Origin of the sequence: Lysinibacillus sp. UBA5990 (assembly GCF_002429815.1) — a bacterium.
Taxonomy (GTDB): domain Bacteria; phylum Bacillota; class Bacilli; order Bacillales_A; family Planococcaceae; genus Lysinibacillus; species Lysinibacillus fusiformis.
Genome location: NZ_DJAY01000012.1, coordinates 57,672 through 115,342, shown reverse-complemented (window position 1 = coordinate 115,342; position 57,671 = coordinate 57,672). Strand labels below are relative to the sequence as shown.

Sequence of the window (57,671 nt, the reverse complement as noted above, 5' to 3'; positions counted from 1 at the left end):
GTGCTGTGAAAAATGAATTGAAGCAAACTAAGCTCTTTTATGGTGGGGGAATTACATCAGCCGAGCAGGCAGAGGAAATGGCCCAATTCGCAGATACGGTTGTAGTTGGAAATATTATTTATGAAGATTTAAAAGCTGCACTTGCGACTGTTAAGGCTGTGAAAAATACGTTATAATTTTAGAACAAATGTTTGTGAGGCGGTGCGAAATGGAACAGTTAACAAAAAATTTACTAGCAGGGATGAATCCTGAACAAGAAAGAGCGGTCAAAACCACTGAGGGACCACTACTGATTATGGCTGGTGCTGGATCAGGAAAAACACGAGTACTAACACATCGTATTGCTTACTTAATCATAGAAAAGGAAGTATATCCATCCAAAGTTTTAGCTATTACGTTTACTAATAAAGCTGCTCGTGAAATGCGAGAGCGTATTGACGGTATTCTCGGCAATGGGACTGGCGATAGTATGTGGGTATCAACTTTCCACTCCATGTGTGTAAGAATTTTACGCCGCAATATCGATCAACTAGGCATATCTCGTAATTTTTCCATTCTAGATTCTACGGATCAACTATCGGTGATCAAAAATGTAATGAAGGATGAGAATATCGATCCGAAGCGGTTTGAGCCACGAGCTATTTTAAATGCTATTAGTGCAGCCAAAAACGAGTGTATTACAGCAGATGATTATACGGGTCAAATGAATGATAAAAACCCTTATGAACAAACCGTGGCACGTGTTTATAAAGGCTATGAAAAAAGATTACGTCGCAACCAATCCCTCGATTTTGATGATTTAATTATGACAACCATTACGTTGTTCAAGCGAGTACCAGAAGTGCTGGAATACTATCAGAATAAATTTCAATATATACATGTAGATGAATATCAGGATACTAATAAATCCCAATATTTACTTGTGCAATTATTAGCTAAAAAATTTAAAAATATTTGTGTTGTAGGGGATTCTGATCAATCCATATATCGTTGGCGTGGTGCAGATATCGGTAATATCCTTTCCTTTGAAAAGGATTATCCAAATGCTAAGGTGATTATGCTTGAACAAAATTATCGTTCAACTAAACGCATCCTACAAGCAGCAAATGACGTCATTCAAAATAATACAACACGTTATCCAAAAGAACTGCGCACAGAAAATGCAGAGGGTGAAAAAATTGCGTTATACAAAGCTTATAATGAGCAGGAAGAAGCACAATTTGTTGTACAAACCATCCAACAGTTGATGGAAAAGGAAGATCGTACATTTGATGATTTTGCCATATTATATCGTACGAATGCTCAGTCTCGTGTGATGGAGGAAGTACTTGTTAAATCCAATATGGCTTATCAAATTGTTGGCGGGACAAAGTTCTATGACCGAAAAGAAATTAAAGACTTACTTGCTTATTTGCGCCTTATTGCTAATAATGACGATGATTTATCACTTGCACGTATTATTAATGAACCAAAACGTAGTATTGGCGCCACATCTTTTGAGAAAATGGCCCGCTATGCTATCGAGCAGGATCGCTCCATTTTTGATGCTATGAATGATCTCATTTTCATGGGTCTATCTGGGAAAGCGGCAAACTCAGCAGAACAATTTTATGCAATGATTAAAGGTTTTACAGAGATGCAAGAATATTTATCGGTCACTGAACTAGTTGAGCAAGTCATTGATAAATCTGGATACCGCACAATGCTACAAAATGAAAAAACGATTGAAGCTGAAAGTCGTTTAGAGAATATTGAAGAATTCTTATCTGTCACAAAAGCATTTGAGGAGCGCAGTGATGATAAAAGTCTTATAGCGTTTTTAACGGATTTGGCATTAATAGCTGATATCGATGCTCTTGATAAAGAGGATGCATCCAAGGGAAATATTATTTTAATGACGATGCATGCTGCCAAGGGCTTGGAGTTTCCGATTGTTTTTATTATCGGTATGGAGGAAAACATTTTCCCGCATTCACGTTCCCTTGATGATCAAGAAGAAATGGAAGAGGAGCGTCGCCTTATGTATGTTGGTGTGACGCGTGCAGAGGAACGTCTATATTTAACATGTGCACAAAGCCGAACGATTTTTGGCCGTTCAAGCTTTAATAATGCTTCCCGATTTTTAGGTGAGATTTCCGAAGATATTACCGAGTCTATTTCAAAAGCTGGTGCTAAAACGAATGTACCGTTTGCCACTAGCAATCGTTCAACAGGTGGTTATCAAAAACGTACACTTGGGTCCGTTCAACAAACTCAGCCTGCCACAGCTCGCTTACAATCAACAGGCGGAGATCAGTATGGCTGGAAGGCTGGAGATAAGGCTGTCCATAAAAAGTGGGGCACAGGTATGGTTGTAAGTGTAAAAGGCGAAGGTGATAGTACAGAGCTTGATATTGCTTTTCCACAACCAATTGGTATTAAGCGATTACTGGCACAATTTGCACCAATTGAAAAAGCGTAAGCGGAGGAACGTAAATGAACGAAATAGAACAGCGAATAGCGGAGTTAAATAAATTATTACATGAATATGGTTATGCCTATTATGTGCTAGATAAACCGGTCGTTGCTGACAGTGTTTATGATCAATTATTGCATGAATTGATTGCCTTAGAAGAGGCCAATCCATCACTTATTTTTCCCGATTCACCTACTCAGCGTGTTGGAGGAACAGTTGTAGAAGGCTTTAAAAAGGTGACACATGATTACCCGATGCTAAGTCTATCAAACGCTTTTAACGAAGCAGATTTACAAGAATTTGATCGTAAGGTTCGACAGGCTATTGGGGATCATTTCTCCTATGTATGTGAGCTAAAAATAGATGGTCTTGCCATTTCGTTAAAATATGAAAATGGCGTGTTTGTCCAAGGAGCAACAAGAGGAGATGGTGTTGTAGGGGAAGAAATTACAGCCAATTTAAAGACCATTCATGCTATACCTCTTCGTTTAAAAGAACCGATTACAATAGAAGTACGCGGTGAAGCGTACATGCCAAAAAAATCATTTGAAAAATTAAATGCGCAACGTGCTGACAATGGTGAAGAACTATTTGCTAACCCACGTAATGCTGCTGCAGGCTCTTTACGCCAGTTAGACCCTAAAATTGCAGCTAGCCGCCAACTATCAACTTTCATCTATGCCATTGGCGGTGATGGTGAGGTCTATGGTATCGACGGACATGCAGAAATGCTTGATTATTTAGAAGATCTAGGTTTTCCTTCCAATAAAGAGCGTCAGCGTTGCTCTACAATCGAAGAAGTAATGGCTTTTATCGAGCATTGGACAGAAAACCGTCCACATTTAGCCTATGAAATTGATGGAATCGTTATAAAAGTAGACCGCTATGCTCAACAAGATGAGCTAGGCTATACGGCAAAAAGCCCGCGCTGGGCCATTGCTTATAAATTCCCAGCAGAGGAAGTTGTCACGACATTACTAGATATTGATTTAACAGTAGGGCGTACAGGGGTTGTCACACCAACAGCTATTTTAACGCCAGTTCAAGTAGCGGGGACAACAGTGCAACGAGCTTCGTTACACAATGAAGACCTTATTCGAGAGAAAGATATACGCCTTGGGGATACGGTCATTATTCGAAAAGCTGGTGATATTATTCCGCAAGTTGTTGGTGTGCTAATCGAGCAGCGTCCTGAAAATTCTGTGCCGTTTGAGATGCCCAAAAATTGTCCGGTATGTGATAGTGAATTGATTCGTATTGAGGGTGAAGTTGCTTTACGCTGTGTAAATCCTGCATGCTTTGCTCAAATTGCAGAAAGCATTAAATATTTTGTGTCTCGTAATGCTATGAATATTGATGGCCTTGGTGATAAAGTAGTTGAGCAGTTATTGCGTGCAGATTTAATACATGATGTTTCTGATTTATATCATTTAACAATAGAGCAATTGGTTGAGCTAGAACGGATGGGCGAAAAATCTGCAACCAATTTAGTCAATGCGATTCAAGCATCGAAGGAAAATTCGATGGAGCGTTTATTGATTGGTCTAGGAATTCGTCATGTTGGTGAAAAGGCTGCAAAAATCGTATCAGAGCAATTTGGTTCGATGGAAGCTGTCATGGCAGCAACAGAGGAACAACTTGTGGCTATTTATGAGATTGGTGATAAAATGGCATCTTCATTAGTTGAATATTTCTCCAATGATGACGCACGTGCAGTCATTGAACGTCTTGCTGAGGTAGGCGTTAATATGACCTTTAAAGGAAAAAAAGTAGAAGTAGTGGTAGGCGATAATCCTTTTGCAGGAAAAACAATTGTTTTAACTGGTAAACTTGAGCAATTGACACGTAACGAAGCAAAGGCGAAAATAGAAGAGTTAGGTGGGACTGTCACAGGCAGTGTCAGCAAAAAAACGGACCTTGTTATCGCAGGCGAGGATGCAGGCTCTAAGCTAGCAAAGGCTGAGCAATTAGGTATTGAAGTTTGGAATGAAGAAAACTTAATTGAACAACTTAACCTTATCTAATAAATACACTGACGACATACCCTCAAGAAAAATATGAGTTACGCTTATGATTATCAGTGATTCGTCGAACCAAATTGATTATGAGTAAAGGAGCACTAAATAAAATGAAGTCATTTCGACTCATTCCAGCACTTGTAGCAGCTGCAATGTTAGTCGGCTGTGTACCTTCTAATGAAGGGGGAACAGAGCTTACGCAGGAAACACAACAAAATGAAAAAACTGAAACAACTATTATCCCCAGTATACAAATTGATGAATCTTATTATAAGACACTTATTCCTTATAAAGAGAGTGCCAGTAGAGGTCTAGTTGTATCTAATATTTATACGAAATATGATATGAAGGAAGTGGAAGCAGGTTTAATGCGTCTTTCTCACCATGAGTTTGACACTGAAAACTATTACTTCCAAGAGGGTCAATATTTAGCTGAAAGTACGGTGAGCTCTTGGCTGGCTCGAAGCTCTCAGACAGAAGATGGATTAAATCCACCGACAACAGATACAATGACACCTGAAGAGCGAGCAAAAAAGGCGCCTATTTACTTATCTCATATTGTTGAGCAAAATTACTTAACAAAAACTAAAGATAATAAAGTGAAATTAGGTGGAATTTCAATAGGACTTGCGCTTAACTCCATTTATTATTATCAGAAAGAGCAGTATGGCGAATATTACGAGGAACCAATATCAGAGTCTGAGCTTGTTGAACAAGGCAAAAAAATGGCTGCTGAGATCGTTTCACGTTTACGTACACGTGATGAGCTAAAGGATATACCAATTGTTGTTGGCTTGTTTAAGCAACAAGCCCGCAATCAGATTATTCCTGGCGCCTATTTCAGCTATGGTGTAGCAAAAGCTGGACAGAACAACATTGCTGATTGGGAAGGGATAGATGAAAATTATGTATTATTCCCAACAGATGATTCGCAGGATGTTTATCGAGACGTGAGTAAAAACTTCAAAATCTTTAAGCAAGATGTTGATAAATATTTCTCAAATTATACAAGTGTTATTGGTACAGGTTTCTATCGCAATAAAGAAATCCAAAAACTGACGATCGAAATTCCTATTCAATTTTTCGGTAAAGCAGAAATCATTGGATTTACACAATATTTGACAGGTATTTTAATCAATCGATTTAATAATATTCATGTTGAGGTGAGTATTACTTCTGTCAATGGTCCGGAGGCATTAATCAATAAAAAGGCCAATGATACGGATCCTTATGTACATGTCTATGAATAATATAGTCAGCCTTTGTGCTGACTATTTTTTTATGTAGATAGAGATACTTAAAGGAAAACAACTGGTATAGATTAACAACACTTCGTTATAGTAGTGAAAGTTTCTATATTTTTGGTGAAAGTTGTGATTTTTAATAGGAAAAATGTTATGATTATTGGCATGGTTAAAACTTTATCCAACCCTATTGTTATCAATAAAAACAATAAATGGAGCAAGTATTCGGAGGTGTAAAAAATGGCTAAATTAACAAAAGAAGAAGTAAAGCACGTGGCAAATTTAGCACGTCTTGCAATTACTGAAGAGGAAGCTGAGAAGTTTGCTGAACAGCTTGGTAAAATTACAGACTTTGCAGAGCAATTAAACGAACTAGATACAGCGAATGTTGAACCTACAACGCATGTTTTACCATTAGTCAATGTAATGCGTGAAGATGTTGCGGTAAAAGGTCTAGACCGTGAAGTAATGATGTTAAATGTAAAAGAACAAGAAGATGGTCAAGTAAAAGTACCAGCTATCATGTAATACTAAAACATAGGAGGATTCCTCATGACGTTATTTGAACGTTCAGCTAAGGAGTTACAAGCGGAAATTAAAGCAGGTAACTTATCAATCGCTGACTTAACGAAAGAAGCATACGAGCGCATTGCAAAGCTTGATGGCGATGTACAAGCATTCCTTGCTTCAAACGAAGAAAAAGCAACTGCACAAGCTGCTGAAATGGATAAAGTACCATTTGAAGAGCGTGGACCGCTATTTGGTCTTCCGATTGGTGTGAAAGACAATATTGTAACAGAAGGCTTAGAAACAACTTGTGCCTCAAAAATTTTGGAAGGCTTTATGCCAATTTATGATGCAACTGTTGTCAACAAGCTACGTGAAGCCGGTATGATTACAGTTGGTAAACTAAACATGGACGAGTTTGCAATGGGTTCTTCTAATGAAAACTCATACTATAAAACTACAAAAAATCCATGGAATTTAAATCACGTGCCAGGAGGATCTTCAGGTGCATCTGCAGCTTCAGTAGCAGCAGGAGAAGTTCCATTCTCTCTTGGTTCAGATACAGGTGGTTCAATCCGTCAACCAGCAGCTTACTGTGGTGTTGTAGGAATGAAACCTACATATGGTCGTGTGTCTCGTTTTGGTCTAGTGGCATTCGCCTCTTCTTTAGATCAAATTGGACCAATTACACGCAATGTTGAAGATAATGCGTTATTACTTGAGGCTATTGCAGGCTTAGATCCAAATGATTCTACTTCTGCTGACGTAGAGGTGCCAAACTATGCTGCAGCTCTTACTGGTGATATTAAAGGCTTACGTATCGCTGTACCAAAGGAATTCCTTGGTGAAGGTGTTGGCGAAGCAGCACGTCAATCAGTGCTGGAGGCATTAGAGGTATTAAAAGGCTTAGGTGCGACTGTAGAAGAAGTGTCACTTCCTCATTCGAAATATGCACTTGCTGCGTACTACATCCTTTCTTCATCTGAAGCGTCTTCTAACTTATCTCGTTTCGATGGTATCCGTTATGGTTTCCGTGCAGACAACGTGACTAATTTAATGGACCTTTATAAAGAAACACGTGCACAAGGTTTTGGTGATGAAGTAAAACGCCGTATCATGCTTGGAACTTATTCATTAAGCGCAGGTACGTATGATGCGTATTACAAAAAAGCACAACAAGCACGTACACTGATCAAAGCAGACTATGACAAAGTATTTGAAGACTTCGATGTCATCATTGGACCTACATCACCAACACCAGCTTTCAAAATTGGTGAAAATGTGAATGATCCGATGACAATGTATGCAAACGATATTTTAACAATTCCGATGAACTTAGCGGGCGTACCTGCTATTTCTATTCCATGTGGTTTGGACAACGGACTACCACTAGGTTTACAAATAATTGGTAAATACTTCGATGAAGCAACTATTTACCGTGTAGCTCATGCTTTTGAACAAGCAACGGAGTTCCATAAACAAGTTCCTCAAATGTGGGAGGGAAAATAACATGAACTTTGAAACAGTCATTGGTTTAGAAGTACACGTTGAGTTAAAAACAAACTCAAAAATCTTCTCACCAGCACCTGCTCACTTTGGTGCTGAACCAAATACAAACACAACAGTAATCGATTTAGGTTATCCTGGTGTCCTACCAGTTCTTAATAAAAATGTGGTAGATTTCGCTATGCGTGCAGCTCTTGCATTAAATATGGAAATCGAACAAGAAACAAAATTTGACCGTAAAAACTATTTCTACCCCGATAATCCGAAAGCCTATCAAATTTCACAATTTGATAAACCAATCGGGAAAAACGGCTGGATTGATATTGAAGTAGATGGTTATACAAAACGTATCGGTATTACTCGCCTTCATATGGAAGAAGATGCGGGTAAACTTTCACATGCTGGAGATCACTCACTAGTGGACTTTAACCGTCAAGGTACGCCGCTTGTTGAAATCGTATCTGAGCCAGATATTCGTACACCAAATGAAGCTTATGCTTACTTAGAAAAATTAAAATCAATTATCCAATATACAGATGTGTCTGACTGTAAAATGGAGGAAGGTTCACTTCGTTGTGATGCCAACATTTCTATTCGTCCTTATGGTCAAGAAGAGTTTGGTACAAAAACAGAGCTTAAAAATCTGAACTCCTTCAACTATGTTCGTCGTGGTTTAGAGCATGAGGAATTACGTCAAGCAGATGTATTATTATCAGGTGGCGTTATTGACCAAGAAACTCGTCGTTTCGATGAAAAAACGGGTAAAACAATTTTAATGCGTGTGAAGGAAGGAACAGATGATTACCGTTACTTCCCAGAGCCAGACTTAGTTCGTCTTTCTATTGATGACGCATGGCTAGAGCGAGTAAAATCAGAAATTCCTGAGCTTCCAGATGCTCGTAAAAAGCGTTATGTTGAAGAGCTAGGATTAACACCATATGATGCAGGAGTTCTTGTTATTTCTAAAGAAATTTCAGACTTCTTCGAGTCCATGATCGTCAACGGTGCAGATGCAAAACTTTCTGCTAATTGGTTGATGGGTGATGTTTCTGCTTATTTAAACGCAGAACAAAAAGATTTAAAAGATACTGCATTAACACCTGAAAACCTTGCTGAAATGGTGAAATTAATCACGGATGGTACTATTTCTTCTAAGATCGGTAAAAAAGTGTTTGCTGAATTAGTTGAAAATGGCGGTTCTGCACAGGAAATTGTAAAAGCAAAAGGCTTAGTTCAAATTTCTGATGAAGGTGCTTTACTAGCAATTGTTACAGAAGTTTTAGATAACAACGCACAGTCTATCGAAGATTTCAAAAATGGTAAGGATCGTGCTATTGGCTTCTTAGTTGGTCAAATTATGAAAGCTACTAAAGGTCAAGCGAACCCACCAATGGTCAATAAATTATTGCAACAAGAAATTGCCAAACGATAATTAAACGTTGTAACATAGTAGCCGAGAGAGCTTAATTGCTTTCTTGGCTATTATTTTTCATAAATGTAACAAAATTGGAATTTGTAACACTTAATAGTTGTTTAAAAGGAGCATTCATAGCAAAATATAGAATAGATAATTATAAGGGGGACGAGAACCAATGAAAACAGAACAACAATATTTTAATGAAGCTATTTCGATTCAACAATATATGGACAATATGACGACTCTTAAAGAAGAGAGCTTCCGCATTTATGACGACTTTGCAGTGCCAACAAACGATGGTTTTATTGAATTATTAAAAGACAAGCAACCTAAAATTTTAACGATTACAGAAGATTGGTGCGGAGATGCTATGTTAAACAATCCAATTGTTCGTCGTGTTGCTGAAGCAGCTGGATTGGACATGCGTACAGTGTTCCGTGATGCAGATACAGATCTAATTGATCGTTATTTAACAAATGGTGGTCGTGCTATTCCTATTTACTTGCTATTAGATAGCACTGGTGAGGTTATTGGAAAATGGGGTCCACGTGCACCTGAATTACAAGAGCTGGTTGTAACGAAGCGTGCAAGCTTACCAGATAAAGAAGATCCGACATTTGAAGAGGCTCAAAAGGCCCTTTATGCAGAGATTCGTGAGGAAAATATAACGAACCAAACATATTGGACGTATGTCTATGAAGACTTTAAAAAACAAGTGACAAACGCGTTACAAAAGTAACAAACGTAATGCAACATTTTAGCGAGTAAATCGTTGAATGAAATAGAATCTTATGAAGCAGGAAGGTATGTTATGAAACGAGCAAGAATCATTTATAATCCTACATCTGGACGCGAAGCGTTTAAGAAACATCTACCAGAGGTGTTGGAAAAATTAGAAGTAGCAGGTTATGAAACATCCTGTCACGCAACAACCGGTGAAGGCGATGCAACACTTGCAGCAAAAGATGCAGTAGACCGTGGCTTTGATATAATCATCGCAGTTGGTGGAGATGGCACTTTAAATGAAGTTGTTTCAGGTGTAAGTCCATTTGAAAACCGTCCAAAAGTTGGTCTAATTCCAATGGGCACTACAAATGATTTTGCCCGTGCCGTGCATATCCCGCGAAATATTGATGAGGCGGTAGACATTATTATACAAGGCGATACATTGCCAGTGGATGTCGGTCTATTAAATGGCGAACGCTACTTCATCAATATTGCTGCTGGCGGACGGATTACGGAACTAACATATGAAGTACCAAGTAAAATGAAAACAATGCTTGGGCAGTTAGCCTACTATTTAAAAGCAGTAGAAATGATTCCATCCATCAAAGCCTCCCATATGCGTATAGAATATGATGGGGAAGTGTTTGACGGTGATGCCATGATGTTCTTATGTGGTTTAACCAACTCTGTAGGAGGTTTTGAAAAACTTGCACCAGATGCAAGTATTAATGATGGATACTTTACATTATTAGTGTTAAAGAAAGTTAGCCTACCTGAGTTTATTCAACTAGCGGCTATGGCATTAAGAGGCGAACATTTAAATGATGACCGTGTCATCTACAAAAAAGCAAGTGTTGTCAAAGTCACTACTGAAAACGAAGTACATCTTAATCTAGATGGTGAATATGGTGGAGACGCTCCAGCTACCTTTGAAAATTTAAAGCGTCATATCGAAATTTTTGTCCCTCTTGCAGATATTCGCGAAGAGGACCGTATATAATACAGGAAAAGCTCATCTTCGTTTTAGCGAGGATGAGCTTTTTTGTATAAATGAATCAGAGTACTGTTAGAAAACTCTACCTAAACTTTCGAATCAAACGATTAAAAAGATAATAGACTAAATCAAATAACCAGCAGCGATAAATTCAATATGTAGTAAGTCCAACCTTTAGAATTAGGGATTGTGAACGAATTAAGAAAAATGTTTGGCAAATGTGCGTATATTACTTGAACAAAATTTGAAACCTTATTAATAGGCTGAAATTTCGGTCCATTATAAAGGTTTTTTTCGTTGTAATAGTGGAAAATGGGGTATGGATAAGGGAAAGGAAGTGTTGCTTTTGTATAAGTCACAGGAGAAGAAGCTTATTTGGCTAAGCTTTGGTGTTGCAATCATTATGCTACTTTCCATTCTTGGAAGAATATTTGGGAGCTAGGGGGCAATGAGATGATAAACGAATCAGCAGTCTATTGGAGTCGTGCATTAACTGAGTTAACTTTATCGTTCCACATCATTTATGCAACGATAGGAGTCGGTGTCCCGTTAATGATCATGATTGCTCAATGGACTGGGTATAAAAAGAATGATGAGCATTATATTTTAATGGCAAGACGTTGGGCACGTGGCTTCGTCATTACGGTTGCAGTGGGTGTTGTGACTGGAACGGCAATTGGCTTGCAACTATCATTATTATGGCCCAACTTTATGCAACTAGCTGGTCAAACCATTGCATTACCACTTTTTTTGGAAACGTTTGCATTTTTCTTTGAAGCTATATTTTTGGGCATTTATTTATATACTTGGGACCGCTTCGATAGTCAGAAAAAGCATATGCTATTGTTAATTCCAGTTGCAGTAGGTGCATCGATGTCGGCTGTATTTATTACAATCGTGAATGCCTTTATGAATGCTCCGAGAGGCTTCGATATTGTCGACGGGAACCTTGTTAATATTCAACCTTTCTTAGCGATGTTTAACCCTGCTATGCCAACAAAGGTGGCGCATGTACTCGTAACAGCGTATATGACATCTGCATTTGTTTTAGCCGCTATAGCAGGATACCGAATGCTTAAAGGATCGAAACATGTATACCATAAAAAAGCATTACTGTTACTGATGAAAATTGGTTTAATTTTCTCCATTGCAGCAGCTGTGATTGGAGATTTCTCAGGAAAATACTTAGCGGAATATCAACCAGAAAAATTAGCTGCAGCGGAATGGCATTTTGAAACGGAAGGAAAGGCTTCTCTTGTTTTATTTGGCGTGCTAGATGGAGAAGAAGTGAAATATGCCATCAAAATTCCGTATGCTTTAAGCATTCTTGCACATTTTAATCCTAACGCAGAGGTAATTGGATTAGATCAATTCGAGGAAGAGGATCTACCTCCACTCTATATTCATTATCTCTTTGATATTATGGTGTCCATAGGTATGTTTATGGTGCTAGTTTCATTACTGTATGTTGTAGGGAAAGCACGGGGCTGGCAGTTTATTCATTCACGCTGGTATCGATGGATCATTGTGGCGGGGGGGCCACTTTCTATCATTGCTATTGAAGCGGGCTGGTGGCTTGCTGAGGTTGGACGTCAACCATGGATTCTTTATGGCTTGATGCGAACTCCAGAAGGGGCCACAACGAGTGACCATGTGGATTTAATGCTATTGTTGTTTGCAGGTGTATATGCAGTATTAGCGGTAGGAAGTGTTGTCGTCTTGGTGCGAATGTTTAAAAAGAATCCTATTGAGCGTGAGATTGAAGATCGCCACTCTGAAAAAGGCGGTGACATTCTATGACACTAGAGATTCTAGGTATTTCAGTATTGTGGATTTTCCTATTTGGCTATGTCATTGTCGCATCGATTGATTTCGGTGCCGGTTTCTTTAACGCCTATAGCCTATTGATTGGGAAGAATCATATTTTAACGAATATTATTAAACGATATTTATCGCCTGTTTGGGAAGTAACCAATGTCTTTTTGGTATTCTTTTTTGTAGGGATCGTAGGATTTTTCCCGCAAACTGCTTTTTACTACGGAACCATTTTACTTATACCCGTCAGCATTTCCCTTGTACTATTAGCCATTCGAGGTTCCTACTATGCCTTTGAATCGTATGGTACGAGAGGACATATTGGTTACACGCTGACCTATGGTGTAGCAGGTTTATTAATTCCTGCATCGTTGTCTGTTGTCTTTGCCATTGCTGGTGGAGGGTATGTGGATCTCGTTAACGGGCAGCCTGTTTTAAACTATTGGACTTTATATACGAGTCCATTTGCTTGGAGCATTGTCGTACTGAGTATTGCCGCTGTACTTTACATTTCCGCAGTATTCTTAACTTGGTATGCTCATAAAGCGAATGACAAGGAAGCAACTAAGCTAATGAGAAAATATGCACTTTTGTGGGCAGCTCCTTTAATGATCAGCGCATTAGGCATCATGTATGAGATGAAGTCTATTAACCCTGAAAGTTATAGTCACATGGTGAATTTATGGTGGATGTTTGCAATATCAGCCATATTATTTATGATTACAGTGTTCCTCATTGCAATGCGTAAAAAATATGGGCTTGCAGTTGCACTTCTGATTGCTCAATTTGCGGTAGCATTTTTTGCTTATGGTATTGCCCAATACCCATATTTACTGTATCCATATTTAACGATTTATGATGGCTTCACAAGTACACAAATGGCAATTGCTTTAATCATTGCCTTTATTTTAGGACTGTGTCTCCTACTTCCATCACTTTATTTATTGATGAAATTATTCTTGTTCAATAAAAACTATGTGACTGGAAAAGAAGACAATCACGCATAGGAGGAAATTAGTATATGCAAAGTTTTTTAATTTTTTATGCGCCTTTTATTGTCGTCATTCTTGGAATCTTGTGTGCATTTTGGTGGGCACCAAGGGATTATCATATAACAAAAGAGCAAGGAAAGAGCCGCGAATAGCGGCTCTTTTTTCAAGTTAGTTAGAAGAACCGTATAACGGGCAGGTCTTGTTCTTTTTTCATTCGCCAACACATGCTACAATAAGGAGATTGAAATGGAGGATGTACGAATGTCAGCACCCGTGAAAAAGAATGAACGACTTTCAGTTTATATAGAAGACTTAACACATGACGGCAATGGTGTCGCTAAGGTGGATGGCTATCCATTATTTATACAAGGCGCACTTCCGAACGAAACAGCCGAAATCCATGTGATGAAAACTTTAAAAAATTATGGCTTTGCCAAAGTTGTAGATATTATTAAGCCATCACCCGATCGAGTGGAAGCTCCATGCGATTACTTTAAGCAATGCGGAGGCTGTCAATTACAGCATTTATCCTATGAGGGCCAGCTCAAATGGAAAGAAAATATGGTGCGCAATGTGATGCAACGCATTGGCAAAATTGATGCACCTGTTCTGCCTGTAAAAGGAATGAAAGAGCCTTGGCATTATCGTAATAAAGCACAAATTCCTTTCTCTGAAAATGAAGCTGGACAAGCTATTGCTGGTTTCTATAAAACAAAGACGCATAGCATTGTGGATATGGAGCGTTGCTTGATTCAAACAGGAGAAGCAGATGCAATTTTAGCAGGCTTGAAAAAGGAATTAGTAGCGATAGGCATGCGACCATACAATGAACTTTCCCACGAAGGCATGTTGCGCCATGTTGTCATTCGTAAAGCACGGGCAACAGGTGAGGTCATGGTTGTCCTCGTGACGAAAAAGAAAAAATTTCCACAAAAAGAAGCGGCCATTGCAGTAATTCAAAAGCTTGTTCCGAACGTCACTTCAATTATGCAAAATGTGAATCATGAGAAAACGAATGTGATTTTTGGTGATGACACACTGAACCTTTGGGGCAAGGACGTCATTATTGACACAATTGGCGACGTCCGCTTTGAAATTTCCGCTCGCTCCTTCTATCAGGTCAACCCAGAGCAAACGGAGGTCCTCTATAAACAAGCACTTGATTATGCGAACTTGCAAGGGGATGAACGAGTGATTGATGCGTATTGTGGAATTGGAACAATCTCCTTGTTCCTTGCACAAAAGGCAAAGGCAGTCATGGGCGTTGAAATTGTCCCACAAGCGATAGAAGATGCTAAACGCAATGCAGTACTCAATGGTTTTACAAATACTTATTTTGAGGCTGGCCCAGCTGAGGAAGTTATACCAAGATGGTATAAGGAAGGAAAGGAAGCAGACGTACTGGTAGTTGATCCACCACGTAAAGGCTGTGATGAGGCACTTTTAGCTACTATTTTAGAGCAACGTCCAAAACGAGTAGTCTATGTCTCCTGTAACCCAGCCACACTAGCACGCGACCTTCGTATTCTGGAGGATGGAGGCTATCAAACACAAGAAATTCAACCAGTAGATATGTTCCCGCATTCCACACATTGTGAAGCGGTTGCGTGGTTAGAGTTGGTATAATAGAAAAGCAGTTGTTATAGAAAAATTCTATACCATCTGCTTTTTATAATTTTTCATACAGTTGTTTTTGAGTCTAAGTTAAAGTTATACAGATAGCGAGAGGATTTGGGATTAACATGATAGATAATTTTTGGCGTGATTTGCCGCGTCCATTTTTTGTACTGGCACCGATGGAAGATGTCACAGATGTTGTTTTCCGTCAAGTAGTCAGTGAAGCCGGAAGACCAGACGTATTTTTCACAGAGTTTACGAATTCGGATAGCTATTGTCATCCAGAGGGACAGAAAAGTGTGCGGGGTCGTTTGATTTTTACAGAAGATGAACAGCCGATGGTGGCACATATTTGGGGGGATAATCCTGAGTATTTCCGTCAAATGAGTATTGGCATGGCAGAGCTAGGGTTTAAAGGTATCGATATTAATATGGGCTGTCCTGTCCCAAATGTGGCATCGAGGGGAAAAGGGAGTGGTCTTATTTTACGTCCTGATGTGGCGGCAGAATTGATTCAAGCTGCCAAAGCGGGTGGACTGCCTGTCAGTGTGAAAACACGACTTGGCTATAAGGATGTAGAGGAATGGGAGGAATGGTTAACGCATATTTTCAAACAAGATATTGCGAACCTGTCGATTCATTTACGCACAAGAAAGGAAATGAGCCAAGTTGATGCACATTGGGAGCTCATTCCGGCAATCAAAAAATTACGCGATTGTATAGCACCTAATACGCTATTAACGATCAATGGAGACATCCCTGACCGACAAACCGGGCTAGAGCTTGCCGAAAAATATGGGATTGATGGCGTAATGATTGGACGAGGTATTTTTAAAAATCCCTTTGCTTTTGAAAAGGAACCAAAGGAGCATAGCAGTAAAGAGTATCTTGACCTTTTAAGACTGCAGCTCGATCTTCAAGATCAATATGAGGAAGTGCTCCCACGCTCTATCACAGGACTTCATCGCTTTTTCAAAATATATGTCAAAGGATTCCGAGGTGCCGGTGAGTTAAGAAGCCAATTGATGAACACGAAATCAACAGATGAAGTGCGTGCATTGCTTGATCGCTTTGAAGCAAATCATGTTGAGTAACAAAGAATCCTACTTTATTAGGGTGAGGTAAGCAGTATTCTGTCACTAAACAGAAACTTGCCTTTTTGGAATGTGCATATTACAATAAAAAGTAAGTTAATAGCAGGTTTGAGTAACTGAGAGACCATTGAAAACATATGTGCCTAGCGTACATATGCTTTTGATGGTCTTTTTTTATCGTTAAAATGAAGAGGGAGGAAATAAATGATGAGTACAGCTTCTGCGTTACAACGACAACAAACAATAGAGGAACTTCAAGATAGGGAGTACGATTTATTAGTAATTGGTGGCGGTATTACAGGGTGTGGTATTGCACTGGATGCTATTGCTCGCGGTCTGTCTGTAGCATTAGTGGAAATGCAGGATTTTGCAGCAGGGACTTCTAGCCGTTCGACAAAATTAGTACATGGCGGTTTACGTTATTTAAAGCAATTTGAAATAAAAGAGGTAGCAGAGTTAGGGAAGGAACGTGCCATTGTTTATGAAAATGGTCCACATGTAACAACACCTGTTTGGATGTTATTACCTTTTCATAAGGGAGGGACATTTGGAAAATACTCTACAAATCTCGGCTTGCGTGTCTATGACTTTTTAGCAGGAGTCAAACGTGCAGAACGCCGTTATATGTTAAGTACAGGTCAAACCATTGAGAAGGAGCCATTAGTGAAAACTAAGGGATTACTTGGCGGTGGTATGTATGTAGAGTATCGTACTGATGATGCTCGTTTAACCATTGAAGTAGCAAAGGCAGCCATTGAAAGAGGGGCAACATTATTGAATTATATAAAAGCCGAAAACTTTTTATATAATGAACAGCAAAAAATAAGTGGTATTGTTGCAACGGATTTATTAACAAATCATCCAATCGAAATTCGTGCAAAGGCTGTCGTTAATGCTGCTGGTCCATGGGTAGACGATGTGCGCACAATTGAAGGGAAGCAAGCAGGGAAGCATTTAATTTTATCGAAAGGTGTGCATATTGTTTTTGATGAATCCAAATTCCCATTAAAACAAGCTGTTTATTTTGATACACCTGATGGCCGCATGGTATTTGCGATCCCTCGACAAGGAAAAACATATGTAGGGACAACAGATACATTTTATGAAGGCGATGCTCGCAATATGGATATTTATCAAGAGGATCGCGATTATATAATGAACGCTATTCGTTATATGTTCCCAAGTGTGAAGGTGACCGATGCGGATATTGAATCAAGTTGGGCAGGCGTTCGTCCATTGATTCATGAGGACGGAAAAAATCCATCTGAAATTTCTCGTAAGGATGAAGTGTGGATTTCGCCATCGGGGCTTGTAACAATTGCAGGTGGGAAATTAACCGGCTATCGTAAAATGGCTGAAACCGTATTAAATACGATTACACAAGAGCTAGAGCAACAATTTGGTATTAAATCCTCTCCATGTACAACAAAAAATATTCCGATTTCTGGTGGCCATATTGGCGGCTCAAGTAAATTTTATGCCTTCTTATATGACTATACAAGAGTAGGTAAGAAAATAGGCTTATCTGAGGAAGAGGCCAAATTTTTAACACAGCATTATGGTAGCAATGTAGAAATTGTTTTTAATTATGTAAAGGAAGGACACCCAATCTTACCATCATGGCTGTATGCGCAATTAATGTATGGTATTCATCATGAAATGGTCGTTCATCCAAATGACTTTATGGTTCGCCGGACAGGGTATATGTTCTTTCAAATGGCAATTGTTCAACAATATGAAGAGGCAATTCTAGATGAAATGGCTAAGCAACTCAACTGGACAGCACAGCAACGGACACAATATGAAGAAGATGTAAAGAAAGAAATAAAACGAGCGACAACTGCGCTATAATGATGTAGTTACTCTCAACATAATATAAGGGTGAGCGTTCACACTGTATTATAAGGGAAGGAGAGAATGGAATGCATTTTGATAATCAACAGGTGATTCCTGCTGCGCGTACCGTCAAGCAATTTGACGAGATAATAGCAAGTCCATTCGATTATATTGTGCTATTGGAGGTGCACATTAGCTTATTAATGTCTTTAAAGCGTGAGGCACATCGACATGGAAAAAAATTAATTATTCATGCGGATTTAATTCATGGTTTAAAAACAGATAATTTTGCAGCGGACTTTTTATGTAATGATATTCGTCCAGCTGGCATTATTTCAACGCGATCCAATATGCTAATGAAAGCCAAAGCACGTGGAATTATGGCTATTCAACGTGTGTTTTTGATTGATACGATTGCTCTTGAAAAAAGTTATTCGATGATTGAAACAGCGCAGCCTGATTATATTGAGCTATTACCTGGCATTATTCCTTCGATGATTCAGGAAATCCATGAGCGTACTCAAATCCCTGTTATTACAGGGGGCTTAGTGCGTACAGTGGACAATATTGAGGAAGCATTAGCTGGTGGTGCTATCGCCGTTACAACATCTAATAGACAATTATGGGAAAATTTCAAAAAATAGTTGACTCTGTATGTTTTTTTCTCTAAAATGGACATAAGTTCATACGCACGTGGTTAGGAAAAGGAACCCACATTTGTTCATCTACATGTATTAATGTAGTTTGATTGGATGTGGGTTCCTTTTTGTTTTCTATGGGCTATTATCACAAAGGGGGATTAAACTATGTCTACGTTTACAGCTGAGCTGGTCGGCACAATGATTCTTATTTTATTTGGTGGCGGCGTAGTAGCAGGTGCCGTGTTAAACAAATCAAAAGGCTTTGGTGGTGGATGGATCGTCATTACCTTTGCATGGGGGCTTGGGGTTGCAATGGCAGCTTATGCAGTAGGTGGAATCAGTGGTGCTCACCTAAATCCTGCATTAACAATTGCCCTTGCCACGATCGGAAACTTTCCATGGGCAGATGTGCCAGCCTATATTGCTGCACAAATGATTGGTGCATTTTTAGGGGCTACACTTGTTTACTTTATGTATTTACCACATTGGCAGGCAACAGCAGATGCCGATGTAAAATTAGCGCCATTTTCCACAATGCCAGCTATTAAGCATCCTTTATCAAATCTCTTATCAGAAATGATAGGAACATTTATTTTAGTTTTAGGAATTTTAGCTTTAGGTACAAATACTATTACAGATGGTTTAAATCCATTTTTAGTTGGTATGTTAATTATTGTAATTGGGATGGCTTTAGGGGGCCCAACAGGTTATGCCATAAACCCAGCTCGTGATTTAGGTCCACGTATTGCGCATTTTATTTTACCGATTGCAGGCAAAGGTGATTCTGGCTGGAGCTATGCATGGGTACCAGTTGTAGGCCCTATTATTGGAGGTACATTTGGTGCATTGTTTTTCCAACAAATATTTGAAGGGAAAAATAGTATTGCGTTTTGGATTGTTGCAGTAATTGTGATTGCTATTTTCATAGGAGCACAATTAACGGTTAAGAATGTTCAAGTAGAAGACTAATTTATTTGGAGGGATTTCTATGTCAGAAAAAAAATATATTTTAGCGTTAGACCAAGGAACTACAAGCTCAAGAGCTATTCTTTTTGATGAAACGGGTAAAATCGTACACACAGCACAACAAGAATTCCAACAACATTTTCCACAAGCAGGCTGGGTAGAGCATCATGCAGAGGAAATTTGGTCATCTATTCTATCTTGTATTGCAACAGTGTTATCAGAAAAAGGTGTGAGTTCAAATCAAATTGCAGGGATTGGGATTACCAATCAACGTGAAACAACCGTAGTATGGGATAAACATACTGGCAAGCCTGTATATAATGCAATTGTTTGGCAATCACGTCAAACGAATGAAATTTGTGAGCAATTAAAGGAAAGCGGTTACAATGATTTATTCCGTGATAAAACAGGTTTATTAATAGATGCTTACTTCTCAGGTACAAAAGTGAAGTGGATCTTAGATCATGTTGAGGGAGCTCGTGAAAAAGCCGAGGCAGGAGAGTTGCTATTCGGCACAATTGATACTTGGCTAATTTGGAAGCTATCCGGTGGAAAAGTACATGTAACAGACTATTCAAATGCCTCTCGTACATTGATGTATAATATCCATGATTTAAAGTGGGATGAAGAACTATTAGAAATTTTAACAGTTCCAGCCTCTATGCTACCAGAAGTACGTCCTTCTTCTGAAGTTTATGGCTATACAGAGGAGGCATTATTCTTTGGCTCTGCTGTTCCAATTGCCGGAGCTGCAGGCGACCAACAAGCAGCCCTATTTGGTCAGGCATGCTTTGAGGAAGGTATGGTTAAAAACACATATGGCACAGGTTGCTTTATGTTAATGAATACTGGTGAAAAGGCAGTGAAATCAGATAATGGCCTATTGACTACATTAGCTTGGGGCTTAGATGGCAAAGTAACATATGCTTTAGAGGGCAGTATTTTTGTAGCAGGTTCTGCGATTCAATGGTTACGTGACGGTTTACGTATGTTCCGTCATGCAAGTGAATCAGAGCAATATGCAACACGTGTAGAGTCAACTGATGGTGTTTATGTTGTCCCAGCATTTGTTGGCTTAGGAACACCGTACTGGGATTCTGATGTGCGCGGAGCTATCTTTGGTTTAACACGAGGAACTGCGAAGGAGCATTTTGTACGTGCTACGCTAGAATCATTAGCGTATCAAACAAAGGATGTATTAGCAGCGATGGAGGCAGATGCTAATATTCCGCTAGCCAAATTACGTGTAGATGGCGGAGCTGTGGCCAATGATTTCTTAATGCAATTCCAGGCAGATTTATTGGATGTTCCTGTTGATCGTCCAATTATTAATGAAACAACCGCTTTAGGTGCAGCGTATTTAGCTGGCTTAGCAGTTGGCTATTGGCATTCGACAGAGGAAATCAGCAAGTATTGGAATTTAGATCGTCAATTTACACCAAATATGAGTAATGACCATCGTGATAAAATTTATGGAGGCTGGAAAAAGGCTGTTGAAGCAGCGCAAGTATTTAAGTAAGCAAATCATTTGAGAGGCTGAGACATAACTAGCTTCAATTAATGAGAAATCCGAATTCGAATGCATTCAAATTTGGATTTCTCTATTTTTATGTTGTCTCCAGATAGCTCTTAACTAATGTCCAATGAGTCCTCAATTTTTCGATTATTTGAGCGAGGTCTTCCAATGTTAATTCCTTTTTATTTTCTTCTGGCATAATTTCTTTTCAAACAGTTTGTTTTGCCATTTGCATTAGCTATTGGTGCTCTAGCTACAGATGCTGTGGTGGGGTTCTTGTTTTTATGCACGGCTTTTTATTTATATAAGCCCTACCACTACTCATACTTGTGATAAGTATTTCTTTATATTTTTATTTGAGAAAGGTGAAGAAAACGTTCAATTCTTTATAGAGTTGTGCATTTTTGTGGTTAAGAATAGAGGATTTAGAGAGATGTCAGAGAATTGTATATAAGTACCATTATATGTAATGACGTGCTTATAGGAGTTGTATGAAAATGGTTGTGACAACAAGACCGTTAAAAATTAAGTATAAAAAGTTAGCTAATCCTTTTCAGGAGTTTATGCAGATCAGTCCTAACAACAATGCCCTTACGAAGGAAGTAGTCTTTCTACGTTATATTGGTATACCTGATTCTGTAGATCTTTATAAAGAAGATATTTTAAAAATGGATGAGTATTTCACAAAGCAAAGCGTATTTTATTTACGACTACATAGGCTTGAGGTCATCAATAATAAGAAAGAAGCAGATAGACTGTCGGAGCTTTGGGAAGATTGGCAGGCTGCTGCTGATAGTATGCAATTACTGTATGAGACATCTTTATGCGGTAAATTAGCGAATGATCAACTTGAATGGACAAAAAAGCTTAGCTTTAAAAATATTCTCCATCTTTTTAAAGAACAACAGCCGCATGCTAATGACACTTTACTAAAAAACTTCGCAGTTAAATTTTTATATTGGATGGATTATTATTTACCACAAATTTTTTCTAAGGAAAATCAAGCATCCTCTAAAATTGTTTTTATAGGGGACATTACGCAGCATGAATCATTATTCTTATATTTCTTATCGACACTTGGTTGCGATATATGCTATATGAATCCTAAAGGAGATATCACTAATTTGTATCCTATCATAGCAGCATCATCTAATTTGCAGAGTTGTCCTGATTGCTATGAAAAAGAATTCATAATCCCTAAAATGCTTTCGGTGAAAAGCATACCACCACAACAACCGACGATTATCCCAATCCCTAGTTCTAGCATGGTTACTTCAGAAGAGTGTAGTTATGAACAGTTGGCTTCTTTAGCGACGTCTGTTGTCATGATAAAGACATTTGACGAAGATGGTAAGTTGTTATGTTTTGGCTCTGGAGTTGTTCTCCATCGCGATGGCTATATTTTGACGAACTTGCATGTTGTAGGTGGTGGGAAATATTATTCTGTGCTATATGAAAATGATCCAAACGAATATATTACTCATCAATTTGTGAAGTATCATGATATACATGATTTGGCTATTTTGAAAGTGGACAGAACAGGCCAACCTTTACCTGTTAAAATGGATGGTCATTTAGTCAGAGGACAAAAGATTGTAGCGATTGGCAGTCCTCTCGGTTTATTTAATTCGGTCTCTGATGGAATTGTTGCGGGATTTAGGGATATACGAAAAATGTCTATGGTTCAATTTACAGCTGCTATTTCAAATGGAAGTTCCGGTGGTGCTTTATTGGATATGCAAGGGAGGTTGGTCGGTTTAATTACAGCTGGTTTTGATGATGGTCAGAATCTTAATTTGGCTGTAACAGCTAATGTCATCTATCAATTTGCTCAAAACTTTATTGAGTTACCTAGTTAGTTTCGTTTCCACTATTCAACCATTGCTTTTTTATGCATAATCTTATAGAATGTATGACGGTATAAATGAACGAAATAAATTACCTTTAATACGGTCCAGAGAGGCTGAAAAGGGCTACATGATATTCTTAGGCTTATAATATCTTTGCTTTGGCATGCCCTTTTGTCTTCTCTGACTAAAGGGCTTTTATTTTTGTTCAAATACACCTCTTTTAAAGGAAGTCCCGTGAGGCTTCAAAAGAGAATGGACAGGACAGCTTTAATCCATTCACTCGAACGCTAAAAGAGAGAGACAACAAAAATCTGGAGGTTAGAAAGAATGGATTATCGAAAAAAAACCGTGGTCGCTTCAGTGGCCGGGTTAACGCTAGAAGGAATGGACATTATGTTTATTTCTTTTGCAATGACAATGATTATTGCAGAATTTAACATTGATCTGGCAACGGGTGGATTAATTTCATCCATCACGAATATCGGTATGCTCTTAGGTGGGATTATTTTTGGTGTGCTTGCAGATAAGTATGGTCGGGTAAAAGTATTCACATATACCATCATATTGTTTGCAATCGGTACAGCCCTAACAGGAGTAGCAACAAGTATTGAACAAGTTTATGTATATAGATTTATCGCTGGACTAGGTGCTGGTGGGGAGTACGGTATCGGAATGGCGCTTGTCGCCGAGGCTTGGCCAAAAAATAAACAAGGAAGAGCATCTTCATATGTGAGTGTAGGGGCACAATACGGGGTCATATTAGCAGCTTTATTAAGCGCCGTTATTTTACCGACATTAGGATGGAGAGCACTATTCTTTGTTGGCGTATTACCAGTGATCTTTGCCTTTATCGTACGAAAAAATCTTCATGAATCACCAGAATGGCTGGCGTCACAAAACCATCAAAGTAACAAGGAGAAAAAAGGGAAATTGGCACAGCTATTTGCAACACCTCGTGTCACTATGACGACCCTAACCTTAATATTAATGGCAACTGTTCAAATTGCAGGCTATAATGGCCTGATGATCTGGCTCCCATCCATGCTCCAAAAATCGCAAGGTTTATCTGTTTCAAGCTCAGCATTGTGGACAATTAGTACTGCAGTCGGCATGATTATCGGCATGCTCACTTTCGGAAGATTTATGGATCGTTTTGGTGCGAAACGTGCATTTTGTATCTTTTTATTGGCCTCTGCATGTGCCGTATTTCTATACTCCTTTGCGACAGGAGCTGTAGCTATATTAATGGGTGGTGCAATTGTAGGATTCTTCTCTAATGGGATGTTTGCTGGCTACGGTGCATTAATTAGTAGCTTCTATCCAGTGCAAATTCGTAGTACAGCAACAAATACAATTTTTAACTTTGGTCGAGCAATAGGAGGATTCTCACCAATATTTGTCGGCTATATTTTACAAAGCTATGATATGACAGTCGTTATGATTTACTTAGCAGCGCTATATGGCATTTCCTTTATGGTCATGCTAACGCTAAAAGGCTCGACTGAGGATTTGCAAACAGCTTAATCCAAACCATTACAAAAGAACGAATTCCACTTCTTCAAAAGGAGAGGGATTCGTTCTTTTCTTGTTAGTTTTTTTATTATAATAAACCTTTTGAACGTTTCTCAGCGATTTCCACTAGGCGTTTTGTAATTTCTCCTCCAACTGAACCATTAGCGCGAGAAGATGCTTCTGGCCCAAGCTGAACGCCAAACTCTTGTGCAATTTCATATTTCATTTGATTCACGGCTTCTTGTACACCAGGTACTAGAAGTTTATTTGAGCTACGATTATTATTAGCCATTATTCTCACCTCCTTGCATATAGAATGGTTGCCTACAAACTTTTCATACATTTTAAAAGAAGGAAACGCACACGCTAATTGCTAACAGCAACAACTTGTGGAAATCAAGCTAAAATGAGCAAACTGTCTGTTATAATAAAGCCTGGCTCTTTGCTAAAGAAGGTTGATTAAAAGGAGGAATTTATCAATGACGAATAATGATATTCTCATTCGTTTACGCTACGCGTTAGATATAAAAAATGTAGATATGGTGGAAATATTTAAGCTAGGTGGCATGGTTTATACGAAGGAAGAAATATTAAACATGCTTCTTAAGGTTAATGATGAGGAAGAAGCACCAGAAGAATACATCAAATGTAATAATAAAATGGTAGAAGCCTTTTTGAATGGATTCATTACTTTTAAACGAGGTCCTCAAAAGCCAAAGGAAGGACAGCCAGAAGGTCCATTACCTGTCTCGGGGAAAGAAAGCCCAAATAATATGCTTTTAAAGAAAGTGAAAATTGCCTTAGCTTTAACAACGGAGGACATGCTTGAAATATTATATGATGGAGGGATTAAAGTAACAAAAGGTGAGTTAGGTGCGATTTTAAGAAACCCAAGTCATCGTAATTATAAAGAATGTGGCGATTCATTTGTTCGTAATTTCTTAAGAGGCTTAACATATAAATATAGAGAATAATGCGCTAATATAGCGAGAATCAATCATAAAGTACCATTTTTTTCTTTTAAATTAGTTGACATTTTGTGACGGAATTGTGTACAATCAAATTATCACAAAATGTTCACAAAAAAGATGAAAAATGTTCACAAACAAAGGGGTGCTTGTATGATTTATTTTGACATCTTATTAGTAGCTATTGCATGTGTTACAATGCCTTTTATTGTTGCGGTTATGTTAGATATTTTTTATGCAGAACGAAAAAAAGTTCGTTTTTCATTAAGACGTACTTCATTATGGTATATGGCTATGTTTACTCTTTCCTTTATACCATCCGTATTACTGATTACACAAAACGTATGAATTATTCAAACACTTAGGGGTAAGTGGAAAATATGCAGCTGTGACATGAATACATGTTGTAGCTGTTTTTATTTTGCCCAATAAATTTGAAGTACAAGTAATGAAGTAGTATAAAATATGTATATTTTATATTGGTAGCATTGACTACTTTTTCCCATTGTGTTAATTTTGGGAGGGAAAAGATAGGCAAATTTACTGAAAAGTAAAGATGCAAAGCTACAGGTCTAAGGGAATAATTACTTAGATGGCTAGGTTGCAAAAGAGTGCTAGTTGTATCCATTAAATTCTAGTTTTAGTTCTTTTTATGCCTATTTCTTTCGGAATAGGCTTTTTATTTGCAAAAAAAACGTATAAGGAGGAAAAAAGTCATGAATTTATGGAAAAACATCTCATTAAAAAACAAACTTTTACTGACGGTTTCCATCGTTGTGTTATTGCTTATAGCCGTCATCACTACTCAAAGTATTAAAGAATTAAACAATCGAATGACTGTTGATTTGGAACAAGAATTAAAAAGCGTTGGTTTGTTAACAGCAATGAATTTAGATAGTAATGAAGTGAAGGATTTATTGTCTGAAAAAGGAGAAACGAACGCCAAATTTACAAAGGTACAAAAACAACTCGATATGATTCAAGAACAACAAGGTATTATGAGTTGGAGTTATATTTGGGATGTACAAGATGAAGGTGGGGTCAATCCGATTGGCTATACATCTAATTTAAATGAGGTCTATGAAGCAGGAGAAATTTTTACCGATTTAGCGAATGAGCATGTTGAAACAGCAAAATTAGCTATTCAAAATAATAGTACTGAAGTAACAGATATATTCGAGGATCCTTTTGGTTCCTGGAGAACAGTTTTCAGCCCCATTCACGATGATAATGGTCAATTGATAGCGCTATTAGGAATTGATTATTCTGCGGACTATATCAATACCATTATTAAAGCAAGTGTTATTAAGCAAATTGTCATTGCAATTATCGGAATTTTAATTTTATTAGTCTTAGTTTACATAATTATAGATCGTTTATTAAAGCCACTTCAAAAAGTTGTAAATGTAGCAAACCAAGTAGCAAATGGGGAGCTAATAAATGTTGATTTAGATATTACTAAAGATGAAATCGGCAATTTATCAGCATCTATTCAAACAATGGTTGCTAATTTACAACATATTATTTTAAACATCAGAAATACTTCGAATCACGTATCTTCAGCAGCGACTCAATTAACGGTCAATGCTGGTGAGACTTATAACAGCTCTACTAATATTGCCAATGATGTAAAGCAAATTACCCAAAATGCAGAAGCTTCTATGACAATGACAGAGGAAACAGCAGCTGCTATGGAGGAGACTGCAACTGGTATCCAACAAATTGCTGACTCGGCTAATACAGCGGCAGAATCTTCTATTTCAGCATCACAAGCATCTGAACGAGGCAATCAAGTTGTGCATCAAGTCATTGCACAAATGGAATTAATCAATGAATCAGTTGAGCAAATTGGCACAACGATTAATGGCTTACATGTTAATACTAAAAAAATTAGTGACATTGTCAGCTTAATTACGGCTATTGCAGACCAAACAAATCTTTTAGCATTGAACGCAGCCATTGAAGCGGCACGAGCAGGAGAACATGGGAAGGGCTTCGCTGTTGTAGCTGATGAGGTAAGACGACTAGCTGAGCAATCCTCACAGTCAGCAACTGAAATTTATAATTTAATTAGTTCGATTCAGCAAGATTCTAATGCCTCTCTTACTGTTATGGAAAAAGGAAAAGAAGATGTAAAAGTAGGTATGACATTTACTAATGAGGTGGGAGAGATCTTTAAGGAAATTCTTACTTCCTCTGAAGAAGTGGCAAATCAAATACGTGAAATTTCGGCAGCCTCTCAGCAAATCTCTGCCTCCTCGGAGGAAGTGGCTGCATCTGTTAATAACATTAAACAATCTGCAGAATTATCGGCTGATTTTTCTTCTAATGTTTCCAAATCTACACAAGAACAGTTAACGACAATGCAGGAAGTGAAAGATGCTTCCTCAGCTCTTGGACAAACAGCAGAAGAGCTTCAAGCACTTGTGACAAAATTCAAATTGGAGAATGATCAAGATGAATATTAATTTTACAGGGAAAAATGTTTTAATTACTGGCTCTAGTAAAGGGATCGGCAAAGCCATTGCATTAGGCTTTGCCCAACATGGGGCTAATATTTTAATCAATTATATTGGGGATGAGCATGAGGCAGAGGTAGTTCGTATGGAGGCTGAAAAGTTTGGTGTTAAAGCGTTGACCTTCCATGCAGATGTTTCTAAATCTCAGGAAGTGCAAGACATGTATCAATATATGGACAAGCATTTAGGAGAAATTGATATTCTTGTGAATAATGCTGGGTTTGCACAGGCATCAAGCATTACTGATTTGACGGATGAGCAATGGGACAAAATGATTAAGGTTCATTTATATGGATGCTTCTATAATTGCCGTGAAGCTGCTAAAAGAATGAAAGAACGCGATACAGGGAAAATCATTAATATTTCTTCTGATATAGGGAGCTTAGGCTGTGAAGAATTTACGCATTATTCTGCCGCTAAAGGTGCTATTAATGCCTTTACAAAAGCTTTAGCTAGAGAATTAGCACCGTCTATACTTGTCAATGCAGTAGCTCCAAGTGGTACGTTTACGGACATTTTAAAAGAGTTTGGAGACAACTATGTGGAGGAAGAATCGGCAAAATACCCATTAAAACGTTTAGCACAGCCAGAAGAAATAGCCAAAAGTGTGTTATTTTTAGCCTCTCAGCATGCTAATTTCTATACAGGTCAAATATTAACACCTAATGGTGGCGTTGTAATGAACGGATAATGGAAACTAAGGAGTACGAGCATGTTAAATATAATCATCTTTAGCTTATACTTACTATTTATTTATTATATTGGCTATAAAGGGTACAAGCGTGTCAACACCGCAGAGGATTTAATTGTTGCTGGATGGAGTATGCCTCTTTCTGTTGTCACAGGAAGTTTAGTCGCGGCTTTATTAGCTGCTCCATTCTTTTTTGCAGCAGTCGGCTCAGGGTATACGAGTGGAGGCTTTGAAGGTTCAGCAACAATGGGTGGCTTAGGAACTTGTATGATTCTTGGTGCACTCATTTGGACAAAACCACTACGTCGTTTAAAGGGCTGGACATTAGCAGATTACTATGGCTTACGCTATGGTAGTAAAAAACTAGGCGCCTATACAGGTATCGTAATGGCCATTGCCTTTGGTGTGTTTAATGCGGCAGCATTAACAGTCGGTGGTACATATATTATTCAGCAGCTATTACAAATTGACTTCATTCCTGCAGCACTTCTATTTGTATCGTTAACAGCCATCTATTCGGTTATAGGTGGTTTATGGGCAGTCGCTTATACAGAAATTGTACAGGGTGCACTTGCCGTAGCAGGGATTCTAGGAATTACTATCTTTATTTTATTTTACTATCCAGACGTGACCTTTAACCCTGAGTGGTGGAATATTCATACATTGTTTGAGAAGGCAGGAGCCGAGTTTTGGACGCTATATCTTGTCTTAGCACTTGGGGACATTCCAGCTGTTGACCTTGGTCAAAGGGTAGCAGCGGCGAAAAGTCCAAGAGTAGCTCAGCGCAGTATGATCATTGCGGGAACTATAGTTATTGCTATCAGCTGGATTCCAGGAATGTTAGGTGAAGCTTTCAAATCTATTTATCCTAATAGTACTAACCCAGAAACATTGATGCTTACCTTTGCACAAGGTTATTTCCCACCGCTTTTGGCAGCAATTTTTTTAACAGCCATGGCAGCTATGGGCATGTCTACGGTAGCCGCATGCTATGTAGCGACTTCGGGAATTGTCACAAAGAACATTTATTTAGATTTTATTAATCGTAATCCTGATCCTAAAAAGCTGCTAAGATTTTCACGCTCTGTCATTCTATCAAGTGCTTTACTAGGGCTAGTGTTAGCGGTAAGCTTTCAAAAAGTTATTGATTTAGCGTATTTAGCATGGGATGTTATTTTTGTAACGATATTCTGGCCAATCGTTTTAGGACCCTTTTGGAAACGTGTGAGTACGCCTGCCGTATGGGCAAGTATTTCCGTTGGCCTAATCTATTACATTGTTACTTCATTGACATTTGTGCCTAGTTTGACCATTCAATCAGAAGGATTCATTGGTCTATTAAATGAATTATGGCAGGCACCTGTATTTTCGGGCGTTGTTATAACGGGGATTACTATTGTAGTCGTAAGCCTACTAGTGCCACCATCACAGCATGTCCTTGAGATGCACAAAATAGAAAAAGATAAAACACTAGACGACGTAAGCAGTAAAGAAGAATTAGTCGGTCGCTAATAGAGAACATGAGATCCTTGTACATTCATCGATCTCATGTTTTTTTATGATGAAGAAATAAGTATGAAAAGATAGATTCATGAATAGATTGCTAGTACATTAAACTATTTCTCTAGCGATTATCTTCATAAAGGCGGGATATACTTGAAAATTATTTTCTTCATTTTATTAGGGATCATCTATCTTTTTCTAGCAAATGCGATTGAACTAGCCGTTATTAAGCAGCTCTTTTTTTTAATCGGTTTAGCATTAGTGAGTATTGGAATTATTCGGTATATAAAAGAGCGTTATGTGGAATCACAAAAGTATGCACAAATGAAGGAAGCTAGTGAGGAGGAGATGAAGGCGATCCCTCACACTCAATGCCTATTATCAGAGGACGCTTTAAAGGGGTTATTGTTAAATGAACATACAAATATGCTCATCTTCGCTCAAAGGGAAGAATTAGAGGATGAACTTAAAATAATAGAAATTCCGTTTAGTAAAATCTATGAAATAGCTATGATGGAGGATGAAATGTTCGTCCTCCGAACTAAAAATTACTTAATGAGCAGCTCGTTGTTAGGGGAAGAGGAAGATTTAGCAGAAGAAGAGGAAGATGATGAGGATGATACTGTTTCACAACTATCATTAAAGTTTGTAGTCGATCATTTATCAGAGCCTATTTTAGAGTATATATTTATGGATCAGGGTGAACATCCTATAGCAAGAGATGAGGAAGAATATGAAGAAGCAATGGAATTATGTGAGAAATGGTTTCAAAAGATAAGTGTCATTATTAAGCGCCATGAGCTGGAAAGAGTTCCAATTAGACATTGGCAATAATGAAAACAAAAAAAGCTATCTCAAATCTAGAAAAAATTGAGATAGCTTTTAACATCGTTCTTTTAAATTTTAAACTGTTTTAATTGGCCATTTAATTCCTCGGCTAATCCAGCGAGCTGATTAGCGCTTCGAGCTATTTCATCCATAGTAGCGGCCGTTTCCTCCACAGTCGCTGTCGTTTGCTCAACTCCCGCAGCGGATTCCTGTGAAATGGAGGCCATCTCATCAATAGAAGCATTGATCGATTCTGAACCATCGGCTAGTTGATTTAAATTATCGGAGATAGTTGTAATATTATCAATCATATCCTCTACAGCACTAGATATTTGTTCAAATGTTTCACTTGTTTGATCAAGCTGTGCTGTTCCTCTTTTGACTTCCTCATAGCCTGTTTGTAAGGCAGTAGTGACAGTACCTGTCTCACCTTGAATACGGTTGACGATTGTTGAAATATCAGTTACTGAGAATTGTACTTGTTCGGCAAGCTTGCGGACCTCATCTGCTACAACGGCGAAGCCCTTCCCATGTTCACCTGCTCGTGCTGCTTCAATAGCTGCATTTAAAGCGAGTAAATTGGTTTGGCTGGAAATATCATCTATGACAGAAACCAGTTTGGAGATTTCAGCAGACTGATCATTCAAATTTTCCACCTTTTTCACGGAATCTAACATTATTTCATTAATAGCGGCCATTTGTTGTGTAGATTGAATCATTAAGTTTTTGCCACTAATCGTTAAATCTTGAACCTGGCTAGAATGCTCTTTTAGCTCGGTACCTTCTTGTGTTGTTTCTTGAATACTACGTTTGAACGCTGTCATCGTTTCTGCTAAATCACCTGTTGTAGAGGCTTGCGTTTCTGTGCCAGAGGCTAGCTCCTGCATAGTCACTGTAATTTGTTCAGTACCTGCCTGTACTTCATTGGAAGATTGCGCTAGCTCCTCGCTACTTGCTGCTACCGTTTCAGAAACCGTATAGATGGATTGAATAGTTTGCTTTAATTGAACATTCATCTCGTTTGCTGAAAACATTAACGTTCCAATTTCATCTCGTGTTTTTACAGTTAATGGATCTAGCTGTAAATTACCATCTGCTAGTTCCTTCATACGATTTGCTACTACCTTAATGGGCTTAGAAATCGTACTAGCTGTAACAATGGCGATTAGAATACCAATAATCGTTAAGATAGAGCTGAAAATAATACCGATCGTACGATTGGTAGAGCTCGTTGTTACAACATCATTACCAACAGCTGTAATAGCTTCTTCACGGTCATTAGCTAGCTGTTCATAGCCATTACGTACGTTCGAAACGAGATTTTGTGTATCCATTAAATTTTCTAAAGCTAGTTCCTTATTGCCCTGTTGATAGACATCGAATACCTCTGTCTTCACAATTTGGCTCCAATCACGTGCAAGTTCTACAGTTTTAGTGCGTTCCTCGGATGTATCATATTTGTCTAGAAGCGCATTATTATCCTCAGCTATTTGACGATACTCATTAAACGTTTCCTTATATTTTTCATCGCCGGTTAACACATAGTTTAAGGCTGCCGACAATCGGACACTCATAGAGAGTGCTAAATTGTTACTTGCATTGAGTACTACTAAATCTTCCTTCACTAAAGCTTTTGCTTGTTTCTCCATAGCTGTATTGGAAGTGTAAGTGTAACCTGTAAAGCTAACGACTAAAACTAACAAAAGTATAAATGCACTTAAAATTTTTGCTTTAAGTGTTTTAAACTGATAAATGCCTTTCATTTCCCCATCCCTTTACCTAACTCCATATAGAGTATTTTGAATAACAACTTTTATTTTATAACTATTTAGATAGATTAATAAGCCATTTGGTAAAAATAATTAAAAATAGTTTTTTAGTTCAACAGTATAATTATTTTTCTTTTACCAATAGTAAAATATGTACAGCTGATCGCCGGTTGATTAATATAATTATGTGAAATTTCCTAATTGCAAAGAAAAAACACCTGAAGCGAAATGCCTCAAGTGTCTTGAATCATATATTTATTGTTTTTTACTTTTTGCCTGCCGCTCCCACTGTAGTAAAGAAGGATAAGGATCAAATGCCCATTCAGTTCTTCCATTAAATTTGTAGATGCCATAATGAAGATGAGGTGGGAATTTTCCAGATGTACCTTCTTTGCCATAACCAGAGCTTCCAACATAGCCGAGCACAGTGCCGGGCTCCACAATTGTGCCTACTTCAATGTCCTTATGATAACTTCCAAGGTGGGCATAATAGTGATAGGAGTTATGATTATCACGAATGCCGATACGCCAGCCGCCAAATTGGTTCCAACCTTTTACTTCGACAACCCCATAGGAGGTAGATAATACAGGTGTTCCATAATTGGCAAAAATATCAGTTCCCTCATGTATACGACGTCCACCCCAACCTCTATTGGCGCCCCATGTTCCTCGATAGCTGTAAGTAGAGCGGATATTAAGTGGGAAGGTATGTGCATCAAGCTCGATGGTTTTATAATGTCTATATAAAGTAGAAATAGTAAAAATTTGATTAACTGCTTCTTCGCTGCCATAGTACTCCCATAAGGCTAATTTAAAATCCTCATCAGTTGTTCCATATTTAGCTAAGAAACTTGCCATTGAGAAGATGACATCCTCATCGTCCTTAGGGCTAGCAATTCCATCATTATTTCCGTCTAGGCCCATTCCTCCAAAATAGCTAATTGTTTCGGGTTTGCTGTCTTCCTTTACAGGATTTAATGCGCCAGACCAATATTCATCAGAAAATTGAATGGACAAATAGCCATCTCGCTTAGGGATATCTTTTCGAACGGATTGTAAATTTCTCTCATATTGATCAATAGCAGCTAAAAAATGCCAAGGGATGAGCAATTCATCAAATTGTACATAATAAGACATACGCTGCTGCATAATTTCTTCTTCCGTTGCTTCCTCCTTTGCAAACGAGGCAGTCGGGTAGAGTGTAATTCCTAAAAGTATGAATGTTAAAAACAACTTAAAATGATGATGCAATGATGGACCTCCTTTCTAAAGTTTAGAATAACCGAAATTTTTATCTTCATTCCAGAAAGCTTTTTCCTTACGATTTAGACAATGTTTTCCCGGTTTTTTTGGCAATAAAAAAAAGCATAATAAGAAGAAACTTCACTAAAGAAAAAGTAATCGGTATCATCATGTCATTTACTTCATACTATGTTATAAATCAAGCCCTGAATGGAGGGAAGGCTATTAACATTTTAGATAAAGTGAAAAGCTATCGCGAAGAAGAAAATAGGCTGAAGTGGGAAGGTACATTTGCAGAGTATTTAAACATTATTAGGGAAAGACCTGAAGTTGCTCAAACAGCCCATTCACGCGTCTACAATATGATAAAAAGTGCTGGTGTAGAGGAACGCGATGGGCAAAAAATGTACAAATTTTTCGGACATGAAATTTTTGGGCTTGAAACAGCTATAGAAAGACTGGTGGAGGAATATTTCCATCCAGCAGCACGCAGGCTAGATGTTAGAAAGCGTATTTTATTATTAATGGGACCAGTTAGTGGTGGTAAATCAACAATTGTTACTTTATTGAAACGCGGGTTAGAGCAATATTCTCGTACAGACGAGGGTGCGGTCTACGCAATTAAGGGATGTCCAATGCATGAGGACCCATTGCACTTAATTCCACATCATTTGCGTAATGATTTCTTTGAGGAGTATGGCATAAGAATTGAAGGAAGTTTATCGCCTTTAAATACGATGCGTCTTGAAAAGGAATACGATGGACGTATTGAAAACGTCATGATTGAACGAATTTCTTTTTCTGAAGATAAACGCGTAGGGATAGGAACATTTACACCTTCTGATCCGAAATCCCAGGATATTGCCGATTTAACGGGAAGTATTGATTTCTCCACAATCGGTGAATTTGGCTCTGAATCAGATCCCCGTGCATATCGCTTTGATGGGGAGCTCAATAAAGCTAATCGTGGAATGATGGAGTTCCAAGAGATGCTGAAGCTGGATGAAAAATTCTTGTGGAATTTATTATCTTTAACGCAAGAGGGCAATTTCAAAGCAGGAAGATTTGCATTAATTAGTGCGGATGAGTTAATTGTAGCTCATACAAACGAAACCGAATATCGATCCTTTATTTCTAATAAAAAGAATGAGGCATTACATTCCCGTATTATTGTTATGCCTATTCCCTATAACCTAAAGATGAGTCAGGAAGAGCATATTTATGAAAAGATGATTAAAGAGAGTGATATGTCCCATGTTCATATTGCGCCGCATGCTTTAAAGGCCGCAGCAATCTTTTCGGTTCTTACAAGATTGGAGGTTCCGAAAAAACAAGGTGTGGATCTGATTAAGAAAATGCGCTTGTACGACGGAGAAAATGTGGAGGGATTTAATTCCGTTGACTTAGAGGAACTGAAAAAGGAGTTTCCTAATGAAGGCATGAACGGTATTGATCCGCGCTATATTATTAATCGTATTTCATCGGCAATTATCCGCAAAGAGGTGCCATCTATTAATGCATTAGATGTTTTACGAGCTTTGAAGGATGGATTGGATCAGCATGCTTCCATTTCTCAAGAGGATCGTGAGAAATACATGAACTATATTGCGGTTGCCCGCAGAGAGTATGATGAAATTGCGAAGAATGAAGTACAGAAGGCTTTTGTGTACTCCTATGAAGAATCAGCGAAAACATTGATGAACAATTACCTTGATAATGTAGAGGCGTTTTGTAATAAAAATAAATTATTTGATCCGCTTACTGGGGAGGAAATGAACCCAGACGAAAAATTAATGCGTTCGATTGAAGAGCAAATTGGCATTTCAGAAAATGCTAAGAAGGCATTTCGTGAGGAGATACTCATTCGTATTTCTGCCTATGCACGAAAAGGAAAACGTTTTGACTATAATTCTCACGAAAGATTGCGAGAAGCCATTCAGAAGAAATTATTTGCCGATTTGAAAGATGTAGTGAAAATTACAACTTCATCAAAAATGCCGGATGAATCGCAACTCAAGAAGATTAATGAGGTAGTCGCAAGACTTGTTGATGAGCATGGCTATAATACAACATCTGCTAACGAGTTGCTGCAATATGTAGGAAGCCTGTTGAATCGATAAACAATTATTATTGTTCCAAGTCAGATAGGAGTGTCCCAATTAGGGCACTCCTTTTACTATCAAAATGAAGGGTTTTTAGGGAATGAATTATTGAATTTATAAAAAACGTTCAAGAAAGTGCTTCTCAAGCATAGTATAGAAAAAGCGAATTTGATAGATGGGTGAGGATAAAAATGACTGAACACGAAAATAAACGCTTTGTTATCTCTCAGGAAAATTGGTCCCTCCATCGTAAAGGACACCAGGACCAACAACGACATATGGAAAAAGTGAAAGATGCGATTAAAAACAATTTACCTGATTTAGTTAGTGAAGAAAGTATTGTGATGTCTAATGGTCGCGAGGTTATAAAAATACCTATACGGTCACTTGATGAATTTAAAATTCGATATAACTATGATAACTCTAAGCATGTAGGGCAAGGACAAGGAGATAGTAATATTGGTGATGTAGTGGCACGGGATGGCAGTAAAGCCAACCAAGCTCAAGGTAAAGGAAAAGAGGCAGGTGACAAGCCTGGCCAAGATTATTATGAAGCGGAAGTCAGTATTGAGGAAATTCAAAATGTCTTATTCCACGAGTTGGAGCTACCTAATTTGCAGCAGAAGGAAAAGGCAGAAATCGTCACTGAAAAAATAGAGTTCAATGATATTCGAAAAAAAGGGTTAATGGGTAATGTGGATAAAAAGCGCACCATTTTAAATGCATTAAAACGCAATGCGATGCACGGTAAAGCTGAAATTACACCTATTCATAATGATGATTTACGTTTTAAAACATGGGATGAAGTGGTAAAGCCAGAGTCGAAAGCGGTAGTGCTTGCCATGATGGATACGAGTGGCTCGATGGGAGCATTTGAAAAGTATTGTGCTCGCAGTTTCTTCTTTTGGATGACAAAATTCTTACGTTCCAAATATGAAACGGTTGAAATTGAGTTCATTGCCCATCATACAGAAGCAAAGGTAGTTACAGAAGATGAGTTTTTCACAAAGGGAGAAAGTGGAGGAACTATTTGTTCTTCGGCTTACAAAAAAGCACTGGAATTAATTAAGGAAAAATACTCTCCATCACGCTACAATATTTATCCTGTTCATTTTTCAGATGGTGAAAATATTTCAATGGATAATGAAAAGTGCTTGAAACTAGTAGCTGAATTGATGGATGTATCCAGCATGTTTGGGTATGGAGAAGTCAATCAACATAATCGCTTCTCGACACTTATGTATACCTATAAAAAAATTGATGATCCGAAATTTAGATATCATATTTTGAGAAAAAAAGGCGATGTTTATGATGCTTTAAAGAGCTTTTTTAAGAAAAATGAGGAATGATATGGAAGTTGTATTAGTATCAACGTTCAAGGGAGGGGGCGTAAAATGGACACAAAAGAGCTTCAGAGAGCAATAGATGAAATTACCGAAATTGCCTCAGGTTTTGGCTTAGATTTTTATCCAATGCGCTATGAAATTTGTCCAGCCGATATTATTTATACATTCGGCGCCTATGGAATGCCTACTCGTTTTTCCCATTGGAGTTTTGGAAAACAATTTCATAAAATGAAGCTTCAATATGATTTAGGGCTTAGTCAAATTTATGAGCTCGTTATAAATTCTAACCCATGCTATGCATTTTTACTTGATACGAATACATTAACGCAAAATAAATTGATTATCGCCCATGTTTTAGCACACTGTGACTTCTTTAAGAATAATGTACGTTTTTCCAACACAAGAAGAGATATGGTAGAGAGTATGACAGCGACGGCTGAACGAATTGCCGGCTATGAAAGAGAATACGGTAAGGATGAGGTTGAGCAGTTTTTGGATGCCGTTTTAGCTATTCAGGAACATATTGATCCATCTATTATGAGACCGAAGCTATCTTGGAGTGAGGAAGATGAGCTAGAGGAAGAAAAGGCTCCAATAAAATCACCATATGATGATTTATGGAGCTTAGAAGAAAAAGATAAAGTTTATAAACCAATTAGACGGAGATTAAAGCAGTTCCCGCCAAAACCAGAAAAAGATCTTTTATTATTTTTAGAGGAACATAGCCGCGAGCTGGAAGATTGGCAACGAGATATATTAACAATGATGCGTGAAGAGATGCTCTATTTTTGGCCGCAATTAGAAACCAAAATAATGAATGAGGGCTGGGCATCTTTTTGGCATCAACGAATTATGCGGGAGTTGAATCTAACAACTCCAGAAACTATCGAATATGCCAAGTTAAATGCAGGAGTTGTGCAGCCCTCTAAAACATCCATTAATCCATATTACCTTGGCATTAAAATTTTTGAGGATATAGAAAATCGCTATAACAACCCGACTGATGAGATGAAGCGGTTAGGTGTACATCCGAACACGGGACGGGAAAAAATATTTGAAGTAAGAGAGATTGAGTCAGATATTTCCTTTATTCGTAATTATTTATCAAAAGACTTAGCGAAGCGTGAGGATTTATATTTATTTCAAAAGAAAGGGAATGAATATCGGATTACCGACAAAGATCATGAGATGGTTCGAGATCAGCTTGTTTCAATGCGGGTTAACGGTGGATTCCCCTATATTTTAGTGAAAAATGGAGATTATTTACGAAATGGAGAGCTCTATTTAATGCATGGCTATGAAGGCATGGAGCTAGATCCTCACTATTTAGAAAATGTGTTACCTTATATATATCAGTTGTGGGGCCGTCCGGTGCATTTAGAGACATATGTGGATGGTAAACCGATGTTGTATTCCTATGATGGGACTAAAAACTATAAACGAAATGTTTAACAAAAAACTTCTATCTGTTGAGCGTGTGAATGAACAGATAGAAGTTTTTAATTCTATTCTTCCGTTAATAAATCATTGTCCTTTTCATGGCTTTTACTATGATTAGATGAGGAATGAATATCGCTGTCAGTGACTAAGCTGTCCCGTACCTTTATATCTTGTTGTTCACCAGCTTCGTTGTTATCATTCCCAGCTATATCGCTACGGCGATTACCATCTGCGAACTGAGAATTTACATTGCGTGTGTGACTGCCATGACTAGCATTTTGACCACCTTGATTGGCATTTGTCCCCACATCCTCATTGATTTGTCCTCCGCCTTCTGCGCGTTGCTCAAAATGGAAGTCTGTATTTCCTATATTGAATGTAAAATTGAATGTAATATGGTTTCTAGCATGTTTTTCAGTAGAATTGTTTTCGGGTTCCTCAGGTTCATTAAATTTTCTAGAATTGAAACTTTGCATCGTTTGCTCTCCTTTCGACTATTGATACTAATACTAATAAGATATTACAGTTTTTGAAGTTCATTTGTACGTGTAGCCATATTCACTAGAGAGAAGCACTCGAATTTTGCTATCTATCCTATAAATTTGTTAAAATGAATGGGATTTGAATATCTAGGGAACTGGAACGGTGAAGGAAAGTTGAAAACATTTAAAAAGGTTTATATAGAAATAACGAGTGTTTGTAATTTAGCATGTAGTTTTTGTCCACCTACAGCGCGAGCAAAGGGACTCATAAAAGTAGAGCAATTTAATAAAATATTGGACGAAATCCGACCACACACAAAATATATTTATTTGCATGTAAAGGGAGAACCTCTTTTACATCCACGGATTGATCAATTATTGGATGCGGCTCATGCGAAAGGGTTTAAGGTTAATATTACAACGAATGGTACGTTAATTAAGAAAAACCGTGAAAAAATATTAGGAAAACCAGCATTACGTCAAATAAACTTTTCTCTACATAGCTTTGATGGGCATGAAGGTTCGGAAAACAGAGAAAAATATTTAGGCGATATTTTAGACTTTGTACGGGAGTCTAGAGAATACAAAACGATTATTTCCTACCGCTTATGGAATTTACAACAAGACCATGTTTCGGATGTTGCAGCACGTCGCAACCGCGAAACATTAGAAATACTAGAAAATGAGTATAATCTTGATTATCGCATCGAGGAAAAAGTAGAGCCTGGTAAGGGTGTGAAAATCGGCCCGAATATTTATTTGAATCAGGATCATGAATTTAGATGGCCTAGCTTACTGGAGCCAGAAGATGAAGGCAAAGGCTTTTGTCACGCACTTCGTAGTCAGGCTGCGATTCTTGTAGATGGTACCGTAGTACCTTGCTGCTTAGATGGCGAAGGGGTCATTAATTTAGGAAATGTTCATGAAAAATCGTTTTCAGAAATAGTGGATGGGGAACGTGCTAATAATATAATCGATGGCTTTTCAAGAAGAGAGGCTGTTGAAGAGCTTTGTAGAAAATGTGGCTATCGTCAAAAGTTTGGTATGTAATTTTTATATAGGTGAAGAAACAGCTCCAATGTCATTGACCATTGGGGCTGTTTTTCTTTGACTGTGAATCAATCGTATCTAAAAAATCCTTTGTAATACGAACTACATATTTAACTTCGTCTAAATTGCGTTCTCTTAATAATGATCGATGAATGTCTAGCATGAGGTTCTTTTCCTCAATATCAGTAACGCCAGATAATTTTTGAAAATTAAAAAGCTCCTCAGGAGGGATATCTAGTGCCTTCATAAGTGTTTCTAATGTACTTAAGGTTATATTTGATTGTCCGTGCTCAATATTGGAAACTCTCCCTTTACTGAAACCCAATTTCCCAGTTCTTTCGGCCACTTCTTCCTGGCTTAGCCCCTTAGATAATCTAATAATACGGAGTTGTTCACCTACTAGCTTTAAAAAGTCTGACATATGATTCACCTCTATGTTAAAAGCTAGTGAAAAATAGCGGAAATGACTATACTATTATAGTGGTATAATAGAGAAAATGTTACATTAAAATGGTACAATTTTAGAGTAGTCACTTTCCTTAGTCAAATGGCCTAATCGAAGCTATTAGGATTAAATCGAAAGTGAATGTTTATAGAGCAGTTTACAAAGTAGGACGTAAGATTGGAGGATGAAAGCAAGGTGAAATATTTGTTAGAAGAGGTAGCAAAAATTAAAATTGGGAAGGTGGTCACGAGTAAAAAACGTTTTGCTAGGGATGGTATTCCTTATATAACTGAAGAAGCGCTAAAGGAATTATCGATGGAAGATGATACTAGTCATTTGCCAAAGGTTGATAGTACGTTGAAAGAACAATTTTCTTTTTCACTTGTGCCCGCTCAAAGTATCGTTCTAAATAAAATGAATTTAAAGGAAACGTATATATATCAATGTAAAACAGATGTATGTATTAGCCATGATATCATTGCAATCATACCGAATGAATCAATTCTAATCGGTGACTATTTATTTCATTTTATTAAATGGTATCAGAACAATAATGAGAGATGTAATGTCTATAGTTTAATGATTGATTTACCTTCTATAGCCATTCAGCATAAAGTAGTTCAATTATTAAATGCTGTTGAACAATTATTAAAGAATAAGGGTTCATTAATCACTGCAGTTAAGGAACTACCAAAGCATTTTGATAATATTTCCAGACAAGAAAAGCAGCATTCCGACAGCTTACACCAAGGATTTGAACAATTGAATTATCTATATACAGCTATGCTAGATCATATTTTTAATGGTGATTTTTTGAATGATTTGCAACAGTATCATATTTTTCAGAGGTTATGTAGCAAATAACATAAAGCAGTCGGTGCGTAGTGGATTTAAAAATCCTCGCACCGACTGCTTAAATTTCAATAATGATAGGTAAAATCATAGGTTTCCGTTTTGTTTGTGTAAATAAATACTGACCTACTGCTTTTTTTATTTCTCGCCTTAAGACATGTATTTGTCTACTTTCTTGCTGCAACTCGATGATTATTTCTTTAGTCAGGACATTCACTTTATTTAATAGCTCCTCGAAATCCTTTGCATACACAAAGCCACGAGAAATAGTATCAGGCTCTGAAATAATAGCACCATCTGCTTTGCTAAGGGTCAAGACAATGACCAACATTCCGTCCTCAGAAAGCTGCTTGCGATCACGCAGAACAATACCTTCTACTTCACCTATGCCGATTCCATCCACATACGTATCCCCAGATGGAACTTTGCGTGTTTGTCTTGCTGTGGCATTTTCAATATCCACAACATCACCATTTTTCATAATAAACGTATGGCCCTTTTGAACACCAACAGACTCAGCTAATAATCGGTGCTGATGCAACATACGAAATTCACCATGAATTGGAATAAAAAATTGTGGTTTCATAAATGTCAGCATAAGTTTTAAATCTTCTTGATAGCCATGTCCTGAAACATGCATTCCCGTATGATTGGAAGAACCATATATGACTTTTGCGCCAAGTTGAAATAAATGATCAACAATGCGAGAAACTCCTTTTTCATTGCCTGGAATAGGAGACGCGGCGAGAATAACCAAATCATCAGGTAAAACCTTAACTTCCCGATGGTTACCATTTGCTAAACGAGCGAGTGCTGCTAACGGTTCTCCTTGACTACCTGTGCACAGTACTACTACCTCCTCAGGGGGAAGGTACTTGACTTCACGCGCATCAATTAACAGATCATCAGGAACAAATAAATAACCTCGTTCAATAGCGACATCTACAACATTTACCATACTACGACCTAATAAGGCTAGCTTTCGATTAGCAGCAATGGTTGCATGCACAATTTGTTGAATACGATTCACATTTGAGGCAAAGGTTGAGATGATGATTTTGCGCTCAGCATGGAAAAAGGCCTCATCAATATGATGTCCAACAAGTTGCTCTGAGGGTGTTAAGCCTGGCCGTTCTGCATTCGTACTTTCTGATATTAGAACCAGCACTCCTTTTGACCCGATTTCTGCCATTTTATGAATGTCTGCAAATTGGTTATTTACAGGGGTTAAGTCGAATTTGAAATCGCCCGTATGCACAACATTTCCTTCAGGTGTGGCAAGGACGATTCCTAAGCAATCGGGTATGCTATGGTTAGTTCTAAAGAAGCTTACACCAATTTCTCCCAAATTGAGTGCTGAATCAGCATGTATTTCAATTAAATCAGTTTCTCTGAGCAGCTTATGTTCTTTTAGCTTCAATTCGATCAGCCCTAAAGTGAAGCGAGTAGCATAAACAGGAACGTTTAATTTTTTTAAGAGATATGGAATACCCCCAATGTGATCTTCATGTCCATGCGTCACAATTAAAGCCTTAACTTTTTCTTTATTTTCAAGCAAATAGGTAATATCAGGGATTATCAAATCAATACCGAGCAACGTTTCATCTGGAAATTTTGCTCCGCAATCAATAAGGATCATATCATCTGCATATTGAACTACATACATATTCTTGCCAATTTCATTAATACCACCTAAGGCAAAAATGGATAATAACTGTTTCTTTGTGGACAAAATACTCCCTCCTAAAGTTGTAACTCCATCTAATAATTTCTTTAGCCATTGATAGTATAGCTTTTAGTGTTTCATCCTATACGAAATGGATCATGATGATCTGAAGACTACTATTTATATTTCATGAAGAATAGAATGGAGGGGACTTAAAATTGGCACGATAGCGTCACGCTTCTTTTAAAGTTAAGAAAACAAAGGAGGTTTAACCCTGTCTAATTTTGTGCAACATGCAATTTTCGAGCATAGGTTTTGGCTAGAAATCATGCAAAATCATGCGCAATTTATTCATGATGCTTTATATCCCTCTGAAAAGGATGATATTCAAAGGGCAACAAATTTTATCCAACAATTCACTCGACTGCTTACCTATGTGCCATCTATTGATGGTGCCAATGCAATCTCTTTCTCGACAACCGTTGATGACAATGTCGAGCAGTTTAAACAATTTAAACTCCATCTACTGAGGCATCAATTGTCAGGAGATATTGGGATTCATTTAACACCAACATTTGTCAATCATATGGTTAATGAACTTGAAGAATTTCAAAATGTGCTCAGTTATTTAAAAAAAGGCGAAGTACCACCAATATTTCATGAGCTTCACCATCATTTAATTTGGCTATTGGATGCCTCAGGACACGCAGGTATTATTCATGACGATTTAGATGGGGTCGAAAAAAGATTGAGGCAAAAGAGTAATGAGTTTGCCAAACACTTTGAACAATTTTATTTAAAAGCAGTAGAATTAACAGGTTATTTACGAACGAATATGCATTCCTTCCCCGCTTTAAACCGGTTTAATAAGGATGTTGAGTTAGAAATGACATTATTCAAAACATTTTTAAAAGAGTTAGAAGAGATGGAATTGAGTGCAGAGGTTTTAGGTACATTTACCGCACCTATGGCGGATCATATGTGGCGTGAAGAGCAATACTATTTAATGAAGCTTGCACAGTCAAGAGGAGAAGGATAAATGAAAGCGAGGAGGCTATCACAATAGATAGCCTTATTTATTATGGATGAATCACTACTTCAGTCCCGATAGGAACAATACTAGCCAATTCTTCAACATCTGGATTTTGCATTCTTATACAACCATGAGAAACAGCATGCCCAATGGAGCTAGGATCATTCGTGCCATGAATCCCGTAGTGTTCCTTTGATAAACTCATCCACATAGTTCCAAATGGGCCGCCTGGATCTGGATCCTTGTTAATAATAATGAAACTGCCGACAGGTGTTTCGTGTAGCATACGTCCAACTGCTATTGGGTATTGCTTTTGAAGGGTATTATTTCTATAGAGGCGTAGCCAACGATTTTCTGTAGAAATTTCAATACGGTATGGGATCGTCACGGGATCAGGAAAGCCAGGTATTATAATTTGTTGACCGACGTAAAGAGTGTCTGGTTGAATGCCTGGATTGGCTGCAATAATGGAAGACATTGGTGTACGATAATCACGAGAAATTTGAGTTAACGTTTCCCCAGGTTTAACGGTATGAATAACGTCCATCCCTCCTTTATACAGGTTATGATTATACTATATGCTACTTATGAATGATATTATGGATTGTTAAGGACTTTGGATAGAATAAGTAATAACATCGTATTGTTAAGGAGCATATATCATGAGGGAATTTAAAATTACGTATTTTTTTGATGAAATACATTATATCAGAAGGTTTATCTTTATCGAGTCGCAGCAAGAAGCAGAGAAATTGGTAAAGAGTGAACGCGATCAATATATCTCCTTTACAGATAGCAGAGGCATTTATCATGAATTGCATACCAGGCATGTACGTGTCATTCAAATTTCTGAATACCATCGCATCGATAAAAGTGCTAATAGGAAAGACACATAATCTGTTCATCTTTACACACATTAAAGAAGAAAGGAGTGTGGCATGATGGATAAAGAACAAATACCACATGAAAAGAAAATATTTATGAATTTAAATAGTAAAGACAAACCTGACATGGTTGAATCAGATACAATAAGTCTTTTCGATTTGCATGAAGATATGCAAACTGTTGATGCTATCCCTGTTAAGGAGCTTAATAAGAGGGTGGAAAGAGAAGGCGATGAATTGATTGAATTACAGCCGGATGAATTGTAGGGGGTAGTGAACAATGGATAGAGAAAATGGAGAAGGTCAATTCACAGTTTCGGGCACAGATATTCATGAAGTGAAGCAGAAAAATACCGAGGCAGGATTATCCTACAATGAAGTCAAAGCATTATTGGCTAAACAGGGCGGACATGGGACGGCTATATATAGTGACACAAATATTGATGAAGTGAAACAAGAAATTCACAAGCATCAATAGTGACTGGGGAGGAGTAAGGTCTTGAGTGCTCTTCCTTTTTTCCTTTACAATGATGGGAAAAGAAAGGGAGGCCCTAGACTATGTCGGAAAAGAGATGCCCACGATGTGGGAAAGAAAATCATTGTGGTGTCGCCAAAGAGGAAAAAGAATGTTGGTGTATGACACGGAAGTTTCCAGAGCAATTGTTAAATACGACAAAGGCGAATACATGTATTTGTCAAGCATGCTTGGATACATATAAAGAAGAGTCAGTATAACTTATAACTATCATGACGTTCCTGTAAAAATTGCGCAATTGGTACAATTGTCTATCGCACAACAACCTAGCGGGCATACATTACTCTGAAAGGAGTGTGTCTAATGGCTAGACCTATTGAACTTAGTAATGTTACACAGATATATTTAGAGGAATATCAACGCATCCTCAAAAAGATGATGCAGGGCATGACCTATGTAACCATTACTTGTAGTATTTCAGAAAATTTTATAAAGCAAATCATCCCTTATCAAATAGCAGCAATTCAAATGTCAGAAAATGTTTTACGCTTCACAACAAATATTCCTGTACAAAATCTTGCATTAGAAATCATCCGAACACATACAGAAATGCTTGAAAGTCTTGAAGCGTTACAAAATAGATGCTGTGTTGTACAAAATTCAGAATATGAATTATACGAGTATATGTGTGCGTATAAAGAAATTACGGAAGCTATGTTTAATGCAATGTGTGCACCACCAGTTTCCAATAGCATTAACATCAACTACTTAAGGGAAATGATTGTCCATCATCAGGGAGGAATTCGATTAGCACAAAATGTACTGAGATTTTGTATTTGCCAAGAATTAATCCCAATTCTAAAATGCATGATTCAAACGCTTTGTGAGCAGCTAGAGGCGATGGAAAAGTTACTGGATAGTTTACAAAATTGCGATTGCGAGTGCTAGTAGTAACTAACTGTTTTTATAGGAAAAAGGCGCTAAGATCAATCATGGTTTTAGCGCTTTTTCTGCGTGGAAATAGTGTTTATCAAAGAAAAATGTCAATAAAGTGGACAAGTAAATAAGATAGTGTAAAGAATTTTTTGAGCATCTATTTTTGTCTTTCTGTTGTTGGTAAAATATATATGTTTTATTAGATGAAGGTAATGAAGGAAGTTCAATTATTCGTTTTCAAATAGTAGTTTCTACATGCATGTACTTTAGACAAACGGGAGTGGTTATTATGTTCAAAAGGAAAAAGATTAATCAAAATTATGATTATTTCTCAGCCGCCAAAAATTCTGACATTGAGGCGAATGAGCGCTTTAAAGAAAAATTGGACTTTTTAGCGCTATCAAGAATTAGAAGAGAATCTGTTGGGTTCTTACGTAAAATTTATGAAAACAATCGACAGCATATACTTGATAATTTTTATGATCGTTTGCTGGAAATACCAGAATTTAATCAAGTAATACATACACATTCAACAGTCGAACGTTTAAAAGGGTTATTCGATTCACACTTTATTAGTCTGTTTGACGATGAATTAGATTTAGATTATGTATTTAAGCGACGTAAAATAGCGTATATACATGCACGGATAGGCGTATTACCGAATTGGATGATTTCGGCCTATACATTAATTAATCAGTTAATTATTCCGCTAATTGTAAAAGAATTATCACGTGATCAAGAGAAGATGCTGGATGTCCTATTGTCGTATGATAGCCTAGTAACAATCGATCAGCAAATTATTTTAGAAACCTATATAGAAATTCAAGCCGGTTCCGTAGTGAATGGATTAGGTGAAATCATTACGTATAACACACAGTTGGATACGGTGAAGGAACTCATCGAATTTCAAGAAATACAGCAACAGGAAATCATTGCAGCAGATCAATCAATGCATGAACTAGATGAAAGCATTGAAGATATTGCTACATCTGTAGGCGATATTTCAGAGCAAACAAAGCTTGCTTTAAAAAAATTAAACCAGGATTTAGATTCGTTACACCAAGTATCAACGATCCTACAAACAACGGATGAAGGACATAAATCCATGCAGGAGGATATTAAACGTCTCGTTGAACGTGTAAATAGTGTTGCGAAGCTGATGGAATTGATTCAAAGAATTGCAGATCAAACGAACTTATTAGCTTTAAATGCATCGATTGAAGCCGCCCGCGCGGGGGAAGCAGGAAAGGGCTTTGCTGTCGTTGCCGAAGAGGTTCGGAAGCTTGCCGATGATACAAGCACATCTGTCAAATCCATACATACAGATATACAGGAGCTACTTCATATTACTAACAATATTAGCTCATTAACGACTCAATTTTCACAAGACTTACATCAAGGTGTTACAGATACACTACATATCACTCAAACACTTGCAGAGTTAAATAAGAGTTTACAGCAGCAAGGGGCTCGCTTTGAGGAAATAGCTACAACAACAAAGGTACAAGCTCAATCCGCTACAACGATTTCTGAACGGAACCATACAATTACAGAAAGTATGCAAAAAAGTAAAGTCATCGTTTTTGATATGGGCTCTGCTATTTATAAATTAAGTAAAATGATCGATGGATACCGTTCTTCAACGATTTCTAAAAACTTTATTATTAGCCAAGAGGATATCATTGAACTAGCCATTACCGACCATTTATTATGGCGCTGGAAAATTTATAATTTACTACTAGGCTTTGAAACGATGACAGAGCAAGATGTAGGTTCGCCAAAAGAATCACGTCTTGGTGAGTGGTATTATGGCACTGGCAAAAAGCTATTAGGTAATGAACGTGCGTATGTAGAATTAGAACAGCCATTTATTCTTGTACATGAAATTGCTAAAAAAGCCGTGCGTGAATATAATGCAGGACGTAAAAATGAGGCGGAAAAATACTTGAAGGAAATTTCGGAAGAATCCTTTGTAGTCATTGACAAACTCAAAGCGTTAAAGGAAATTCTATTGGACGGGAAAAAACAATATATTCATTAAAAACGTGGAGCAAGCTAATAGAATTATTAGCTTGCTCTTTTTAGGTTTAGGACACGGTTCCTTTATCAATAGAAGGAACACACATAAAGGTTACGGTCCGCTTTTCACTATCATACAGACACCATTCGCAGTGATCTACAACGGAGCCAACATTTACGCCGTATTGTTTATCTTGTAATACAATTGGTTGTCCATAGCGAATGCGAATCGGTAATTTCTTCTGCTGATGATAAAGACCTGATTCATGACTATGACCAAAGAAGAACAGTGGTTTTTGAAAGGATAGGAATGTTGGCTGCCAACTTACACTCCATTTAAATTGGTGCCCATGTATAAGTGTGGCGCCATCAATCTCCATTGTTTCAGGTAACGCCCTGAAGCGCTCAATACCAGTCACCTGTGTAATACGCTCTTCTTGATTGCCCCGTATAGAGGGGAAGGTTAACAATTCTTCAAATTTACTTTCAACGATCGCTGCTCTTTGTAAAGATAACCCAGACATCGTTTGGGCTTTTTTCTTACTAATCGTGCATTCGTATAAATCACCTAATCCAATGATTTTTGCTTCCTTTGCTGTCTGCTGAATATGAGTGAGAACAGCTTTCGTATCTTCTATATTAGAATGTAAGTCTCCTAAAAGTGCATAAAGCATGCAAACCCGGCCTTTCCTATAAATAATCGTATAAATATCATACACCTAATAGAAATTGCTAGAAAAGTAAAACGTCTAAGAATATTTTGTTAGTTTACTTACATACTTTGAATGTATGGAAAAATTGCCAAGGAATTCAATGCTTGATAAAATAAAATCATAATTTTCTGAAATTTTAGTAGTCTAGTAATTTGCCATTGATGTTGACTCTATCCAGCAGTAAAAAATGAATTTTTGGAGGGCTTATAATGACGATGTACATGACGGATATTCTTGAGAAATATGCTGTGCAACAGCCTAGTGAAATTGCGACATTATATGATGGTAAAAAGCTAAGTTATAGTGAGTTTTACAAATGTGTCGAAAGATTTGCAGCTTATTTACAGGAGCAAAATTATAAAAAAGACGATGTCATTGCACTATATACACTCAATTCAGATTTATTTTTAATCGCTTATTTAGGTGTGCAATTAGCTGGCTACATTGCTATGCCAATTAACACTAAATTAGCAACTCCAGAGGTTGAGTTTATTTTTAAACATTCACAAGCAAAGGGACTCATTTATGATGAAAGATTAACCGAATCGCTAGAGGATGTATCCTATTCATTCCAACATGTTATTGGATTTAAAGATATGAATCACATCTTTAAAAATACTAATTTAGTAAGAGCTGTAGTACAGTTGGAGGCCCATGATACCGCGGTTGTTATGTACACTTCAGGTACAACCGGTAAACCGAAAGGCGTGATGCTCACTCATGAAAATATTGTGGCTACAGCCGATATTTGGTCATCTTCCATGAAAATGTCTAACAAGGACAAGATGTTTATTTGTACACCATTATTTCACTGTGCGGGACTCCATGTTTTTGCCCTGCCAATGTTTTATCAAGGCGGGACAGTCGTGATAGAAGAAGCCTTTTCACCAACCAAAACATTAGCGCAGATTGCAATAACAGAGGCAACCATCTTCTTTGGTGTTCCATCCATGTATACGATCATTTTAAATACGCCAGGATTTAAGGAACATAGCTTTAACCATTTGCGTTTATTATGTTACGGGGCTGCCCCGATGCCCTATGAGCTTGTTAAACAAGTGAAAGAGGCATTTTCAAATGTGAACGTTCAAAATTTATATGGTCAAACAGAAAATACACCTGCAGCCACATCTTTATTAGATACGGATGCCTTAACGAAAATAGGCTCTGTTGGGAAGCCATTAGGGCAGACAGAGGTTCGAGTAGTTGATAGTGAAGGAAAGCCGGTTCCTGCTGGTGAAGTAGGCGAGATATGTGTAAGAGGACCACAGGTGATGAAGGGCTATTTAAGGAATCCTGAAGAAACAGCTAGAACGATTATAGATGGTTGGCTTTATTCAGGAGATTTAGGGCGTTTTGATGAGGAAGGTTATTTATATATTGTTGATCGGAAAAAAGATATGATCATCCGAGGCGGTGAAAATATTTACCCAATCGAAGTGGAAGAAGTGTTGTATCAATTGCCTGAAATTTTAGAGGCAGCAGTGGTTGGATTACCGCATGAAGTGTATGGAGAGGTGCCTAAAGCCTTTGTCGTATTTAAGGAAGGTAGGTCTCTCGATGAGGAAATCATTTTATCCTATTGTCAATCACAGCTTGCCAAATATAAAGTACCGTATGAAATAGAATGTTTAACTGAACTGCCGCGCAATGCTTCAGGTAAGGTTCTAAAGCATACATTACGACCTAAAGTAAGTACGATTTGAGAAAAAGTATTTACAGTTAACTTACTTCGAAGCTTCGTTTTCAATGCAACAAAGTTTTCTGCAACAAGATAAAATAGGAACCTCTTTCAAAGTATCGTATAATAAAGTCTACGACAAATTAAATTAAAAGAATGGAGAAGGGGTGACCCTTCGATTTAGAATAGGAGCGGAATTTGTCTTGTGGACGGGGTATAAACGCCTTTTACTTATCGGCATGTTGATCATAATGTTACTTTCTAGCTGTCAGCCATTTTCACAGCAAGATGCGGAAAATAAAAATCAATTAACAGTATTAACAGTAGAATTTAATAGTGGTGCACCAATTGCTAATCTTTATATCACGGTCACAGATGTACAGACAGGTAATGTTGTAGAGGAAGCTATTGGTTCTGAAGAGGGAGAAGCTATGTTTTTGAAGCTAAAAGAGGGACGAGAATATGCTATTGCGGCAACGACTCTTGAAAATAGTGCGGCAAATGATGGCTATACAACCATCGAAAATTTTACGTATGATACGACAAAACCATACTTCAGATTGCAGACCCATTTTACAAGAGACGAACAAGAGCTAGATGTTCCAGTGGTGATGCAAAATCCTGAGCTTCCACATGGCTGTGAAATAACTTCACTCACTGCTGTATTAAATTACTATGGTATGAATGTGTCAAAGCTTGAAATGGCTGATAACTATTTACCAAAGCAAGAAATACGTATTGTAGGTAATCAACGTTTTGGACCAAATCCAAATGAGGCTTTTGCGGGTAATCCTCGTGATAAAGCTCATGGTATGTATGTATTTGCTGCTCCAATTGTCAAGGCAGCGGAGGCAGCTATTGCAGATAAACAAGCTGAATTACGTGTGACAGATATGAGAAATGCCTCACAGGAAGATATTTTACAGCTTGTTCGTGAGGGAATTCCTGTCGTGACATGGGTGACGCTGGATTTATCGAAGCCTAAAAAAAGGGCAGATAGAGGTTGGATTTATAAAGGAGTGACTACTTCACAGGACGCTTTTATGAATTTACACGCTGTTGTGTTAACTGGACATTTAGGCGATAAGGTAGTAGTAATGGACCCGTTAAAGGGCTATGTCACTTATAATGTGGACCAGTTCTTTAAAAGCTATCATGAATTAGGTGAACAGGCAGTAGCTGTACATAAATAAACTAGCTATTAGGAAGTATGTTACACTAATAAAAACGTAAAAAGTGAGTTGAGTAGAATGGCCATTGAGCACGCTTTTTTACCGGTTTTACTAGGCGATGAAATGAATGCTTATGGCATGGCCAGAGCATTTTACGAAGCCTATGGTGTGAAGCCACTTGCATTAAATCATACGAATATGGAAAAAATTCAACAAAGTGATTTACTGACCTTCCGTGAAGTGCCGAGACTTCATATAGAAGAACGATTTGTGACGGCACTAAAGGCAATAGCACAGGAATTCCCAGAAAAAAAATTACTGCTATTAGCCTGTGATGAATTTTATGTCAAAAAAATCGTAGAACATAAAGATGAATTAACAGAGGATTTTTTAGTTCCTTATGTGGATACTACTCTTGCATATCAGCTGCTAACTCGTGAAAGTATGTATGAGCTGTGTGCACAATTTGGTTTTCAATACCCAGCTATGCATGTATGCACAGTAAATGATTATGAAGAGTACGAAATGTCATTTGACTACCCAATTGTCATTAAACCGATGAATATGACAAAGTATGCCACATGTATTTTTCCTGGAAAGAAAAAAGTATATATTGCACATGATAAGGAAGAAAAGGATAGCATACTGCATGCTATTTATAAGGAATCAGCCTATCGAGATGATCTTATGATTCAGCAGTATATTCCTGGAGAAGATGCGAATATGTGTGTGGTCAATGCTTATGTAGGACAAGATGGGAAGGCGAAGCTTCTTGCTGTAGGAAATCCGATTTTAGAAGAGCATTCACCAGAAGGTATTGGTCGTTATGTGGCTATTATGACAGCCTATAATCCTACTTTGATGGAAAATGTGAAGTCATTTCTAGAAGCTATTCAATTCCATGGATTTGCTACATTTGATATGAAATATGATGAGCGTGATGGACACTATAAATTGTTAAGTATCGAATTACATAATGAGCTTTCCAATTATTATGTGACAGCTAGTGGCTATAACCTTATGCAATATGTGGCAGACGATTATGTTCGAGGAAGTAAACAGCCACTAACATACGTGCAAAATAAACATCTTTGGACAATCGTACCAAATGGTGTCCTTTTCAAATATGTACAAAATGAACAACTTATTATTGAAGCGAAAAGTCTAATTCGACAAGGAATGGCGACAGATTCTATTTTTAATTATAAGGATATGAATGCCAAACGTTGGTTGAATGTAACCGTTGATAATTTAAATTTTTATCGCAAATATAAGAAATATTTTAATAACAAAGGTCTGTCTAACTCATGAAAAAACAAACTTTAGGTATAATAGGTGGAGTTGGTCCACTAGCAACCATGTTTATTGGTGAAATGATTGTAAGACGTACAAAGGCGCAAAAAGATCAGGAGCATTTACATACCATTATTGATAATGATACAAATATTCCTGACCGTACGGCTTTTATTTTAGATAATACGAAAGAAAACCCAGTGCCTGTTATAATTGAGGATGCAAAAAAGTTAGCTTCTGTAGGAGCTGATATGATTGCCATTCCATGTAATACGGCTCATACTTTTTATGACGAGATTCAGGAAGGCTCCCCGATTCCTGTTTTGCATATGATTCGTGAAACGGCGAAGCGTGCATCCGAATTGGGAGCAGAGCGTGTTGGTATTTTAGCGACAACAGGTACATTGACTTCACGCATGTACCAAGATGCATTGGAGGAATATGGTATTACACCAGTTGTACCAGATAATGAGATGAGAGCCCATGTGATGACCATCATTTACGATTATGTTAAAGCTGGTAAGGATGTCACACAGGATGATTGGCAACCAATTGAAGATGCCATGTTAGCTCTAAACTGTGACCGTCTCGTATTGGGTTGTACGGAGCTATCTATTGTCAATAGAGATTTAAAATTAAGTAATATATATATCGATTCATTAATCGTTTTAGCGGAGTGTGCAATTTTAGCATGTGGTTATGAGTTAATCGATTAGGAATGTATAGAAAAGAATCTGCTTGCTTTACATGGTAGGCTGTAAGTCTTCAAAAAATTGTGGACGGGCTTACATTTCCATGTGTGGAGTTAGGCAGATTTTTTATGGATGAAAGTTTCATTTGGTGAAACGTTTAGACAAAGGTTTGCGTACATATAAAGTAGGAAGCTGCCGAGTGTGTTAAACTAGTGTCAAGCAGATAGAAGGTGGGAAATAACATGTCAGTAATCAGTTTATTAAAAGAAGAATTACAAGCAAAATGGAACTTTGAAGCAACTATGAAAATTCAAGAGGAAATGATACCAGCGATGCTTGAAGGAAAGGATGTCGTAGCGGAATCACCTACTGGTTCTGGTAAAACGTTAGCGTATGTTTTACCATTGCTGAATAAAGTAAACGGGGCGAAAAAGCAAACACAAGGTCTCATCGTAGCTCCATCACAAGAGCTAGCCATGCAAATTGTAGAAGTTATCCGTGAGTGGACGACAGGTACGGATATTACGGTTCAGCAGCTTATTGGTGGTGCCAATTCCGCTCGTCAAATTGAAAAATTAAAGAAAAAGCCAACGATTGTTGTTGGAACACCTGGTCGTTTAAATGAATTAGCACGTGCAGGTAAATTAAAGCTTAAGGAAATTGAAACAGTTGTTTTAGATGAATGTGATCAATTACTAAGTCGTGAATACCGTGTGGTCATTAAATCCTTTATTGAAGGTTCTGCCTTCGGACGACAAGTTGTAGTTGTTTCAGCTACTATTACAGAGGAAATTGAATTAGTGGCAAGTCGCATGATGTTTGAGCCAGTTCGTTTTAAAATTAAGCCCGAGGATATGCTAAAGGTTGGCAAAGTTATCCACTCGTTTGTGAAGGTGGAAGAACGTGATAAAACAGAGTTTCTTCGCCGTTTATCGCATACAGAAGGTCTGAGAGCATTAGCTTTCGTCAATAATATTGATCAATTATTAATGAAAGAAACCAAGCTACAGTATCGCTCTGCACCAATCGTTACACTTCATTCTGACATGAAAAAGGAAGAACGTAAAAAGGCTTTAGATGCTTTCCGCAAAGGGGACGCACGTATTTTAATTGCGACAGATATTGCTGCACGTGGTTTAGATATTGCTGGTTTAACACATGTTATTCATGTTGACGTTCCACGAACAATTGAGCAGTATTTACACCGTTCGGGTCGTACAGGTCGTGCAGGTGCAGATGGAGAAGTATTAACATTACTATCTTATCAAGACGAAAAAACCTATAAAAAATGGACAAGAGAAGTTCCTGGTAAGCCAGTGCAGAAAATATGGCGCGATGGTAAGCTAATGGAAGGTAATTCTAAAACAATTGGACAAAAGCGAGGAAAATAATATGACATTTGAAGAAAAATTACAGGCATACGCAGAACTTGCAGTAAAAGTTGGAGTAAACATTCAACCAGGTCAATATTTGTTAGTCAACACATCAGTTGATGCTTTAGATTTTGCTCGTTTGGTCGTTAAAGAGGCGTATAAGGCTGGTGCTGGACGTGTCCATGTTAATTTTTCAGATGATGAAATGGATCGTGCCTATTTTGAACATGCCTCTGATGAAGAATTTAACCGTTTCCCTGAATGGGTCGTACGAATGCGTGATGAACTCATTGAACGTAAAGGGGCATTATTATGGATTGATGCCGCAGATCCTGATAAATTAACAGGAATTTCGGCTGATCGATTAGCTACTCATCAAAAGGTATCAGGAGCGGCATTGAAAAACTACCGAAATGCGGTTATGAAGGATTTGATTGCGTGGTCAATTATTGCCGTTCCTTCGCAAAAGTGGGCGGCAAAGGTATTCCCTCAATTGACAGCCGAGGAGCAAGTACCTGCTTTATGGGATGCTATCTTTAAAACAGTTCATATCGGAGAAGGAGATGCAGTTGATAATTGGCATCAGCATGTAACGAATTTAGAATCTCGTGCTGAACTTTTAAATAATAAAAAGTATGCGAAGTTACACTATATTGCACCAGGAACAGATTTAACAATTGCTTTAGCTCCACAGCATAAATGGCTAACTGGTGGTAGTAAAACGCCTGAAGGCAATGTTTTTATTGCCAATATGCCAACAGAAGAAGTCTATACACTTCCAATGAAGCAAGGGGTAGACGGTTATGTTAGTAATTCAAAGCCTTTAGTATATCAAGGTAATATCATTGATGGTTTTAAATTAACATTTAAAGAAGGAAAAATTATTAAGGCGGAAGCTGAAGTAGGTCAAGATTTATTACAAGAGCTTATTCAAGTAGATGAGGGTTCTAGTTATTTAGGTGAAGTAGCACTTGTTCCGCATGAATCACCAATTTCAGCATCAAAGATTTTATACTTTAATACATTATTCGATGAAAATGCTTCAAACCATTTAGCTATTGGAGAAGCATACCCGACTTGCTTAGAGGGCGGTAGAGATTTAGAAAACGGTCAACTAGAAGCATTAGGTGCAAATATTTCTGTCACACATGAAGACTTTATGATTGGTAATGGTGAAATGGACATTGATGGTATTTTACCAGATGGAACTGTAGAGCCGATATTCCGCAAAGGTGGCTGGGCTTTCTAAACGTAGTTCGAATCGAGAATGGGGGAGAGCAGATGAAGCGCATAGGTAGTTTGATCGGGATGCTTATTTTATTGCTGTCATGCTGGGGTTCATCTGCTTTTGCTCAAGCTGAAAGCTATGTAGCAATAGGGGATTCCCTAGCTGCTGGTCAAACCCCTTTTCAACAAATTGATGCTGGGTATAGTGATTTAATTGCTATGAGATTACGGGCAATGGATCAATTAAAATTCTATACAAAGGAACTAGCCTTCCCAGGTTTTACAACAGCTAATGTATTAGAAAGTATCAAAACTGAGGAAGCAATAAATTTATTAGCCAATGCCACTTTAGTTACTGTTTCGGCAGGTGCCAATGATTTATTAAGCCTTGTCCGGCTAAATCCAACGGCTGGAACATTAACTTTTTCTCAACTTCAAGCAGATTACGCCTTAAATATGGTGAGAAAAAATATGGAAGCTATATTAAATGAATTGGGAGAAGTGGCGCCAAAGGCTCAGGTATATGTTGTAGGCTATTATTTTGCTTATCCAGCTGTTCATCTA

General features: G+C 37.8%; 53 protein-coding genes and 1 riboswitch (2 of these 54 cut by a window edge). Of the genes, 45 read left to right on the top strand and 8 right to left on the bottom strand.

The annotated features are described in order from the left end of the window. The 20 genes from B3D94_RS11870 to B3D94_RS11775 all read left to right on the top strand — a co-directional run. Nucleotides 1–176, top strand: partial view of a heptaprenylglyceryl phosphate synthase gene (locus tag B3D94_RS11870; protein WP_069482720.1) — the 3' portion only. Its footprint begins 514 nt before the window's first position; 176 of the gene's 690 nt are visible here — the last part of the coding sequence; its start codon lies off the left edge, out of view; it ends in the stop codon at nt 174–176. A 32-nt stretch (nt 177–208) separates the two neighbouring features. After that, nucleotides 209–2,461 carry a DNA helicase PcrA gene (gene pcrA / locus B3D94_RS11865; protein WP_291757357.1) on the top strand — a complete coding sequence of 751 codons (2,253 nt, stop codon included), beginning with the start codon at nt 209–211 and terminating at the stop codon, nt 2,459–2,461. Nucleotides 2,462–2,475: 14 nt separating this feature from the next. Next, nucleotides 2,476–4,479, top strand: coding sequence for an NAD-dependent DNA ligase LigA (gene ligA, locus B3D94_RS11860; RefSeq protein ID WP_069482718.1), 2,004 nt, complete (start codon nt 2,476–2,478; stop codon nt 4,477–4,479). A 104-nt stretch (nt 4,480–4,583) separates the two neighbouring features. Next, nucleotides 4,584–5,723, top strand: coding sequence for a CamS family sex pheromone protein (locus B3D94_RS11855; RefSeq protein WP_069482717.1), 1,140 nt, complete (start codon nt 4,584–4,586; stop codon nt 5,721–5,723). A gap of 234 nt (nt 5,724–5,957) precedes the next feature. Further along, the gene (gatC, locus tag B3D94_RS11850) at nt 5,958–6,245 is read left to right on the top strand and encodes an Asp-tRNA(Asn)/Glu-tRNA(Gln) amidotransferase subunit GatC (RefSeq protein WP_008173651.1); all 288 of its coding nucleotides are present in this window, start codon (nt 5,958–5,960) and stop codon (nt 6,243–6,245) included. Nucleotides 6,246–6,269: 24 nt separating this feature from the next. Further along, nucleotides 6,270–7,733 carry an Asp-tRNA(Asn)/Glu-tRNA(Gln) amidotransferase subunit GatA gene (gene gatA, locus B3D94_RS11845; RefSeq protein WP_291757356.1) on the top strand — a complete coding sequence of 488 codons (1,464 nt, stop codon included), beginning with the start codon at nt 6,270–6,272 and terminating at the stop codon, nt 7,731–7,733. Between the two features lies 1 nt (nt 7,734). Further along, nucleotides 7,735–9,162: an Asp-tRNA(Asn)/Glu-tRNA(Gln) amidotransferase subunit GatB gene (gene gatB, locus B3D94_RS11840; protein ID WP_036120675.1), complete on the top strand. Its 1,428-nt coding sequence runs from the start codon at nt 7,735–7,737 to the stop codon at nt 9,160–9,162. A 160-nt stretch (nt 9,163–9,322) separates the two neighbouring features. Beyond that, the gene (locus B3D94_RS11835) at nt 9,323–9,886 is read left to right on the top strand and encodes a thioredoxin family protein (protein WP_008173645.1); all 564 of its coding nucleotides are present in this window, start codon (nt 9,323–9,325) and stop codon (nt 9,884–9,886) included. A gap of 72 nt (nt 9,887–9,958) precedes the next feature. Next, nucleotides 9,959–10,873, top strand: coding sequence for a diacylglycerol kinase (locus B3D94_RS11830; RefSeq protein WP_025115774.1), 915 nt, complete (start codon nt 9,959–9,961; stop codon nt 10,871–10,873). Nucleotides 10,874–11,320: 447 nt separating this feature from the next. Beyond that, entirely contained in the window at nt 11,321–12,667 is a 1,347-nt protein-coding gene (locus B3D94_RS11825) for a cytochrome ubiquinol oxidase subunit I (protein WP_036120665.1), read from the top strand. Next, nucleotides 12,664–13,689, top strand: a complete 1,026-nt coding sequence (locus B3D94_RS11820; protein ID WP_036225581.1) for a cytochrome d ubiquinol oxidase subunit II — start codon at nt 12,664–12,666, stop codon at nt 13,687–13,689. The genes B3D94_RS11825 and B3D94_RS11820 overlap by 4 nt, the downstream gene beginning before the upstream one ends. A gap of 14 nt (nt 13,690–13,703) precedes the next feature. Further along, on the top strand, nt 13,704–13,826 hold the full coding sequence (gene cydS / locus B3D94_RS11815; protein ID WP_012292033.1) for a cytochrome bd oxidase small subunit CydS: 123 nt from the start codon (nt 13,704–13,706) through the stop codon (nt 13,824–13,826). Nucleotides 13,827–13,935: 109 nt separating this feature from the next. Next, nucleotides 13,936–15,300: a 23S rRNA (uracil(1939)-C(5))-methyltransferase RlmD gene (gene rlmD / locus B3D94_RS11810; RefSeq protein ID WP_069483425.1), complete on the top strand. Its 1,365-nt coding sequence runs from the start codon at nt 13,936–13,938 to the stop codon at nt 15,298–15,300. A 116-nt stretch (nt 15,301–15,416) separates the two neighbouring features. Further along, nucleotides 15,417–16,385, top strand: coding sequence for a tRNA dihydrouridine synthase (locus tag B3D94_RS11805; RefSeq protein ID WP_291757355.1), 969 nt, complete (start codon nt 15,417–15,419; stop codon nt 16,383–16,385). Nucleotides 16,386–16,592: 207 nt separating this feature from the next. Continuing rightward, nucleotides 16,593–18,236 carry a glycerol-3-phosphate dehydrogenase/oxidase gene (locus B3D94_RS11800; protein WP_036127372.1) on the top strand — a complete coding sequence of 548 codons (1,644 nt, stop codon included), beginning with the start codon at nt 16,593–16,595 and terminating at the stop codon, nt 18,234–18,236. A 71-nt stretch (nt 18,237–18,307) separates the two neighbouring features. Continuing rightward, complete coding sequence (locus tag B3D94_RS11795; protein WP_016992235.1) at nt 18,308–18,865, top strand: glycerol-3-phosphate responsive antiterminator; 558 nt, start codon at nt 18,308–18,310, stop codon at nt 18,863–18,865. A gap of 162 nt (nt 18,866–19,027) precedes the next feature. Then, a complete protein-coding gene (locus B3D94_RS11790; RefSeq protein ID WP_008173629.1) occupies nt 19,028–19,831 on the top strand; it encodes an MIP/aquaporin family protein in 804 nt (267 codons plus the stop codon). Nucleotides 19,832–19,850: 19 nt separating this feature from the next. After that, nucleotides 19,851–21,347 carry a glycerol kinase GlpK gene (gene glpK, locus B3D94_RS11785; protein WP_291757354.1) on the top strand — a complete coding sequence of 499 codons (1,497 nt, stop codon included), beginning with the start codon at nt 19,851–19,853 and terminating at the stop codon, nt 21,345–21,347. 494 nt (nt 21,348–21,841) lie between these two features. Continuing rightward, a complete protein-coding gene (locus tag B3D94_RS11780) occupies nt 21,842–23,203 on the top strand; it encodes a serine protease (RefSeq protein WP_291757353.1) in 1,362 nt (453 codons plus the stop codon). A 318-nt stretch (nt 23,204–23,521) separates the two neighbouring features. Next, nucleotides 23,522–24,718 carry an MFS transporter gene (locus tag B3D94_RS11775; protein WP_291757352.1) on the top strand — a complete coding sequence of 399 codons (1,197 nt, stop codon included), beginning with the start codon at nt 23,522–23,524 and terminating at the stop codon, nt 24,716–24,718. Between the two features lie 76 nt (nt 24,719–24,794). Here B3D94_RS11775 and B3D94_RS11770 read toward each other — a convergent pair whose 3' ends face one another. Further along, a complete protein-coding gene (locus tag B3D94_RS11770; RefSeq protein WP_008173624.1) occupies nt 24,795–24,998 on the bottom strand; it encodes an alpha/beta-type small acid-soluble spore protein in 204 nt (67 codons plus the stop codon). A 187-nt stretch (nt 24,999–25,185) separates the two neighbouring features. On the opposite strand from B3D94_RS11770, the gene B3D94_RS11765 reads away from it, so the two are divergent. The 6 genes from B3D94_RS11765 (at nt 25,186) to B3D94_RS11740 (ending at nt 31,221) form a co-directional block, all read left to right on the top strand. Next, nucleotides 25,186–25,680, top strand: a complete 495-nt coding sequence (locus tag B3D94_RS11765; RefSeq protein WP_008173623.1) for a DUF1456 family protein — start codon at nt 25,186–25,188, stop codon at nt 25,678–25,680. A gap of 147 nt (nt 25,681–25,827) precedes the next feature. Then, nucleotides 25,828–26,022 (top strand): hypothetical protein, encoded by a 195-nt coding sequence (locus tag B3D94_RS11760; protein ID WP_069482711.1) that lies wholly within the window; start codon nt 25,828–25,830, stop codon nt 26,020–26,022. Between the two features lie 175 nt (nt 26,023–26,197). Continuing rightward, nucleotides 26,198–26,283, top strand: a riboswitch (cyclic di-GMP riboswitch). A gap of 107 nt (nt 26,284–26,390) precedes the next feature. Then, complete coding sequence (locus tag B3D94_RS11755; RefSeq protein WP_291757351.1) at nt 26,391–28,142, top strand: methyl-accepting chemotaxis protein; 1,752 nt, start codon at nt 26,391–26,393, stop codon at nt 28,140–28,142. After that, nucleotides 28,132–28,884, top strand: a complete 753-nt coding sequence (locus B3D94_RS11750; protein ID WP_291757350.1) for an SDR family NAD(P)-dependent oxidoreductase — start codon at nt 28,132–28,134, stop codon at nt 28,882–28,884. Before B3D94_RS11755 ends, B3D94_RS11750 begins: the two co-directional genes overlap by 11 nt. Nucleotides 28,885–28,905: 21 nt before the next feature. Next, nucleotides 28,906–30,396 carry a sodium:solute symporter family protein gene (locus B3D94_RS11745; RefSeq protein ID WP_193833149.1) on the top strand — a complete coding sequence of 497 codons (1,491 nt, stop codon included), beginning with the start codon at nt 28,906–28,908 and terminating at the stop codon, nt 30,394–30,396. A 144-nt stretch (nt 30,397–30,540) separates the two neighbouring features. After that, a complete protein-coding gene (locus B3D94_RS11740) occupies nt 30,541–31,221 on the top strand; it encodes a hypothetical protein (RefSeq protein ID WP_193833148.1) in 681 nt (226 codons plus the stop codon). A gap of 62 nt (nt 31,222–31,283) precedes the next feature. Here the strand turns inward: B3D94_RS11740 and B3D94_RS11735 are convergent, their stop codons facing one another. After that, nucleotides 31,284–32,978: a methyl-accepting chemotaxis protein gene (locus B3D94_RS11735; RefSeq protein ID WP_291757349.1), complete on the bottom strand. Its 1,695-nt coding sequence runs from the start codon at nt 32,976–32,978 to the stop codon at nt 31,284–31,286. A 261-nt stretch (nt 32,979–33,239) separates the two neighbouring features. After that, nucleotides 33,240–34,235: a M23 family metallopeptidase gene (locus B3D94_RS11730; RefSeq protein WP_069482705.1), complete on the bottom strand. Its 996-nt coding sequence runs from the start codon at nt 34,233–34,235 to the stop codon at nt 33,240–33,242. A 215-nt stretch (nt 34,236–34,450) separates the two neighbouring features. Here B3D94_RS11730 and B3D94_RS11725 point away from each other — a divergent pair, with 215 nt between their 5' ends. The 3 genes from B3D94_RS11725 to B3D94_RS11715 all read left to right on the top strand — a co-directional run bounded on the left by B3D94_RS11725 (nt 34,451) and on the right by B3D94_RS11715 (nt 39,126). Continuing rightward, complete coding sequence (locus B3D94_RS11725) at nt 34,451–36,346, top strand: PrkA family serine protein kinase (RefSeq protein ID WP_069483423.1); 1,896 nt, start codon at nt 34,451–34,453, stop codon at nt 36,344–36,346. 173 nt (nt 36,347–36,519) lie between these two features. Continuing rightward, nucleotides 36,520–37,677, top strand: coding sequence for a sporulation protein YhbH (yhbH, locus tag B3D94_RS11720; RefSeq protein ID WP_069482704.1), 1,158 nt, complete (start codon nt 36,520–36,522; stop codon nt 37,675–37,677). A gap of 45 nt (nt 37,678–37,722) precedes the next feature. Then, entirely contained in the window at nt 37,723–39,126 is a 1,404-nt protein-coding gene (locus B3D94_RS11715; RefSeq protein ID WP_291757348.1) for a SpoVR family protein, read from the top strand. A gap of 53 nt (nt 39,127–39,179) precedes the next feature. On the opposite strand, the gene B3D94_RS11710 is transcribed toward B3D94_RS11715, so the two are convergent. Then, nucleotides 39,180–39,590: a hypothetical protein gene (locus tag B3D94_RS11710; protein ID WP_258269984.1), complete on the bottom strand. Its 411-nt coding sequence runs from the start codon at nt 39,588–39,590 to the stop codon at nt 39,180–39,182. 180 nt (nt 39,591–39,770) lie between these two features. Between B3D94_RS11710 and B3D94_RS11705 the strand changes: the two genes are divergently transcribed. Next, nucleotides 39,771–40,646 carry a radical SAM/SPASM domain-containing protein gene (locus tag B3D94_RS11705; protein ID WP_069482701.1) on the top strand — a complete coding sequence of 292 codons (876 nt, stop codon included), beginning with the start codon at nt 39,771–39,773 and terminating at the stop codon, nt 40,644–40,646. Between the two features lie 31 nt (nt 40,647–40,677). Here B3D94_RS11705 and B3D94_RS11700 read toward each other — a convergent pair whose 3' ends face one another. Next, nucleotides 40,678–41,067 carry a helix-turn-helix domain-containing protein gene (locus B3D94_RS11700; RefSeq protein WP_031416838.1) on the bottom strand — a complete coding sequence of 130 codons (390 nt, stop codon included), beginning with the start codon at nt 41,065–41,067 and terminating at the stop codon, nt 40,678–40,680. A gap of 219 nt (nt 41,068–41,286) precedes the next feature. Between B3D94_RS11700 and B3D94_RS11695 the strand changes: the two genes are divergently transcribed. Next, complete coding sequence (locus B3D94_RS11695; protein WP_291757347.1) at nt 41,287–41,955, top strand: hypothetical protein; 669 nt, start codon at nt 41,287–41,289, stop codon at nt 41,953–41,955. Nucleotides 41,956–42,004: 49 nt separating this feature from the next. On the opposite strand, the gene B3D94_RS11690 is transcribed toward B3D94_RS11695, so the two are convergent. Beyond that, nucleotides 42,005–43,675 (bottom strand): ribonuclease J, encoded by a 1,671-nt coding sequence (locus B3D94_RS11690; RefSeq protein WP_291757346.1) that lies wholly within the window; start codon nt 43,673–43,675, stop codon nt 42,005–42,007. 208 nt (nt 43,676–43,883) lie between these two features. Here B3D94_RS11690 and B3D94_RS11685 point away from each other — a divergent pair, with 208 nt between their 5' ends. Further along, the gene (locus B3D94_RS11685) at nt 43,884–44,648 is read left to right on the top strand and encodes a DUF2935 domain-containing protein (RefSeq protein WP_291757362.1); all 765 of its coding nucleotides are present in this window, start codon (nt 43,884–43,886) and stop codon (nt 44,646–44,648) included. A gap of 40 nt (nt 44,649–44,688) precedes the next feature. Here the strand turns inward: B3D94_RS11685 and B3D94_RS11680 are convergent, their stop codons facing one another. Continuing rightward, nucleotides 44,689–45,189 carry a L,D-transpeptidase family protein gene (locus B3D94_RS11680; RefSeq protein WP_291757345.1) on the bottom strand — a complete coding sequence of 167 codons (501 nt, stop codon included), beginning with the start codon at nt 45,187–45,189 and terminating at the stop codon, nt 44,689–44,691. Nucleotides 45,190–45,304: 115 nt separating this feature from the next. Between B3D94_RS11680 and B3D94_RS11675 the strand changes: the two genes are divergently transcribed. From B3D94_RS11675 to B3D94_RS11650, 6 genes are all read left to right on the top strand, one after another. Beyond that, nucleotides 45,305–45,538 (top strand): hypothetical protein, encoded by a 234-nt coding sequence (locus B3D94_RS11675; protein ID WP_258269981.1) that lies wholly within the window; start codon nt 45,305–45,307, stop codon nt 45,536–45,538. Nucleotides 45,539–45,580: 42 nt separating this feature from the next. Beyond that, nucleotides 45,581–45,793, top strand: a complete 213-nt coding sequence (locus B3D94_RS11670; RefSeq protein WP_414673987.1) for a hypothetical protein — start codon at nt 45,581–45,583, stop codon at nt 45,791–45,793. Nucleotides 45,794–45,806: 13 nt separating this feature from the next. After that, nucleotides 45,807–46,004, top strand: coding sequence for a gamma-type small acid-soluble spore protein (locus B3D94_RS11665; protein ID WP_291757344.1), 198 nt, complete (start codon nt 45,807–45,809; stop codon nt 46,002–46,004). Nucleotides 46,005–46,084: 80 nt separating this feature from the next. Further along, nucleotides 46,085–46,261: a cysteine-rich CWC family protein gene (locus B3D94_RS11660; protein ID WP_193833137.1), complete on the top strand. Its 177-nt coding sequence runs from the start codon at nt 46,085–46,087 to the stop codon at nt 46,259–46,261. A gap of 103 nt (nt 46,262–46,364) precedes the next feature. Then, nucleotides 46,365–46,949 carry a DUF305 domain-containing protein gene (locus B3D94_RS11655; RefSeq protein ID WP_008173590.1) on the top strand — a complete coding sequence of 195 codons (585 nt, stop codon included), beginning with the start codon at nt 46,365–46,367 and terminating at the stop codon, nt 46,947–46,949. A gap of 277 nt (nt 46,950–47,226) precedes the next feature. Next, nucleotides 47,227–48,978: a methyl-accepting chemotaxis protein gene (locus tag B3D94_RS11650; protein WP_193833136.1), complete on the top strand. Its 1,752-nt coding sequence runs from the start codon at nt 47,227–47,229 to the stop codon at nt 48,976–48,978. 46 nt (nt 48,979–49,024) lie between these two features. Here B3D94_RS11650 and B3D94_RS11645 read toward each other — a convergent pair whose 3' ends face one another. Next, nucleotides 49,025–49,630, bottom strand: a complete 606-nt coding sequence (locus tag B3D94_RS11645) for a metallophosphoesterase family protein (protein ID WP_069482693.1) — start codon at nt 49,628–49,630, stop codon at nt 49,025–49,027. A 248-nt stretch (nt 49,631–49,878) separates the two neighbouring features. Here B3D94_RS11645 and B3D94_RS11640 point away from each other — a divergent pair, with 248 nt between their 5' ends. The 7 genes from B3D94_RS11640 to B3D94_RS11610 all read left to right on the top strand — a co-directional run. Continuing rightward, nucleotides 49,879–51,375 carry a class I adenylate-forming enzyme family protein gene (locus tag B3D94_RS11640; RefSeq protein ID WP_291757343.1) on the top strand — a complete coding sequence of 499 codons (1,497 nt, stop codon included), beginning with the start codon at nt 49,879–49,881 and terminating at the stop codon, nt 51,373–51,375. A 178-nt stretch (nt 51,376–51,553) separates the two neighbouring features. Beyond that, complete coding sequence (locus B3D94_RS11635; RefSeq protein ID WP_291757342.1) at nt 51,554–52,543, top strand: C39 family peptidase; 990 nt, start codon at nt 51,554–51,556, stop codon at nt 52,541–52,543. Nucleotides 52,544–52,600: 57 nt separating this feature from the next. Further along, nucleotides 52,601–53,833 carry an ATP-grasp domain-containing protein gene (locus tag B3D94_RS11630; RefSeq protein WP_291757341.1) on the top strand — a complete coding sequence of 411 codons (1,233 nt, stop codon included), beginning with the start codon at nt 52,601–52,603 and terminating at the stop codon, nt 53,831–53,833. After that, nucleotides 53,830–54,531 carry an aspartate/glutamate racemase family protein gene (locus tag B3D94_RS11625; RefSeq protein ID WP_025115807.1) on the top strand — a complete coding sequence of 234 codons (702 nt, stop codon included), beginning with the start codon at nt 53,830–53,832 and terminating at the stop codon, nt 54,529–54,531. The genes B3D94_RS11630 and B3D94_RS11625 overlap by 4 nt, the downstream gene beginning before the upstream one ends. A 218-nt stretch (nt 54,532–54,749) precedes the next feature. Further along, nucleotides 54,750–55,898, top strand: coding sequence for a DEAD/DEAH box helicase (locus B3D94_RS11620; protein WP_193833131.1), 1,149 nt, complete (start codon nt 54,750–54,752; stop codon nt 55,896–55,898). A 1-nt stretch (nt 55,899) separates the two neighbouring features. Further along, complete coding sequence (locus tag B3D94_RS11615) at nt 55,900–57,129, top strand: aminopeptidase (protein ID WP_291757340.1); 1,230 nt, start codon at nt 55,900–55,902, stop codon at nt 57,127–57,129. A gap of 32 nt (nt 57,130–57,161) precedes the next feature. After that, nucleotides 57,162–57,671, top strand: partial view of an SGNH/GDSL hydrolase family protein gene (locus B3D94_RS11610; protein ID WP_069482688.1) — the 5' portion only. 402 nt of this gene lie beyond the right edge of the window; only the first 510 of its 912 coding nucleotides appear in the window; the start codon lies at nt 57,162–57,164; its stop codon lies off the right edge, out of view.

Coding starts and splice junctions, on each gene's coding strand:
- B3D94_RS11855 (WP_069482717.1), top strand. CDS start 4,584: ATGAAGTCATTTCGACTCATTCCAGCACTTGTAGCAGCTGCAATGTTA.
- B3D94_RS11790 (WP_008173629.1), top strand. CDS start 19,028: ATGTCTACGTTTACAGCTGAGCTGGTCGGCACAATGATTCTTATTTTA.
- B3D94_RS11775 (WP_291757352.1), top strand. CDS start 23,522: ATGGATTATCGAAAAAAAACCGTGGTCGCTTCAGTGGCCGGGTTAACG.
- B3D94_RS11640 (WP_291757343.1), top strand. CDS start 49,879: ATGACGATGTACATGACGGATATTCTTGAGAAATATGCTGTGCAACAG.
- gatB (WP_036120675.1), top strand. CDS start 7,735: ATGAACTTTGAAACAGTCATTGGTTTAGAAGTACACGTTGAGTTAAAA.
- B3D94_RS11670 (WP_414673987.1), top strand. CDS start 45,581: ATGATGGATAAAGAACAAATACCACATGAAAAGAAAATATTTATGAAT.
- B3D94_RS11715 (WP_291757348.1), top strand. CDS start 37,723: ATGGACACAAAAGAGCTTCAGAGAGCAATAGATGAAATTACCGAAATT.
- B3D94_RS11750 (WP_291757350.1), top strand. CDS start 28,132: ATGAATATTAATTTTACAGGGAAAAATGTTTTAATTACTGGCTCTAGT.
- cydS (WP_012292033.1), top strand. CDS start 13,704: ATGCAAAGTTTTTTAATTTTTTATGCGCCTTTTATTGTCGTCATTCTT.
- B3D94_RS11820 (WP_036225581.1), top strand. CDS start 12,664: ATGACACTAGAGATTCTAGGTATTTCAGTATTGTGGATTTTCCTATTT.
- B3D94_RS11700 (WP_031416838.1), bottom strand. CDS start 41,067: ATGTCAGACTTTTTAAAGCTAGTAGGTGAACAACTCCGTATTATTAGA.
- B3D94_RS11780 (WP_291757353.1), top strand. CDS start 21,842: ATGGTTGTGACAACAAGACCGTTAAAAATTAAGTATAAAAAGTTAGCT.
- B3D94_RS11770 (WP_008173624.1), bottom strand. CDS start 24,998: ATGGCTAATAATAATCGTAGCTCAAATAAACTTCTAGTACCTGGTGTA.
- B3D94_RS11760 (WP_069482711.1), top strand. CDS start 25,828: ATGATTTATTTTGACATCTTATTAGTAGCTATTGCATGTGTTACAATG.
- B3D94_RS11710 (WP_258269984.1), bottom strand. CDS start 39,590: ATGCAAAGTTTCAATTCTAGAAAATTTAATGAACCTGAGGAACCCGAA.
- glpK (WP_291757354.1), top strand. CDS start 19,851: ATGTCAGAAAAAAAATATATTTTAGCGTTAGACCAAGGAACTACAAGC.
- B3D94_RS11615 (WP_291757340.1), top strand. CDS start 55,900: ATGACATTTGAAGAAAAATTACAGGCATACGCAGAACTTGCAGTAAAA.
- B3D94_RS11675 (WP_258269981.1), top strand. CDS start 45,305: ATGAGGGAATTTAAAATTACGTATTTTTTTGATGAAATACATTATATC.
- B3D94_RS11665 (WP_291757344.1), top strand. CDS start 45,807: ATGGATAGAGAAAATGGAGAAGGTCAATTCACAGTTTCGGGCACAGAT.
- pcrA (WP_291757357.1), top strand. CDS start 209: ATGGAACAGTTAACAAAAAATTTACTAGCAGGGATGAATCCTGAACAA.
- B3D94_RS11745 (WP_193833149.1), top strand. CDS start 28,906: ATGTTAAATATAATCATCTTTAGCTTATACTTACTATTTATTTATTAT.
- B3D94_RS11625 (WP_025115807.1), top strand. CDS start 53,830: ATGAAAAAACAAACTTTAGGTATAATAGGTGGAGTTGGTCCACTAGCA.
- B3D94_RS11660 (WP_193833137.1), top strand. CDS start 46,085: ATGTCGGAAAAGAGATGCCCACGATGTGGGAAAGAAAATCATTGTGGT.
- B3D94_RS11620 (WP_193833131.1), top strand. CDS start 54,750: ATGTCAGTAATCAGTTTATTAAAAGAAGAATTACAAGCAAAATGGAAC.
- B3D94_RS11650 (WP_193833136.1), top strand. CDS start 47,227: ATGTTCAAAAGGAAAAAGATTAATCAAAATTATGATTATTTCTCAGCC.
- B3D94_RS11680 (WP_291757345.1), bottom strand. CDS start 45,189: ATGGACGTTATTCATACCGTTAAACCTGGGGAAACGTTAACTCAAATT.
- B3D94_RS11735 (WP_291757349.1), bottom strand. CDS start 32,978: ATGAAAGGCATTTATCAGTTTAAAACACTTAAAGCAAAAATTTTAAGT.
- B3D94_RS11805 (WP_291757355.1), top strand. CDS start 15,417: ATGATAGATAATTTTTGGCGTGATTTGCCGCGTCCATTTTTTGTACTG.
- B3D94_RS11645 (WP_069482693.1), bottom strand. CDS start 49,630: ATGCTTTATGCACTTTTAGGAGACTTACATTCTAATATAGAAGATACG.
- yhbH (WP_069482704.1), top strand. CDS start 36,520: ATGACTGAACACGAAAATAAACGCTTTGTTATCTCTCAGGAAAATTGG.
- rlmD (WP_069483425.1), top strand. CDS start 13,936: ATGTCAGCACCCGTGAAAAAGAATGAACGACTTTCAGTTTATATAGAA.
- B3D94_RS11835 (WP_008173645.1), top strand. CDS start 9,323: ATGAAAACAGAACAACAATATTTTAATGAAGCTATTTCGATTCAACAA.
- B3D94_RS11755 (WP_291757351.1), top strand. CDS start 26,391: ATGAATTTATGGAAAAACATCTCATTAAAAAACAAACTTTTACTGACG.
- ligA (WP_069482718.1), top strand. CDS start 2,476: ATGAACGAAATAGAACAGCGAATAGCGGAGTTAAATAAATTATTACAT.
- gatC (WP_008173651.1), top strand. CDS start 5,958: ATGGCTAAATTAACAAAAGAAGAAGTAAAGCACGTGGCAAATTTAGCA.
- B3D94_RS11655 (WP_008173590.1), top strand. CDS start 46,365: ATGGCTAGACCTATTGAACTTAGTAATGTTACACAGATATATTTAGAG.
- gatA (WP_291757356.1), top strand. CDS start 6,270: ATGACGTTATTTGAACGTTCAGCTAAGGAGTTACAAGCGGAAATTAAA.
- B3D94_RS11825 (WP_036120665.1), top strand. CDS start 11,321: ATGATAAACGAATCAGCAGTCTATTGGAGTCGTGCATTAACTGAGTTA.
- B3D94_RS11830 (WP_025115774.1), top strand. CDS start 9,959: ATGAAACGAGCAAGAATCATTTATAATCCTACATCTGGACGCGAAGCG.
- B3D94_RS11630 (WP_291757341.1), top strand. CDS start 52,601: ATGGCCATTGAGCACGCTTTTTTACCGGTTTTACTAGGCGATGAAATG.
- B3D94_RS11765 (WP_008173623.1), top strand. CDS start 25,186: ATGACGAATAATGATATTCTCATTCGTTTACGCTACGCGTTAGATATA.
- B3D94_RS11795 (WP_016992235.1), top strand. CDS start 18,308: ATGCATTTTGATAATCAACAGGTGATTCCTGCTGCGCGTACCGTCAAG.
- B3D94_RS11800 (WP_036127372.1), top strand. CDS start 16,593: ATGAGTACAGCTTCTGCGTTACAACGACAACAAACAATAGAGGAACTT.